The sequence below is a fragment of the Chlamydia abortus genome, from assembly GCF_002895085.1.
Taxonomy (GTDB): Bacteria; Chlamydiota; Chlamydiia; order Chlamydiales; family Chlamydiaceae; genus Chlamydia; species Chlamydia abortus.
Map to the genome: position 1 here is coordinate 1,093,917 of NZ_CP024084.1, position 50,308 is coordinate 1,144,224.

Genomic DNA, 50,308 nt, shown 5'->3' on the forward strand with positions numbered 1-50,308 from the left:
TATATCCTTACGGAAAACGGGGAAATTGATATCACAAAAGTGGTTTCAGCAAGCGAACATCTAGCGAACTGTCTCTATCCTTTAGGTCCTCATAGACACAATGAAGCTAAACCTAGAGAACACTTATTAAAAATGCTTCAAGCCATTAAACAAGAACCTGAAATTAGAGAAAGGATAAAAAAACTTTTTGTTCCCTCTTATAGGGTCATTCAAGATCTTATCCGTAATACCCTAGCTCTCCCTGCAGAGATCGAGCTCACTCCCATTCATGTGCGTCAGGCGGCACTCACAGCCATGTTTTGCTATTTACGTCAAGACGTGGGTTCGTGTTTTGCAACAGCGTTTGCGATTATCATTCATCAAGAACACCCCGCCTTGTTCATAAAAGATATCGATGATTTGCTTACCTCAGGGAAACTTACAAGAATCATCGGCACGCGAGAAGTCTCCGTACCTATGAATTTGTCAGGCTGCATTGGCGAGCTGTTCAAACCCTTAAGAGTATTGGATTTATATCCAGACCCTATAGCGAAACTTTCCGCATCTCCAGGTTTACAAAAAGCATTTTCCGCCGCTGGTGTCATTGACGTCTTAGATGATCCCGAAGTACGTTTGCAGCAAATCCTTGCTCATGAATACCTCATGCATAAACTTCAGCATGTCGATGACACTGTAACAGCTAACGAAATCATTCAGAGTACACTACTACACCACTACCAAATTACCGAGCACTCTGTACGCGCTACTCTATTTCAGGAAGGATTCTACAGCAAAGAACAAGCTTTTTTCTCTATTGAGCATTCTCATAAGCTCTCTCAAATACAGAGAGTCTATAGTTATCTTTCTGCTTATGAATTAGCTAAATCTGCTTTTATCAGTGATACGCAAAATCTATTACTCAAATCTTGGGAATATACGTTAGCTACCCTCTCCGATGCTCATGATTCCTCAACTCTAAATCACATTCGCATTGCCTTAGGATGGGACGCTGATGATCCTCATAGCTTAGCGCGTATTATCCAAACTTTTGCTCAAGAAGAAATCGAAAAGACTCGTGATCTTATACAACAATGCGAACAGACATATCATGAAGCTCACGCTCAACTAGACTATGTAGAAAGTCGCATGAGAAATCCACTGAATGAGCAAGATAATAAGATCTTGATTATGGATCACGTCCGCTTTCGCCAGGAGTTCAACACAGCTCTCTATGATTGGAATACCGCTCAAGAAAAGGCAAAGAAACTTTGTGCTCTTCCGAATTTCTTACTCTCCTTCTACACCAAGACTATCCCTCAATATTTCCGTAGTTCCTACGATGCCTTTATCCAAGAATTCTCTCACCTTTATACTGATTCCCCTGCAGGATTTCGTATACTATTTACCCACGGGAGAAGCCACCCTAACACCTGGTCTTCCATCTATTCAATTAACGAATTTGTCAGCTTTTTATCAGAATTCTTTTCCTCTACAGAAGTCGACCTTCTGAGTAAACATGGTGTTTTAGGACTAGAAAAAGAAGTTTCAGCTCTCATCCATTACATTGTCTCGTATATTCATAAAAACTCTTTCCAAGAAGCAGCGATAACACGCATTCTTAAACGCTATAATTCGACAGTTCCTCCTTCAGTTCTTGACAACTTAGATAAGATTTCCCACACCCCTTGGGTCTATGTTTCTGGAGGAACAGTAGTCACCCTATTAAAAGATTACTTCGAAAATGCCGAAGAACTGACATCTATTGAAAAACATCCTGAAAATGCTCATGAATTAGCAGCTTTCTTCTCAGACGCTTTGAAAGATCTCCCCTATGCAATAAAAAGCTATTTAGAAGATGGCGCGCATTCTTTAATCGCTTCATCTCCCACGCACGTTTTTTCTATAATTGCGGGTTCGCCTCTATTTCGCGAGGCATGGAATAATGATTGGTACAGCTACACTTGGTTACGTGATGTATGGGTAAAGAATCACCAAGACTTCCTAACAGACACGATACTCAATCAACAAGGAATCTATACATTTATAGAAAGATTCTGCACAAAATATAGCCTACAGAATCTCGCTTACGATTTTCATGATTTTTGTTCCGATCATTCTTTATCACTTCCTGAGCTCTATGAAAAAGCTTCAAGATTCCTAAAAGAAAACTTCCCCAAATCCGAAAACATCTCTGCCTTATACCAACGACATTTAGCTCACCAAATTGTGCAAGATGTTCCCTATACCTCGGATCAACAGCTCCCCGAGGTTTTAGACAAGCTGAGTTCCTATCTAGGCATCTCGTCAAGAATCACTTATGAGAAATTCGACAAACTCATCCACAAATACATTCCTAACTTTTCTCTATTATCTTCGGGAGAAATTCGTCATCTCTTTAAGGGATTAGTAATGGAAAGTTACCAACGCCTGTATTTCGAAGAAGATATCTTTCTGAGATTAGCAACAGCCATGCGTCATCATCATCTTGCTTATCCCGCTCCCCTGCTCTTTGGAGATAGTAATTGGGCCTACAGCTATTTCGGATTTATCCTTCATCCAGGAACCCAAGAAATCGACCTTTGGCAGTTTAACTATGCTGGTCTACAAGGGTACCCTCTGGAAAACATAGACAAACTACTATCTGTAACACAACCTTGGATACTCTATGCAAATCCTATAGACTATGGGATGCCTCCCCCTCCAGGATACCGCAGCCATATGCCGAAAGGATTTTTCTAATCCTCGTCACAAGAGTTTTTCTTCCTTTTAAAAATCGAACGGAATAAAGATTTTAGAGAGTACTTAGAAATTTCTTTTCCCATAGCAGAAATACTCTCTGTTAACGGAAGTTTTTTCGGACACACGCGAACACAGTTGTGGGCTTGCCCACAACCTTCTATACCTTTTTTACCCATAAGAGTCCGTAAGCGCTTCTTAGATTGCTTATCCCCAGGATAAGTGTTAAACAAACGTGCTTGAGCAATAGCCGCTGGACCTATAAAATCATTGTGCTCATTAATTTGAGGACAGGCTTCCGTACAACATCCGCATGTCATACACATAGATAAAGCATACATCAGCTCTTGCTCTTTCTGAGATACCTTTACCCCATTGTGCTCCCCATCAATATCCGCAGCTACCCAACCCTGTATCTTCTGTAAATTATCAAACATGATGGATCGATCGACTATGAGGTCACGAATTAATGGGAACTTCGTGAGAGGAGCTAAAACGATCTCTCGAGATCCCGTTTCTTTTATGTACTCTTCAATCAGTGCTGTGCATGCCTGACGAGGGATCCCATTCACCAATAACGAGCAGGAACCACAAACCTCTTCCAAGCATCCTTGTTCCCATACTACAGGATTGACAGTTTCCCCTAGAGTATTTACAGGACGTTTTTCAATTTCCATGAGAGCACTGATGACATTCTCTCCTGGATGCAAGGTCAGTTCAAAACTTTCCCAATATTGCTTCCCTGGGGTCCCCCGATAGATTTTCAATATAAAAGTTTCAGGAATATCCATAAGGCTCTCTTTATTTATATGGGCAAACGAATCGTCTCAGGGACACGAGTAAACTTGATTTCCCCCACAGAAGATTTGGTATAATCTCTTAGCGTAGGTTGTACATGACGCGTATCGACAGGCTTGTACGTAATCACTGGTTCCTCAGGAGAATATGAAGCCAATGTCGTTTTTAACCAGTGTTCGTCATCACGTTTAGGAAACTCTTCTTTATAGTGAGAGCCCCGAAACTCGTCTCGCAACAATGCACCTTTCGTAATGGCTAATGCTAACTCTAGCATAGGCCCCATCTGACGAACAAAATGAAAGGTCTTATTCGCAAACTGCGAAGAATCATGCACAGAAACTCTTTGCAGTCTTTCCCTGAACTCTTTTAGCTGTTCTAATGTATTCTTTAGATCTTTGTTATTACGTTTCACAGTGACATTTCTAACCATGACATTGGCAATATCTTCATGCAAGACAAAGATATTCTCTCCCCCACTTCTAGAAAGTAAAAGAGCATTGGTTTCTTTCTCTTGCTGGAGAGCATCTGAAAAATCTGTAGACGTTGTTAGACAGGAGCCAAAAGCCGTAATAAAACGTGCAGCTTCTTCTCCAGCGACTAACCCAGCATAAAGACAGGATAATAAAGAATTCGCTCCCAAACGATTCGCACCGTGATATTGAAAATCCGATTCTCCACAATTAAAGCATCCGGGGATATTCGTCATCTGCCGATAACGGCTATCACGATCAGGATCATCTGCAGCAGGCCAATCCACCCAAGCACCACCCATAGAATAGTGCACAGCAGGGAAAATTCTCATCGGCACTTTATCAGGGTCTTCTCCAGTGAACTTCCTATAAATATCAAGCACAACTTCCAACTTATGTCGTGTAGAAGCTGGTAAATGCGTAACATCTAAGAAAACTTCCATACGACCGTCTATGCCTAACCCTGCTTCACAGACCTGTAGAATAGCACGAGCACCCACGTCACGGCTGACTAGGTTTCCATAAGCAGGATACATATCTTCTAAGAAGTACCAGGGTTTGCCTGTTTCTCCACAAGGACGGCGCGTTCCATCAGGGAAAATGATCGTCTTTGAAGAATCTCCAGGAACCCAGACACGTCCACCCTCACCTCGGACAGATTCTGATATTAATCGCAATTTATCAATACCGGGAATCGCCGTAGGGTGAATTTGTATGAATTCCGGATTTGCATAAGTCATACCTTGAAGGAACAAACGTCCGTTTGCTGCTCCTGTACAAAATGTCGAATTCGTAGACATCTTAAAAATGACCCCAGGACCACCCGTAGCAAAAATTACAGCATCCCCTTTGAGGACTTCTAAGCGGTTATTGAATAAATTCATTAACACAATACCACAGGCTCTGCCTGCACTATTGGTAATTAATCTTATAAATTCATGATTCTCGAATTTATTTACACGCCCCTGACTCTCACGACGTCGCACCTGCTCATCTAAAATGTACATAAGCTGCTGGCCGGTAGACGCCCCACAAAATACTGTACGATGATACAGCGTCCCTCCAAATCTACGGACATCCAAGTCACCCTGAGGAATACGATTAAAAGGACATCCAAAATTATCCAACATACGGATAATTCTAGGTGCGGCTAAACACATCTCCAAAACCGGCGGTTGATCTGCTAAGAAATCTCCTCCCTTTATCGTATCGTAAGCATGTATATAGGGAGAATCTTGCTCCTCATGCTTAAGATTAAGAGCAGCATTTATGCCTCCCTGAGCACATACAGAGTGCGATCTTTTCACTTTTGTCAATGACACGAGATCAACAACTATACCGAAATCCGCCAATTTCATAGCTGCTGACAATCCTGCTAAACCGCCACCGACTACGATAACTTTACAACCTTCTGCTTTCATAAGCTTATGCCATACTATACAAATTCCAAATCACACTAACGCCCATAGCAGCGACTATGACCATGGCAAAATAACATACATTACGTAAAAGAGTTTGGGAACGTAAAGATATGACTACACCCCACCTTGAACAAAATGTCCAGAGACCATTAAACCCGTGAAAAGCTGCAGAAATCACAAGAATGGTATAAAAAATGGCCATCCATAGGGACCCTAAAGAATCCCGAACAACATAAAGAAAAGCGGTTCCAACATTAGGAGTCAGGAGATACGCTTTTCTGTCTAATAATTGAGAAACTGCGCTGCCGTCAAGATCCTCTTTATCCAAACGAATCGTTTCAAGTTGAGGAGCTGAAAAATTTATAGTAAAAAATCCTTGTGTACCCCGCACTATCGCCGCATACCGAGAAGCGTCAATATCGACAACATAGTATGTTTGCCCATGCAGCTCTACATGAATAGGATAACGAAGAAAACGAAACTGAACTACGTGAAAAATAAGACCGAAAAGTAAAATCCAAGCAGTTCTTCTCTGCCAAGTATAGGCAAGATTTCTCGCATAGATTAACGCGGGTTTTCTGCCGTCAGAAGCCCGTGAATTAGTTTGCGCTTGAAAAAGATAGAAAATACCTAGGATAGCGTGACAAGTAAACGGTAGGGCTAAAAAAACAATTTCTATGATCTTCAGACCAGGAATCTGATGAAATTTGCTCACTAACTGAACAAAACCACTGCCTTCCTTAAAATAAGAAGAAGCAAGCATATTGGTAAACATATGCTCACAGAGAAACAACGTAAATGCAACTCCTGCTAAAGAATGAACACAACGTAAAACAAAGCTAGTGTAGTACTTCCATGACCTCTGAGTAGCCTCAGAACATGATTCCTTTTCATTCATCATCAGCCTGTATTTCACAATTTCTTTTTTTAGCAACCATAGAGGCTTATGTAGAATTATGTGAAGTTATTTTTACTAATACGTCAGAGATGGACTAACCTTTTTTTCTTCCCTCTAAGAATCGTAGAACATTTTTTCGCGCTATAGCCGCAAGCTCCTGAGGATCTATACCATGGAGATCCGCAATAGCTTTGATCGTATGCGTTATATAAGCAGGCTCATTTCTCTTTCCCCGATACGGAGTAGGAGCAAGAAAAGGAGCATCCGTTTCTATTAACAAATGCTCAAGAGGAATTTGAGCAACTACAGAACGGAGATCTCCCGCATTTTTAAATGAAACAATTCCGCTAATGGAGATATACCATCCACGAGAAAGTAATTCCTCAGCCTCGTGTAGTGTCCCTGTAAAACAGTGGAGCATACCCGGACAAGAGCGTTCATCATGATGATAATATAGATCTATCATATGGAAAAAATCGTCAAAAGCACCACGACAGTGTACCACAAGAGGTAATGCGCAATCTAAAGCCAGGGATAAGTATTTCTTCAGGACTTCCTTTTGACGTTCTTTAGCAGAGCTATCTTCAGCAAAACAATAATCTAAACCTACCTCACCAATAGCCGCTAATTTCCCTGCCTGAGCAAAACCTTGGAAATAGTGAAAATGTGCGTCTATATCTGTATGAGCATCTTGAGGAGGAGTTCCAGCGACATGACAAAAACGTAAATCAGGAAAACGTTCTGCATAACGAAATGAAGTATCCAGCTCGTCTATAGTTGTGGTTACATTAACAAGGAGAGATATCCCAGAATCTTGTGCGCGATGAATCACGTCATCCGCATCCTCAACAAAAGCCTCATCTGAAAGATGCAAGTGAGCATCTGCTAAATCCATAATCTCCTCTCCTTAAAATCTTGGCCTTAGGAAATCCGTGATCATACATCTCCTCAGGAAATATCTTCAAAAGAATCGGTTTCCCTAGGATATTTTCTTAGAATGTAGAGATAAAAAAAGGGTGTATTGGCACTAATACACCCCAAACAGATTGTGCTATCCCGGTAGGTTAATTTTTTGAAAACACCTGATCTTCGAGAACGGACTGTGTTATCTTCTCGGGAAGCACTATAGGATCAGACTGATCCGCAGGATAGTAGACATAAGAAGGAACACTTGCACGACCTAAACGCGCCAGCTCCTCTGTAATCTCAGGATCCTTGCGTGTCCAATCCGCCTCTAAAGTAACCACTCCATGTTCTTTAAACATCTCTTGTACAGCACGTGCATACAACACGGGCTTATTCATCTGACAAGTTAAACACCACTTAGCTGTAAAGTTCACAAACACTGCGCGTCCCTCCTTACGCAATTGCGCAAGTTTCGCAGATGAAAATGGTTGCCAAACGTTATTCTCCTGAACAACTGCAGTTTCTGTTGCTTCGACAAAATGTTTTGAAGCGACAAAACTTAACGATAGCGCGCCTGCAACAAATCCTAAAAATACTGTTGAAGCAATCACCCTGTGTTTCTTAGGAGAAACTGGCGTCCCCCATTTCCCTAAAATCCAAGCACCTATACCTGTAAGCCATAATCCTGCAAGGAGAATGATTAACGCTGTAGTACTTGTTTCTGAACCAAAGATCCACGCTAACCAAGTTACCGTACCTAATAGCATAAACCCAGTCAGCTGCTTAAATGTGCTCATCCAACTTCCCGGTTTAGGAAGAACGGAAAGCATCTTAGGAAAGATAGAAAATACAAGATACGGCAATGCCATGCCTAGGCCTATCGATGTAAATATCAGCAATTGCTTAATGAACGATAAAGACATCACTAACCCTAGTATAGAACCTAAAAAAGGTCCTGTGCATGGCGTAGTGACTAATGTAGCCAACACCCCGTTAAATACAGCTCCTACAGCTTTATTTTTCGAGCCTCCAGACTCTGTAGATTGCAGTTTTCCTCCAAGGGAAGCAAACATCGTGCCCATTTCAAATAAGCCCAGAGAACTCAAGGCAAACAAGAAGAAGACGATAACCAAAGTCGCGACAAACATAGGCTCTTGAAGCTGGAAGCCCCAACCAATGTTATGCCCTAACATTTTTAACAAGGAAACCACCCCGGCTAACCCCCAGAAACAGCCCACGACCCCTAAAGTGAAGCATAAGCCGTTGATAATTACAGATGAGCGGTGCTCCCCAGCAGATTTAATTAATCCGTAAACTTTAAGAGTGACTAAAGGCAAAACACAGGGCATGATATTAAGAAGAAGTCCCCCGAGGAACGCCATAATCATAATCATGACATAATTCCCTAAGGCGGAAGTTCCCGATTCCGAGTCACTAATTTGACCACGAACTGCGAACGATGCCACCTCGCCACCCGCTTTATCCGTAAGCAATAAAATCCCTTGCAACTCCTGATTTTTCTGAACTCCTGAAAGGGTTTTTATCTTCAGTTTCCAAGCCGTTCCGGAAGCTTCACTCACCGCCTCTTCAGAATAAGCAAAAATCTTATCCGCCTTCTCTGAAATAAACCAAGCCTTCTCCGCACGGTTCTTTTGTCCAGAAATGTTTAAAATGATCTCGCCGTCTTGACTACGTCCCAAAGTAATTGTCTGATCTTCTAATAGACGCGGTTGTGTTTGTAAAGTTTGAGCAAACTCTGCAGTTCTTTCAGGATACAAGATCGCCGCACCATCACGATACGGTAGAGATAATTCTAGATTCACATTTCCTGGGACACAACTCCCTCCACAAGCCAACCATTCGACATGCGCTTTTAACACGACAGATTCTTGATCATCTAGACTCTCAGGAGCACGGATATCGGCAACTATAAAAGCTTGATCATCATAACCAAAGAATGTGACGCCCTCCTCCTCAAAAACCTTGGGAGTTGGCCAATGTTCTTCTTCCACTGTGAATCCCTTGGGCAAAATCCAATGAATCCTCAATGGGCTGCCGACTTCTCCAGGGTTCTTCCAATAAATATGACTTCCTTTAGGAGCTGCTATCTTAATCCCCAATCTGAATGTTCCAGCTTTAGGAATGTGGGATCCCTCAGAAATTAGAGTAGCACCTGGTGAAGCCGTCTCTACAACGGGCTCTGCAGCACGCAGTTTCTGACCCTGCCCAGTAAAGGCAGGCAAAGAAAATAGAAATGCTATCAATAGAGTTTGAAAATGCTTTTTGATTTTATTCAAAATAACCCCAACTATTTCTAAATCAGGTAGATAATTATACACTATTTATAATTTTGTTTTTACTAACGCTTCTGTAAATCTCTTTAACAAAACCTACTTGGCTCTATACCAGAATTTTGATAGGATCGTCTTTTGTATGATCCCCTCATTATGTAAAGAATTTTATACTCTATGTTGCAATTCACCCAGAATCCCATTATCCAGGCTTACACAGAAGCTGACCTTTTCGGTAGGGGGATATTCTTCAGCCTTCTGATTCTTTCCCTTTGCACTTGGACAGTACTACATCAAAAGCTTGCTATCCAAAAAAAATTTCTAAAATCAGGAAAATCTCTTAAAGATTTCTTGATAAAGAATCGTCATGCTCCCTTGTCCTTAGAAATTCATCCGGAGTTAAATCCTTTTGCTGACTTATATTTCACTATTAAACGGGGAACTTTAGAACTTCTTGATAAAAATCGTCAGCAGGCACCGGATCATGGCCCGGTATTATCAGTCGAGGATATACAATCCTTAGAGACCCTACTGGGTGCTGTTATGCCGAAATATCGTGCACTTATGCACGAAAATAACTTTATCCCTGCTACAACAATTAGTCTAGCGCCCTTTTTAGGCCTTTTAGGGACAGTTTGGGGTATTTTAACAGCTTTTTCGCATATCAGTTCAGGAGAAGTGGGAGGAACAGCCATGATGGAAGGGCTAGCAACAGCTTTAGGCACGACAATTGTAGGATTGTTTGTTGCTATTCCCTCTTTAATAGGGTTTAATTATCTTAAAGCTCATTCTTCTCGGTTAATTCTAGAAATAGAGCAGACAGCATATTTGCTGCTAAATTCTATAGAAGTCAAGTATCGTCAGACAAATTTATGAAACGTATTATCGTTGAAGATACTGAAGAAGATCCCCATGTGAATCTGACGCCATTGATTGACATTGTTTTTGTTATTTTAATGGCGTTTATGATAGCCATGCCTTTAATACGTATCGACTCCATAGCTTTAGCCCCAGGAACGAAAAATCATCAGGTTCTTGAAAAAGAAGATGCGTTACCAACAACAATCAAGGTATTAGCAGATCACACGATCACTCTCAATGATCGACCGCTGTCTTTAGAAGAACTAAAAACACAACTCACCCTTGTACATCAGCAAGACCCAAATCAAGTGCCTTTGCTGTTACAAGATGGCGATACACCTTTTAGATTATACCAAGAAGTAAAAACTACGATAGAATCAGCAGGATTTCACGAACTCCATATAGCTTTAAAAAGCTAATTATGAAAAAAGCCCTTCCTTATAGCCTTTTTGCCCTCATTGTCCACGGAGCAGGTATAGCTCTCCTTTCATATTCTCCCGTAAACAAACCTTCGACTCGACCCGTACCATTTAAAGAAAAAATTGTTGCTTTAAGCGGACCTTGTCCTAGCATAGCCACTCTAACAACTCCACTGCCTCAACCAACCCTAAAAGGACATACAAATAAACGCGACATTGAGCAAGCTCCTCAAAAACCGAACCCACAACCACCTGTAGAAAAGAAAAAAACCGAGGACAAGGCAAAAACTCGTGTTCCCGAGCAACCTAGAGAAAAGCCAAAACCGCAACCCAAGGGAGAAAATCCACCTACAGCACGCAAAAGTATAGGAAAAGACGCTAAACTAAAAGCCATTGCTGACCTGACAAAAACACTGTCAAAGCATCTCGATGACAGTAATGCTCGGCTCGCGGACATCACTTTGCCTACAAATAAACATCTCTCCGTGCAAACAAGTTTAGCCACAACACAAGATGAAGAATTATGCCAATTGCTCCGTGAGTACATGCTACTTCCTTTTTCTGGAGAGGTGAGATTAAAGCTTGTATTAACGCCTCAAGGATGGATTCAGGAGTGTCTTGTATTATCCGAAATTAGTGAATCAGAAAAAGAACTCATTCTTATGCGCATTCACGCAATTCCCTTTAAAAAATTCTTAGATAAATACAAAATCTCGAAAAATATCGTTTTCCATATTAAACTGCTGAGTAATGAGGCTTAACATCGTAGGGGTTATTGGAATGTTACGACGTATGTTAGTCAGTGCTTTCCTGATGTTTGGGATAATCTCCCTCTATGCTAAAGAGTTAGAAGTCTCTGTGCGTTCGGAAATATCTCGTTTACCTATACACGTAGAGTTAAAGATCGGCTCTAACGATGCGTCGCAACAAAAATATTTACGCTCATTGTGTACTACCTTCATTAATGATTTAGCTCTTGGTGATCGTCTTCAGCCTTCTCTTGTTCAAACCGGAAGCTCCTCAGCGCCTTTTAATATAGCTATGGTTTCCCATTATCCGGAAATCACATTTACCTTAGCCAGAGGCACGCAAAATCATCAACCAGTGCACTCTCTGATGCTTACAGAAGACAACGCCCTTAACCGTCAGAAAATACATGAAGCTGCTGATAAGATTCATTATGCTCTGACAAGTGTTCCTGGAATCAGCTCGGGGAAAATTATTTTTTCTCTAAGTAAAAATTCTCAAGATTGTGAATTAAAACAAGGTGAGCTGTGGTCCGTAGATTATGACGGAGGGAATTTGCGCCCTCTTACACAAGAAAACTCCTTGTCTATTACTCCAAGTTGGATGCATATAGGGAGCAAGAAGCCCTACCTATATGTTTCCTATAAATTTGGTATTCCGAAGATTTTCCTAGGTTCTTTAGAGAACACGACTGGGAAAAAGATTCTTCATTTACAGGGGAATCAGTTTATGCCAGCTTTTTCTCCGAGGAAAAAGCTCTTAGCTTTTATTTCGGATGCGTATGGGAATCCTGATTTATTTCTTCAGAGTTTTTCCCTGTCACAAGGAGCTATGGGGAAACCCCGTAGAATACTTAATGAAACTTTTGGAACACAAGGCAACCCTTCTTTTAGTCCTGACGGCTCTAAGTTAGTTTTTGTTTCCAATAAAGATGGTAGACCACGTTTATACATCCTTCAAATCGATCCTGAAATGCTATCGCCTCGATTATTAACCAAAAAATATAGAAATAGCAGTTGCCCTTCATGGTCTCCTGATGGTAAAAAAATAGCCTTTTGCTCTGTAATTAAGGGTGTTCGGCAGATTTGTGTATATGATCTGGCGACTGGGAAAGATTATCAACTAACAACAACCCCTGTAGACAAGGAAGGGCCTTCCTGGGCCGTGGATAGTCAGCATCTTGTGTATAGTGCAGGGAACACAGGAGAGTCAGAACTCTATTTATTAAGTCTGATTACCCAAAAAACTAAGAAAATTGTTATAGGATTAGGGGAAAAACGTTTTCCTTCTTGGGGAGGTTTCCCTGATAACCAATAAAGAGAATCTTATGAAAAAGAAATACCTAAGCGTTTTGAGTTGTTTACTACTTGCTCTTTTCGCCCTACCTTCATGCTCTTATCCTTGTGGTGATTGGGATACTGTATGCGAGGATTGTCAGCATCCTAGAAGAAGAAAACAAAATTTCGCTTTTGTTCCTCTCTACACTGATGAAGAAATGAATCAACACTTTGCCGATATCTATGATTCCAAAGAAGAACAATTGTATAAAACAAGCAGTCAGTCAGTTACTTTCCGTAATATTACTTTCGCCACGGACAGCTACACGATCAAAGGTGAAGAAAACTTAGCTATTTTATCTAGTCTTGTTCGTCAAATGCAGAAGTCTCCGAAAGCAACACTGTATATAGAGGGTCATACTGATGAGCGTGGAGCTGCAGCTTATAACCTAGCCTTGGGAGCCCGCCGCGCCAATGCCGTTAAGCAGCACTTGATTAAACAGGGAATTTCAGCAGACCGGTTATTCACCGTATCTTATGGAAAAGAACAGCCGATAAACTCTGGCCATAATGAGCTTGCTTGGCAACAAAACCGTCGTACAGAATTTAAAATCCATGCACGTTAGTTATAAACATTTTTTCTATTATGGATTCTGGTGCTGCTTAGGCGTTGCTTTGCCTGCACAAGCTGCGGGGAAGCCTCCTGCCATGCAAACCGTACTTGCAGAGATAGAAGATGCCTCTGCAAAATTGTTATGCCATGAAGCAGAAATTCAAATGCTTACCGATCGTCTAGATGAACATGATAGCAAAATACAAAGACTTGCCTCTGCAAAACCAGAATCTCTTACAAAACAAGTTCAACAATTAGAAATTGAGCACAAAACCCTAGCCAAGACTGTTGCGGTACTGACAGCATCTGTAAAAGATATCCAATCTACCTTACACAACAAACTCCAAGAAATACAAAAAGATCACAAGACTCTTTCTCAAGATATCCGTCTCTTACGACGTTCTCTTCTTGCTTTGGTTGATGGAACTTCTCCCGAAGCGTATACGGATCTTAGTGAAGAGGTTCCTTCTCACATCCATATTGTCAAACCTGGAGAAACCTTAGGTAAAATTGCTGCGAAATATAAGGTTCCCGTAGCAGAATTAAAAAAACTTAATAAATTGAATTCTGATATTATTTACGCCAATCAAAAGCTTTGTTTACCAGAGAATAAGAAATAATCATCTGTTTTTGCATAACTAATATCTACTTCTCACTATAGATAATAAACAAATTCTTTTGTAGGATCGGAAATAAAGTCCGATTTATCTATAATTCAATGAAATTGACAATTGCTTTATTTGGTGAAGCAGAAAAAGGAAGCTACGACACCGCTTATTTATGTCGTAGTACAACAGAGCTTTATGACCACTTAGGCAATGGGGCTGCCACAACCAAATCAGGAATAGCCTTAGCCATACAAGCTCTCATGTATAACTATAACGTGCTTTACTTCCGAGTAAGAGAAGAAGGGTATTGCATAGACAGCTATTTTTTTGGACTGCACTTCTTAAATACCCAAACTACTCTAAAAAACATCATCGCTATGGGTCTTCCTGGTGTTGGTGACCAACACATCATAGAAGCCTCTAAATCTCTTTGTCGAAAATATAAAAGCTTTCTTTTATTTTTTGAACAAGATCTCTACGATTTGTTAACCTTTAATAAGATTTTCTAGTCGATCGTACCGAAATATTCTTTTAGACCTTCTTCATTAGGAGCCATAGCTCTCTGCCCTTGCTGCCAATTTGCAGGACAGACTAACCCATGATTTTCAAAGAAAATCAAAGCATCTAACACTCGAAGCTCTTCATCTATAGAACGACCTAAAGGAAGATCATTGACGACCATATGTCTGATTATACCATCCTTATCAATCAAAAATGACCCACGGAAAGATAATCCTGACTGGGAGTCTAAAACGTTATAAAGCTTAGAAAGCTCATGAGTTGTATCGGAAATTAAAGGATAGGTGATACCTTTAACTCCACCAGCTTTTTTGTCAGTTTTTAACCAACGCTGATGTGTATCGAGATCATCAACGGAACAGCCAATAACTTGAGCGCCGCGATTTTCAAACTCTTCTAAAGAATCTTGAAAAGCATGTAACTCTGTAGGACAAACATAAGTAAAGTCTTTAGGATAAAAGAAAAGAATAACGTATTTACCACGATAATCTTGTAAAGAGATATTCTTTACTTCGCCGTCAACAACTGCTTGCACAGAAAAATCTGGGGCAGTTTTCCCAATAAATAGCGATCCCAATTTACCACCCTATTTTTTAGATTATGCTTCGCACCAGAGAGGACTTGAACCTCTGACCACCTGGTTCGTAGCCAGGTACTCTATCCACTGAGCTACTGGTGCACAGCTCTTTCGATGAAAAGTGTAGTCAAGTTCAGCCAAATGATCAAGTCTTTCTCCTTTATCTTTGAAAAAAGATCGCTCTACACAAAAAAGATATTCTTCTTAGGTGTTCTATAAAATTTATTTACTGCTGGAGATCGTCCGGGTGAGAAGTTTCCGGAAATGGAGGATCTTGCAATTCCTTGGAAGAGTCCACGATAAAAAATGAACTAGTCAAAAGTAAGCAAGAAATAGAAATAGAATGCTTCAAAATATATTTAATCACTGAGAGTGGATCTAACACTCCTGCTGAAATTAAATTTTCAAAGGTATCGTTAACACAATTGTATCCAAAATAAGGATCCGCATGTTCTAAGACTGTCGCAACTACAGCATCGGGAACTTTCCCCGCATTTCTTGCTAAGATCCTCAGAGGTGCTTCTGCTGATTGCAACATACACTTACAGCCAAACATCACCCCAGCCGGTAATTGCTCTGGGATTTTTACAACGGATGCGGCACGCGCTAACGCTGTGCCACCTCCAGGAAGGCATCCTTCTTTAAAAGCTGCTTTTGTTGCTTTTAACGCACTTTCTAAACAGATTTTTTTTTCTCTATATTCGTTTTCTGTCGCTGCTCCTAAATGTATTTGCGCCATCCCACCAACAAACCTGGCTAAACGCTTTTCTAAATCTTCAGTAGCCATTTCGGAACTACTATGAACAATTGCCCGACGTAAATACTCTATACGCTGTTCTCTTCTTTCTGGACTTCCTTTGCCTTCGGATAAACGCGTTGTATTTTGTGTAATGACGATCTTCCCAACGAAACCAAGAATATCTGGATGCCCTTCTTCCAAAGAAATTCCCAATAGATCTCCTACGACAGTTGCCCCTGTTAAAATGGCCATATCTTCGAGGATTGCCTTACGTTGATTACCGCAACCAGGAGCTTTTATAGCACATAGAGGGAGCCCCCCTTTAAGCTTATTCACAATTAAAATAGAAAGAAGCTGGGGATCAAAATCTTCAGCAAAGATAATTAAAGGATTCTTACTCGTCTGAAAAGTCTGATCTAAAAAATGGATAAATGCTTGATTTAGACAAGATAGCGTCTGATTGCATAACAAGATGGAAGCATTTTCATAGACCACTTCCATCGTCTCTGGATGGGTGATAAAATAAGGGGATACATATCCAGCATTTAAACTCACATCAGTAGTGGCTTTTAGCGTTGTCTCTTTATTTGTCCCTTCTTTTATAGAGATCACACCTTCTATACCTACAGTAGCTATAGCCTCAGATATTAATCTTCCTATCAAGGCGTCATTATTTGCAGATGTTGTAGCTATTTGTAACACATCTTCTTGTGGATCTGCCTGAATTGCGAGCTTAGAAAGCTCTTTATCCAGCATGTCCCCGGCAAGAGATATTCCTTGTTTGATCTCTAAAGGGTCTAACCCAACAGCGACGCCTTTCAATCCGGACGAAAATAACACATCTATCAATACAACTGCGGTAGTCGATCCATCTCCTACCTGCATTTCTGTTTGCAGCGCGGCTTCTTTAGCAAGCTTCAAACCCGTATGTTCAAAAGCATCCGTCAAAGTCACTTCTTTAGCTATAGAAGCGCCGTGTTTCGTGACATAAGGAGACATGCGATCTTTTTTGATAACAACACAAGACCCTTGTGGACCTAAAGTTGTAATTACGGCTTTAGCTAAAGCACGCACTCCCCGATTTAGCGCGCTCAGCCCTTCTAATCGATTCTTGAATATTTTAGACACGTTCTTTCTACGTCTCCCTAGATTCCAGGAATAAGGCGCCCCTATAAGGTCGCTTATAGAAACAACAAAAATTCCTGTCAAACAGTGGAATCAAGAGAAAAAATTACTCTTCTTCACCATAATCAGCTATTAAGAATGGCTTACGTATACTTTGGAACTTGGTTCTCCCCTCATTACATAACCTTTTTAACGGCCAAATAATATAGCGTTCTTTCTGGCAGATATGTAGAAAAGTTTCTTCGCCTAAACAACGATATATAGAGTTTTTTCGCAAAGGAATTTTCTCTAAAGCGTTAAAGGCATTCTCCACCTGTTTAGGATAAAGAGTTTTCAAGGTGCCTAAAATTGTACTTTGCGTTTCCATAGGAAGAAACTCTCCAGGTTTATCTAAGACAAGCAAAACACCCGAGCAAAGTTCCATTTTATATTTGCCAAAAAAAGGTTCGTAACAAAAAGGATAAAATATGACTCCCGGCAAGCGCGCTTCATTGAGTTTCTTAGCCACAAGATGCCCATCCATCCAAGGAGCACCTATCAATCGAAAAGGCAGAGTATAGCCTATACCAATACTGGATATAGACAAGGCTCCGATAATCCCTGTGGCTGCATAAAAAAATGCCGTTTGCGGATCAGGAATTTGTGGGCTAGTAGGAATCCAATTTAATCCTGTTTGCGAAAATGTCATAGAGCGCTTCCATCCCTGCATAGGGACTACCGACACTTCAGCATAGGGGGCATATTTTGCTTTATAAAAAAGTGCCAATTCCCCAGGGGTCATGCCGTAGCAATAGGGAATTTCAGGAGCATACTCCGATTGAGATAGCGGCATAGGGCCATCTACGATCTTACCACCCATAGGATTCGGGCGATCTAAAATGATGAGATTTTTTTTATACTTTTGTGCCGCACGCACCAGATGCAACAAGGAAGTAACGAAAGTATAAGAACGCACGCCAATATCCTGCACATCATATATTAATACATCACTCCCCTGCACAGCATGCTCTGGAACCTCTTTAACACCATATAATGAAACTATGTGTAATCCCGGGACTCTAGGAGCTGTCCCTAGAGTTTCTGCCGGTGCAGTTCCATAATATCCATGTTCTAAAGTACAGAGAACATTCAAAGAACATAGATCACGATGTTCTAGAAAAGCAGATAGGGCGTCTTTCCCTTCCTGGTTAACAGCAGCATGGTGAGATATTAATGTGATGTTCTTACCACGAATCCAAGAAAGATACGGCTCATCGTTAAAAATACGGTCTAGTCCCACCGACACTTGAGAGAACCCTAAGTAAGGAAATAAACATAATAAAATTAAAAATGAGCGTATAAGTCTCATAAAACCTATCTGATTATAAAAATAACATTTTGATAGTTTGCATGTTGGTTAAGTACTGCTAGCAAAAAAGATAACTTTATGCAACCTTGCTAATAGTTGTATAGGTGCGCCGATTTCGATTATTTTGTAATATAATCGCGAAAGGCACTACACTCGACAAAATTACTCATGTAATACCACACGAAACAGAAACTGTTAGTTATTTGCTCTTTCCCTTTTGCTAAGGAGAAACCCATGAAGATAGTAATTGCTAGCTCCCACGGTTATAAAATACGAGAAACCAAGACTTTTTTAAAACAATTAGGAAGCTTTGACATTTTCTCATTAACAGATTTCCCTAACTACTACGCTCCTAAAGAAGTAGGTTCTCTTCCCGAAGAAAACGCTTTAGCAAAAGGTCTCCACGCAGCACGAGAACTGAACTCTTGGGTAATTGCTGATGACACGATGCTCATGGTCCCTGCATTAAATGGACTTCCTGGAAAGCTATCCGCTACTTTTGCCGGAGAAGATGCTTGTGATAAAGACCACAGAAAAAAACTCCTACAAGAAATGCAATCTTTAGAAAGCATTGTAGACCGTTCTGCTTACTTTGAATGTTGTATTGTACTTGCTTCACCTGAAGGGAAATTTTTTAAGACTCGTGGGATTTGTGAAGGCTATATTAGCCATCAAGAAAAAGGTTCTTCTGGTTTTGGTTACGACTCTTTATTTTTAAAATATGACTACAAACAGACTTTCGCTGAACTTTCCGAAGATATAAAAAATCAAGTCTCTCATAGAGCTAAGGCTTTACAAAAGCTCGCCCCTTATTTACAAGACCTGTTAGAGAAACAGCTAGTCTCTAGGAATTAACGTTTCCAATGAATGTTCTAAGCAGCCGCGAATTTCTCGCATCTCTGCAAGTATAGCTTCTGCTCTTAAAAAATCTGCTTCTAAACTTGCCGTTGCTGGCATGCCTTCTTTTCCTTGAAGTTTCTGTGTAGCTACAGGCATTTCTAAACTCACCGTAGATTTCGCTGTAAGTCGGTGGGTCTTGTTAAAAGAAACCGTTTGAATACCTTCATTCATGGGAGCTTCCAATTGATCATGGGCTTATTCAGCTTTTTAAGCAGGTAGTTAATTTTTGAAAAGTGCGAACAACCGAAAAAGCCACGATGTGCCGCTAAAGGGGAGGGATGCGCAGCGGCTAAAATCGCATGTTTATGTGTGGAACGAAAAAGCAAATCGCATGTTTTCCTTGCAGCATTTCCCCATAAAACAAAAATGACATGAGAGCGATTTTCTATGAGCTTGGTAATGATGGCGTCAGTAAACTGCTCCCATCCCTGACCCGCATGGGAAAAAGGAGAGCCAGCGCGCACAGTCAATACAGTATTTAACAATAAGATCCCTTGATCGGCCCAGGACTGTAAACATCCCGTAGTATTTTTTACTCCCACGTCTGCGTGTAATTCACTAAAGATGTTCACAAGAGACGGGGGCAAGCGCACACCTTGAGGAACACTAAAACTTAATCCGTGTGCTTGTCCTTCTCCAGGATAAGGATCTTGACCAAGAATAACAACACGCACAGAATCAAAAGGTGTGCTTTTTAATGCAGTAAAGATATTGTCTTTTGCAGGGTAGATGGTTTTCTGCGAATACTCTGACTGTAAAAATTCCCTAAGCTTATACATGTAGGGTTGAGACCATTCATTTTCAAGCTGCTCTTGCCAAGACAAAGGAAGCTGGTCTATAGTAAAAGCATTCTGCATAAACCACCCACTTTTATTATTTGAAAATAAAAGTATATTAACCTTCTTAGATTATTTTAGCTTCAGGGATCCTGATTTTTTTTCAGTCAGAAGCTATTGAATTAGGATACCACTATGCTTACTTCAGAATTAAACGAAGCACAAATCGCCGCAGTAACTTCACCACTCAGTCCGATTTTAGTTCTCGCTGGAGCCGGAGCAGGAAAAACTCGTGTAGTCACTTGCCGCATCCTTCATCTCATTAACGAAGGTATCGCCCCTAAAGAAATCCTGGCAGTAACTTTTACCAATAAAGCAGCGAAAGAACTTAAAGAACGTATTTTACATTTATGCCCTCAAGCGCATGGTTCCGACATTCCTATGGTATGCACATTCCACAGCTTAGGGGTGTTTATTTTACGCAGGTCTATACAAGCATTAAATAGAGAAAATAACTTTATTATCTATGATCAAAGTGACACGGACAAACTGCTCAAACAATGCTTACAAAAATTTAATTTAAAGAAAACTCTAAGCAGTTCCATACAATATCATATATCACAAGCAAAAAACCGTTTGCTTTCCCCTGAGGACTTGGATCCCGAAGAATATATCGATCCCGTGGTGTCTATTTATAAAGAATACCAACAACGTTTACACGAAGCCAACGCTTTAGATTTTGATGATTTGTTATTTCTTACCGTCAGACTATTTCAAGAATTTCCTGAGGTTAGAAAAGAATACAGCGAATTATGGAAAGCTCTTTTAATTGACGAGTATCAGGATACCAACCACGCACAATACAAAATGGCTCAGACGATCGCGGGGAAACATCAAAATATATTTGCTGTGGGAGATCCCGACCAATCTATTTACTCTTGGCGTGGGGCCAATATTCATAATATTTTAAACTTTGAAAAAGATTATCCTCGAGCTCTTGTTCTTCGCTTAGAAGATAACTACCGCAGTTACGGAAATATTCTGAATGCTGCCAATGCTCTAATTCAAAACAACGCTTCACGATTGAAGAAAGACCTCCGCAGCGTAAAAGGCCCGGGAGAAAAAATCCGTGTATTCTTGGGCAAAACAGATAAAGAAGAAGCCGAATTTGTAGCTGATGAAATCAGCCGTCTACATAGAAGGTCCCAGATTCCCCTTAGCGATATCTGCATTTTTTATAGGACAAACTTCCAATCTAGAACTTTCGAAGATGCTTTATTACGTAGACGCATTCCCTATGAAATTCTTGGTGGTCTTTCATTTTATAAACGTAAGGAAATTCAAGATATCTTGGCTTTTTTAAGAATGTTCACTGCGAAATCCGACGTGGTTGCTTTTGATAGAACAGTCAATCTTCCTAAGAGAGGGCTAGGTCCTTCTACGATTTCCTCTTTAATTGAGTATGCTCTCACAAATAACTTGCCGATTTTAGAAGCATGTAACAACGTTTTACAAACTCAAGAGGTGAAACTCTCTAAGAAACAACAAGAAGGCTTGAGAGAGTATCTCAGTATTTTTCAACAACTCGAACATGCTTATGCAACCCTTCCTCTGAATGAGTTTGTTGTCGCTACAATACGCATCACGGGATATTTTCAAGTATTAAAGGAAGATCCTGATACTTTCGAAGATCGGAAAAGCAATCTTGACGAACTCGCGTCAAAAACTTTCGAGTGGGAACAGCAAAATACAGATGGAACCTTAGAAAACTTCCTAGACGATCTTGCTTTAAAAAGTTCTACAGATGACACCGAACTGATCGCAGATCGTGTAAATCTCATGACAATTCACAATGGTAAGGGTTTAGAATTCCGCATAGCTTTTGTTGTTGGCTTAGAAGAGAACCTTTTCCCCCATGCAAACTCTAAAAGTAGTTATGAAAATCTTGAAGAAGAACGACGTCTATGTTACGTAGGAATCACTAGAGCCCAAGATCTCCTTTACTTAACAGCAGCGCAAACTCGTTTTCTTTGGGGCACAGTGCGTGTCATGAAACCGAGTCGTTTTCTTAAGGAAATCCCTAGAGATTACTTGATTCAAGTACATTAGGTATGCTTCAACACCATCAAAAGCTTTCTCTTCACTACCTTCCCTCGCTGCGTATGCAGCAGGGATTGCAAATATTACAATCTCCGATTACCGAGCTCTCCTCCTATATACTCCAACAAATCATTCATAATCCATTTTTTGATATCTCTTCTCTAGAGGAGGAAGAATGGTCAACCTGTTCTTCATTCTCTTCCTTGGATGCTTCCTATTCTCGTCCTGAATCTTTATTTTCCCATCTTCTCACACAGGTTCAACAAACTTTTGATCGTTCTGAAGATCTGCTTATTGCTCAGCACATTATAGGGAATCTCTCAGATCAAGGGTTGTTTCTTTCTTCTCCCGAAGAACTCTCGCTACAACTTGAAGTTTCTTTAGAGACCATTGATAAAGTATGGAAAACGATTCAACATTTCCATCCTCTGGGCATTGCTTCTCCATCTCTACAAGATTATTGGCTTCTACATTTAGAAGGCTCTCCACATGATCTTGCTTACAAGATTATCAAAGAGCACTACTCTCTTTTGATTAACTGTGACTTCCTTCGTATCGCAAAGAAATGTCACTGCTCCCCTTCAAACTTAAGATATGCTCTTAAAAATGCATTAACCACAATCCCGTGGTGCCCTGCCCAGGGATACGCTTCCTCTTCCAATATACAACCCGCGCTTCCTGACGTCTATGTCGCTAAACAAGATCGGGTTTGGGAGATTCAAATCAGTTCCCAAGGACTACCTCCCATAAAACTTAATCGCGAGGTATTTCATATTTATGAACAGCTGCCTAGAGAGGAAAAAAAGTCCCTCACACAGCAAATTCTTTCTGCTAAATGGCTGATTAAAAACTTAAGAAAACGAGAACAAACATTATTTTCTATTGTTGAGAAAATCCTTCCGCATCAGGAAAACTTTCTCCTGGGCAAAACGTCCTGCCCGAAACCATTGTCGGTAAAAATTTTATCGGAAGAATTGCCCTATCATGAATCTACGATATTTCGTGCTATAGAAAATAAGACACTGGCAGGCCCTATAGGCATCATACCTCTGAAACACCTCTTCCCTCGAGCTGTCAGTCCTAGTGATGCCCAATCCAAAGAAACTATATTACAATGGATTCATCAATGGGTAGCTTCTGAAACTATCCCGTTGTCTGATGCGGATATTAGCGAACGTATCTCACAGCAGGGCATCCAATGTGCCCGTCGCACGGTAGCGAAATACCGAACACAATTAAAAATTCTCCCCGCTCATAAAAGAAAAGTCCATTCGCAAATGTAAAGCGGTTTTACATTTTAGTCATTAGGTAAAGTACGCTACATAGATTTGCTGCCAGCGCACACTTTCTAATTTCTGTTCTCTGGCATATTTTTCAAGAACGGGAATCGGTTGTGTTGCAAACATCCGAATCTCAGCATCTGTAAGTCTTAGCATTACCCATAAAGGAGGAATCCCGAGCATTTTACGGATTTTCTTCATAGCACGACGAAAATAGCTCTGTACGATCAATAATCTAGTCCCGAAATACACAGGCGTAGCAAGAATACAGGCAAGACCTGCTAAAGGAGACCATAAAGCTAACCCTAAGCCAGAAAGAACAAAGAAAAATAGGCAGTAGCTCTCTCCCGGGGAACGAAATAACGGTCCTAAAAAGCGTCGCCAAATTTTGGGTGAGGTTTGATAAGCTAAAACCTCTTCAAACATAGGTTCATAAAACTTCATACGTGCAGCGTGTACGGCTTCATGAGAAAGAATTTCTTCTTTGGAATACATATATAACCAACGCGCAGCTTTACGTAGATGTTTGCGTAGCTGTATGGTGACATGGTTGTTGGTTATCCATGTGCACCCCGCCTCCCAAACATCCATCCCTTCATTAGAATATATGACTTCTAAATGTGTAGGATGAATATCAAAAATCTCTTGTAATCTCGGAGGGAATGCTGTGGGATAATCAGGAGCGTGATCAAGAATGTCTTGAGCACGATGTAAAAAAGGTGGTTTTAATTCTTCGGGCCCAGCGAGTATTCCTTGTTTGTTCAAATCGAGGAGGTCATTTTCCAAAGTTCTTGGAGGAATTAAAAACTCAAACTTTTCCACGTTTTAGTTCCATATTTCTAAGATGCTCATGCTAGCAGAATTTCTTCTTATCTATTGTTAAAATCAAAAACTTTAACAAATCAACAATAAACATTTTTTGAGTATATCTTCTCGTTAGATGTAAGATTTGCTTCTTATCATTTCAACTTTCAAAAACACGAAGGATTCTTATTAAACTTTTCGTTTAGAGCTATATTTCTTAAGTACTACATTATTCCCTTGAAAAGAATCTACTTCATACTGAATAACGATTAGGACATGCCAGGCCCTCTGGTTTAATCTCTATTGAAGAATTTGAGTTGTGCGGTTTTTATATGTTTATATGAAGGTCAAGCTTTACAAATTATAGAAATTATAAAGACATGAAAGTCTCTATAGTCAGTGATTTTTTCTTCTAAGAGAAAAAATAAAATTACCTATTTATAACCCTTCTTTATTTTGAAGATTTCCTCTTCATATAAGCAGGTTATTGTCAAAGTTTCTAGTTTGTCCGTTATTTAAAGTGAGCTGAAATACGTATCCGTAGTGAAAGCTTGCATTAAATAATCGTTGCTTGCATGAGGATTTTTTTTAGATAGGGAATAAAAACAATAAAAAAGGAGAGGCGGTTTTACTCCAAGTAAAATGCGGAGTTCGCCATTAATATAAATGAAAAAATCCTTAATCGTAGTGGAATCTCCCGCTAAAATTAAAACCTTACAAAAACTCTTAGGGAAAGGTTTTATTTTTGCTTCATCACTAGGACATGTTGTTGACCTTCCCGCAAAGGAATTTGGTATCGATATCGAACAGGATTTCGAACCTGACTATCAAATTCTTCCTGATAAACAAGAAGTTATCAGTCAAATTCGTAAATTAGCCTCCAGTTGTGATATTGTTTATCTCTCTCCTGACCCCGATCGCGAAGGAGAAGCGATTGCCTGGCATATTGCCAATCAGCTGCCTAAACATACGCGTATCCAAAGGATATCCTTCAATGCGATTACCAAAGGTGCTGTGAATGAGGCATTAAAGCATCCTCGAGAAATCGATATGGCTTTAGTCAATGCGCAACAAGCCCGTCGCCTGTTAGATCGTATTGTTGGTTACAAAATTTCTCCTATTTTAAGTCGTAAGCTACAACAAAGATCGGGCATATCGGCAGGACGCGTGCAATCCGTAGCTCTCAAGCTGGTGGTTGATCGTGAAAAAGCTATCGAAGCCTTTGTACCTACTGAATATTGGAATATTCGTGTTTTCCTCCAAGATCCTAAAACATCTACGACATTCTGGGCCCACCTATATTCTGCCGAAGGGAAAAAGTGGGAAAAAGAACTCCCTAAGGGGAAAACCGAAGATGAAATTTTATTAATTCAATCCGAAGCTCAAGCACAACATTATGTTGCGCTGTTAGAAGATGCTGCCTACAGAGTGACTCGCGTAGAAGTGAAAGAAAAACGACGTAATGCAGCGCCGCCATTTATTACATCCACCTTGCAACAAGAAGCAAGTCGTCATTTCAGATTTTCTTCTTCTAAAACTATGTCAGTGGCTCAAACCTTATATGAAGGTGTTGAGTTAGATAACGAAGATGCCACAGGATTAATTACTTATATGCGTACAGATTCTGTACGTATTGATCCCGAGGCATTAAGTAACGTTAGAGATTATATACACAACACATTTGGACAAGAATACCTTCCGAAGTCTCCTAATGTCTACACCACGAAAAAGATGACTCAAGATGCTCACGAAGCTATTCGCCCTACAGATATCCATTTATCTCCCGATAAGCTTGAAGGGAAACTCTCCGATGATCAACTCAAGCTGTATTCTCTGATTTGGAAACGTTTTGTTGCTTCCCAGATGAATCCTGCGATTTACGATACGTTAGCGATGACGATTTCAACGAATGTGAAAATAGATTTGCGTGCTTCTGGATCGTTATTGAAATTTAAAGGTTTTCTCGCAGTATACGAAGAAAAACTCGATGATGATACAACCGAAGAAGAAAATCTCTCGCTTCCTCAACTACACGCTCAGGACGTTTTAGATAAGGAAAAGGTTTCAGCAGAGCAAGCTTTTACAAAACCTTTGCCAAGGTTTACAGAAGCGTCTTTAGTAAAAGAGTTAGAAAAATCAGGCATTGGTCGTCCCTCAACGTACGCAACGATTATGAATAAAATTCAAAGTCGTGAGTATACTATTAAGGAAAATCAGCGCTTACGCCCTACAGAACTCGGAAAAATTATCTCGCAATTTCTTGAGACAAACTTTCCTCGGATTATGGACATAGGTTTTACAGCTCTTATGGAAGATGAGCTAGAACTTATTGCTGATAATAAAAAGTCTTGGAAATTACTTCTTAAGGAATTTTGGGACCAATTTCTTCCTGTAGTTACTGCTGCAGAAAAAGAAGCTGTGATCCCTCGCGTGCTCACCGATATCACATGTTCTGCATGTCATAAAGGAAAACTTGTGAAAATCTGGGCAAAAAATCGTTATTTTTACGGGTGTTCCGAATACCCTGAGTGCGACTTTAAAACTTCTGAAGAAGAACTTGCTTTCAATAAAGACGATTATGCTGTTGATACACCTTGGAATAGCCCTTGCCCTGTTTGCGGTGGAGATATGAAAGTCCGCCACGGACGTTTTGGCACATTTTTAGGATGCTTAAACTATCCTCAATGTCGTGGAACGATTTCCATTCATAAGAAAGGCGAGGAAGTAGAAAAAGAAGAAACCCTTCCCTGTCCTGCTGTGGGCTGCTCAGGGAAAATTTTAAAGAAACGTTCGCGTTATAATAAAACATTCTATTCTTGCTCAGAATATCCTGACTGCAGTGTGATAGGCAATACCATAGATGCTGTTATTACAAAGTACACAGGAACTCCAAAAACGCCGTACGAAAAGAAAACAACAGGGAAGAAAAAAGCTACTACAAAATCCAGCAGCAAAACGACGAAAACAACGACTAAAAAAAAGAAAAGCGAAGGAAAGACGCCAAAAACCCCTAAAGCCGGGGCATTACTTACACCCTCGCCTCAATTAGCGCTGATGATTGGCCCAGAACCTTTAGGACGTGGAGAAGCCACGAAGAAAGTCTGGCAATACATCAAGGACCATAATCTACAATCCCCTGAGAATAAAAAGATGTTGCTGCCTGACGATAAGTTTGCAGCGATTATTGGCCCAGAACCTGTGGATATGTTCCAATTGCCCAAACTATTAAATCAGCATTTATTCAAATCGGATGTCTCCCCAGGCTCATCATCAGCTTCTTCATAATCCTCAATCAGCTGATAGACTTCTTGCACTGAGGTAGCTTTAGATAAAGCCGAGCGAAGAAACCGCACTTTAGAAGCCGATATTAAATAGTGGCCGCAAAGTTTCCGCGTTTCAGAAAGAAACTTTGCTTCACTTTGATAGTATTCTTCCACCCACTGCAGATGCTGAATAAACGCCTGTTTTCTCTGAGAAAAAAGCACTTTTTGATAAGTCCCGCTCGTAAGATAACTTTCTATTTGTCTTACTATCCAAGGAGCTCCCATCGTCCCGCGGGCCACAAGTACACCATCGCATTGCGTGGAGTCCAACATGAGCTTAGCTGCTTCTGGAGAAAAAACATCCCCATTCCCAAATACAGGAAAATCCTTGCCGGCCGCAGCTTTCGCTCTCGCGATGTATTCAAGATTGCTAGGATCCACATAACCTTGGGCTCGCGTTCTTCCGTGCACAAAAACAGCACTTGCGCCAGCATCTCTTATAATCCGTACTGTTTCTTCAACATTAATATTGCTACCGTCCCATCCAGAACGGATTTTTACAGTCACAGGAACAGAGACCGCTTCTACAATCTTCTCCAAAACTTTCCCAATCAGTTCTGGGGATTTTAACAATCCTGACCCGCTGCCATCTTTTGTGATCCTGTCTGTAGGACAACCACAATTTAAGTCGATGAGATCAAAGCCTAGGCCTTCCAAAACCTTAGCAGCCTCTCCAACCATTTCGGGCTTACTACCACAAAGCTGCCCCCCTATGGGACGCATAGATTCAGAATACTCTAAAAGCTTGAGAGTTCGCGCAGGAGAGTAGTGCACACCCTCTACCTTAACCATCTCACAAAACATGAGCGCGGGGGGACCGTAAAACGATGACATTTTTCGGTAAGGATAATCAGAAAAGCCTGCAAGAGGCGCGTAAACCACAGGAGATTTTAATAAAATATTTCCTATATGTATTGAAGGAGCCATGGAGACTGAAAAATATTAAGAACAACAAACCTTAGGGTTCGCAACACAATAAAAGGAACAGCCTCTAAACAAAGCAGAGCAATTAAAGGGCTAATATCGATAAAGCCAATCCGTGGGATAAATCTTCTGAATAAAGCTAGATAAGGCTCTACAAATTTATATACGTATTGATACCATTTTGCATTGTGGCATTCAGGAACCCAAGAGGCAAGAATATACACCAAAATTAAAAAACTATAAACATTAATAGCTGCTTTCAAAAAATAAGATAACATTCCTTTCCCCTTTATAAACAATTAATATGTGTTTTCCTTGAAAAACAGCCATTTATTCTTTAAAATGGTTACCTTTATTTTTTAAGAACACCGTACTATGGATTTTAAACTGCCCATATACCACATAGGGGTGACCCTAGATACAAATAACACTATTAAAATAGCAATTTTGCAGAAAACATGTAAAGGATGGATAGTTTCCCATTGCGAACATATTTCTCAAGACCAAGAATGGTTGCTGCCAAAAAAATATTTAACATCGTCTATCACGTTTTCGTTAAGAGGAACCGATAGTTTAATTAGAAGTTCGCTCTCCTCATTAAAAAATAAAAATAATATTTTAAAACTAGCTTTAACAGATTTAGAAACTAACGCGCCTTTCCCTTGGAATTCTTTAATAGTTGCTCCTAGATTAGGAACAAGAAATGAATCCGGAGAAACTCCCGTCACTCTGTGGATAACTCAAAAAGCTACAGCAGAACGCGAGGTCGCCCTTCTGCATACAGCGCGTATTTTTCCTGATAGAATATCTTGCCAACCTGCAGACATATTCTCTCTTGTGCAGCAGACTCCCTTAAAAGCGCTTCCCGCGTATTTTTTAGTGTATGTGGGTTCTTGTGAAACCTCATGCCTTTTTGTCCAAAATGGCGCCGTTTTAGTCTCTAGGTCGTTTAGCAATGCTCAGAACAACTGCGAGAATATTTTAACCACGCTAGATTACGTAAAAGAAACTTATCCCTCTATAGAACTCTCTGCTATCCACACCGTACATGTTCCTGAAGCACTAAAACAATCTTTAGAACACAAACTCTCTCTCCCTTTGATTTCCTACCAAACGCCAACTTTTGGTTTAGAGGAAGAAGCATGGGCAAATTACGGTGACGCCATTACCACGGCATATCACGGTGCCTCGAGAAACACTCTTGTCTTACCCTACAATCCCGTGTTTAACTGTTCAGAATCTCACAAGCATTGGTTTAAACGCTCAGCTCTGGTTATAGGGAAACTGGCGCTACTATCCTCGGTAATCGTAGGTATAGGTTCTACTTTAAAACTCGCCTCTCTCTCTCACCGCGTGCGGGAACACTTTGCTTTAGTCTGTCCGGAAATCCCCAACATTCCTAAATCTCTTCACGGTATAGAAGAAGCTCTGCGTACTGCTGTATCTTCGCATTCTTGCTCTGAGTACCCCTACCTCCCAACAATTCCAACAAGCAAAGAAACTATGCTATTTCTGTCTGCGATGTCGCAGAATACCCCCTCGGTGAAACTCTCGTACTTCTGTTATTCCTTGGTATCGTTTCCTTCGCAGCAAAATCCTACCCTACCCTACAAAGCAAATATCTCTGTCAAGGGAGAAGGAAATCCTGAAGACGTGTCTGAATTCCTCCGCAAAATATCTATGCACCCTAAACTCTCTAACATCATGCAGACACCATCCAGCGGACACACTTTTGAGTTACAATTCACTATAGTTTCCCAGGAAGTCCTATGAAAAAATGGTCTTTAATTTGTGCGCTTATTGCTTTGAGTTTAGTTAGCTGCCTTCCTATTATAGGGATTGTTTATAAACATGCCCGGACAACAAAGCGCTGGGAAGCTCTCAACTCGCACATTCTTACCTTAAAGTTGATGAAAGATCAATTCGACATTATCAAGAACAAGAATGAGCACCTCAAACGACAGCACAAAAATATCCATCCCCAAGAACTCCTCCAAGCAAATAAGCAAATCCGCCTATTAGGTAGGGAACAAGATCGGTTAGCCTCCCTCAAAGAAAATTCCTTGATTTCTCAGAGTAAAGAAGTGTGGTGCAGGAAACAACTATTTCTCTCATCAAACAACCAGGTGATATGGTTTATCGGGCAAATTTCCGATGATCTGATATCCCTACGTCTGGAAAATCCCGTAGAAGCTGATAGTGATAATGTTGAAGAACTTTTCTATTTATTCGATGTCAATAACCCCAAAGCGCCTTTGGCCTTCTTTACACATTGGGAAATGACAAAACACACTACACCATTAAACAATCAGGTGTGGTCTATAAACGCTGAGGCTATAAGTCGATGGTTATAAGAAAATTTTTATGTTTATTTCTTCTATATTGTGCTTGTATGACTCCAGGGTATGCCTCTGGAACTTATGAGAAACTTACACTAACAGGAATTAACATCATCGATAGGAATGGCTTATCGGAGACCATTTGCTCTAAAGAGAAGCTAAAAAAATATGCTAAGGTAGATTTTCTCTCTCCTCAACCTTATCAAAAAGTCATGCGTATGTATAAAAACGCACGAGGAGAAAATGTCTCTTGTTTGACGACCTACCACCCCAACGGACAATTAAAACAGTATCTTGAGTGCGTGAACAACCGCGCTTGTGGACGTTACCGAGAATGGCATAGTAATGGAAAAATCAAAATCCAAGCAGAAGTCATAGGAGGAATTGCTGATCTCCATCCTTCAGCAGAATCCGGATGGTTATTCCACGGAACGACTCTAGCACACAATGACGAAGGCATACTGGAAGCTGCTATTAATTATGACAAGGGTTTACTCCAAGGAACTTCCTATTACTACCATTCTAATGGTCAAGTGTGGAAAGAGTGCTCTTATCATAAAGGCCGCGCTCACGGTGATTTCCTCACGTATACATCTGAAGGATTTCTACTAAAAAAACAGACATATCAAGATGGAGAAAAGCACAGTGTATCCATACGCTATGAAGAACGCTCTAATACTGTGCTCTCGGAAGAAGAATACGATAACGGTCTATTGTTAAAAGGCTATTACCTAGACCCTGAAACTCATCAAATATTTTCTGAAATCACCAACGGCAACGGAACACAAGCGATCTATGGCAAACACTCTATCGTAGAAACACGGGTGTTCGTCCGTGGGGAGCCTCATGGAAACGTGACTGTATTTGATAGTCTCGGCAATCAAGTTCTGCAAACCTACACATTATCTGAAGGCATAAAACATGGTGAAGAGCTATTTTTCTATCCCGATTCTGGAAAATCTAAACTCCTTTTAACATGGAATCACGGCATTTTACAAGGCCCTGTAAAGACTTGGTATCCGAATGGATCTCTAGAAAGCTGTAAAGAATTAATAAATAATAAAAAATCAGGCCTGTTAACGTTGTATTATCCTGAAGGGCAGATCATGGCTACTGAAGAATATGATAACGAGTTGCTTGTAAAAGGCGAATATTTCCGCCCTGGAGATCGGCACCCCTATTCTAAGATAGATAAAGGTTATGGCACAGCAGTATTTTTCACATCTTCAGGAACGATAACTAAAAAAATCCCTTATCAAGATGGCAAACCGTTAGTGAATTAGCTATGGACACTTCCGTAACTACTGATAAGAAAAAACAACGAGAATTTTTTTCTTCACTACGACAATCTATACAAGAACCTCGGTTATCACAAGCCTCTCAGGCCATAGCTTCTTTTGTTCGTCTTCTCCCCAAAAGCAGTTGTGTTCTTTCCTTTGTTCCTTTTCGATCAGAAGTGAACATCAATTTGGCCAATCAGATTCTGATTGAACACTTCTCACTAGCACTACCTAAAATAGACAATCATGAACTGACGCCCGTCCAGGTGCCTTCGCTAAACGACCTTACAAAAATCGTGCACCCCCTGCGTCTCGCTGAGTTCGATTTACCCCATATCTCACCACAAGAGATCACCCATGTTCTTGTTCCTGCCTTAGCTTTTGATGAGGATAACTACCGCCTGGGTTATGGCGGTGGTTGTTATGATCGTTGGTTAGCAAAATACCCCCACCTTATCTCCATAGGCGTAGGATTTAAAGAACAAAAAACCGCTAGTCTTCCTAGAGAATCTCATGACATGCCCTTATCTCAAGTATTTTTAGCTTAATATTTTTCTCAGAAAGGTCTTCATAAATATTTCCGAGTCATTTTTTACTTCTTTATTCCCTATACCTTTGTCTTCTCATTGAAAAATCTGTGAATTGTCAATAACACACCCTCTGTGTATGATGACAATCCACTGTCAAGGTGAACCACGAAAAATCTTTTACCTAATAATTGCAACAAACCTACAGATACAGAAAATGTTACATTTACAACTGCTTTCTATCTTGACTGGTGTGAAAAATTGGGTTATCCATAAAAATCAAAAGAAAAGCCAAGCATACATCTATCATCAAAAATCACCACTCTGACATCTCTTAGCTGAGTTACGAGAAGAAGCTTACCCATTCTTCTCTCAAAGTCCAAAATGCAGGACTATTGCATAGAAAGTGTGGAAAAAAGGAGCACCTATATAAATGAATGTACCTGATCGTAAAAAAGCACTAGAAGCAGCAATTGCCTATATTGAAAAACAATTTGGCTCTGGATCTATCATGAGTCTAGGGAAACACTCCGCATCTCATGAGATCTCTACTATAAAAACAGGGGCCTTATCTTTAGATTTAGCATTAGGCATCGGAGGTGTTCCAAAAGGCAGAATCGTTGAGATCTTTGGCCCTGAATCTTCAGGGAAAACGACGCTCGCCACTCACATCGTGGCCAATGCGCAAAAAATGGGGGGTGTGGCTGCTTATATCGATGCAGAACACGCTTTAGATCCCAGTTACGCTTCCCTGATAGGAGCGAATATCCATGATCTTATGATCTCCCAACCCGATTGTGGTGAGGATGCCTTAAGCATAGCGGAATTACTCGCAAGATCAGGAGCTGTTGATGTTATCGTCATAGACTCTGTAGCCGCTTTGGTTCCTAAAAGTGAACTCGAAGGCGATATTGGTGATGTACATGTAGGCTTACAAGCCCGTATGATGTCTCAAGCATTACGTAAGCTGACAGCAACATTAGCACGTAGTCAAACCTGTGCGATATTCATTAACCAAATCCGAGAGAAAATAGGTGTAAGTTTTGGTAATCCCGAAACAACAACAGGCGGACGCGCTTTAAAATTCTACTCATCAATACGTATAGATATTCGTCGTATAGGAGCAATCAAAGGTAATGAAAGCTTCGATCTTGGGAACCGGATAAAAGTCAAAGTGGCTAAAAATAAACTCGCCCCTCCATTCAAAACAGCAGAATTTGATATTCTCTTTAACGAAGGTATTTCTTCCGCAGGATGCATTTTAGATCTGGCTGTAGAACATAATATCGTAGAGAAAAAGGGATCTTGGTTTAACTATCAAGATCGTAAATTAGGACAAGGAAGAGAAGCTGTTCGTGAAGAACTCAAGAAAAATAAGAAATTACTCGAAGAATTAGAAAAACGTATTCTTGAAGTGACTGCTTCACCAAAAACTATTGTTGAAGAGAAGAAAGAAGAGCTTGCTATGCAACCTGTAGCTTAAATTGTTTAATCTCCTTCTCCTGATTGAATCAAGAGAAGGAGAAACAAGCTCATTAATGACCGCAATTACAACGACATGAAGAATGTTGGGAATCCGAAGTCATAGAAGTGGTTGAGCAAGAATCTTTCTCATCTAAGAAAGAATCTAAAAAGTCATACAAAGCATCACAAACTTCTCGAGAAGCTTGTAAAATCTTATTGCAATCGTTATTCAGTAGCGTTTCTATTAACTCTTTTTCCTGACGAGCATGTCTTACATCAACATCTTGATGTACTGAGAAGTACTCGTAATCTTCAGGATTGGTAAAACCAAAATATTGCTTTAATCCAGAAATTTTTGTCTCTGCAACTGCAGGGATTTGGCTTTCATAAGTATATAAAGCGGAAATACCCGCAGATAATGAATCTCCAGAACACCAGCGTAGAAATATAGCGACTTTCTTTTGAGCTGCTGCACTAGGGACGTGATTTTCTAACTCTTCTTTAGTCACACCTAAAGCATAAGCAAAATTTTTCCATAGATCTATATGATTGGGGTTCCCTATTTCCTCGTCCATAAGGTTATCAAGAAGTACCTTACGCGCTTCTACATTATCACAACGGCTGTGGATTGCCGAAAGATAACGAGGGAAAGCTTTAATGTGGAGATAGTAATCCTTAGCATAGGCTTTTAGCTGCTCTTTGGTTAACTCTCCCTTTGACCACTTCATATAGAAAGTATGGTTTAACATATGTTTCTGATTGATATTTTTATCTAATAAATCCAAACAAGGTTTCATTAACGTCTCCCAAAAGTTAAAATTATAGAGATTCCCAAGCCACAGAACGAAGCAAAGGACCGTATAAATCCTCTCCTTCATCAATATCTAATATGGATAAATCAGACTGTAGCGTAGGCAAAGAATGAAAAGTAATTTTAGGCGCATCTTCTATAAGCGCTATAGGCGTATGTTCATTTCCCTCTCCCATGCATAGGACAGCAGACACTGCTAAAGCATCTAAAAGATTCATTTGCGTCATGCGTAGGGGGCGGCCAAAACAATCAGGCTTCCCTACGTAGCTGTATAGAGGAGAAAATCCATACCAACATAATCCTAATCCTAAAACACCTCGACGCATGGGTGTCGTATGACTATCTACTATGATCACTCCTAAATTTTCTAAGTGGTATCTATCCTTCAACCATTTACCTAAAGCATTTGTTGAAGCTAATAAATCTCGCGGATATAAAACATAGCAATCCTGAGCATTGGACTCATCAATCCCCGCTGAAGGAATCAAAATTCCTTGCTTCTTAGTGAGATACAAATCATGACGCTCGGAATAAATATAAGCCTCTGATTCTTTTTTAATTAATGCTTCTTTGGTTGTTGTTTTTACATCGACAACAGCACCTTCACAAAGACTCAAAACCTTGGAAGATAAAGCAATAATCGAATTCTCCGCCAACTGCGGAAGAGACTCTTCTAAAATTTCGTAAATATCATCATGAACATGGACTCTACGAGTGCCAATCGGCGAAATTTTCATAAAAACAAAATGTTAAATTCTCTTTCTCATCTAAAACAGTCTTCTTCCACCCTTGCACTAAAGATAAAGGGAAGAAAACATCACCCTCATAACACTGGTGAATATGAGTGATGAAACACCCATGCACCATATGATGTTCTAAAAATAAAGAAAACAGTTCTCCTCCGCCAAGAAGAAAAACAGAAGAAAGTTGTTCTAAACGACGAAATTCCTCTAACGAAGATACCCATAGCACATTCTCGACACTTTCATGATACTTCCTAGAGAAGACGATAATCTTCCGATTCTTCTTATACTTATCAGGAAGACCCTCAAAGGTCTTTCTCCCCATGATTAGGGCATCATTTCCTATGGTTTTGGAAAAAAATTCGATATCTTCAAGATAGTTCCAGGGAAGCTTGCCTTGTTTTCCTATGACTCCCTGAGGGTCACAAGCAACTATACCGAGTATTTTACACATAAACCCCAGGCCATGCTGCTGCGGATAAGACCCTCTGGTTTGCTTCAACATTATGCACACGTAAGTAATGCACTCTTTGCTGCTGTAACAAAACCGATAAGCTCACGGTTTCCCAGTCACGATCCTTAGCATCATATCTTCCCAACAAAGAGAAACACGATTTCCTTGAGTGACCTACTAACGTAGAGCAACCCAGCTCTCGGAATTTTTCCATTCTATGTAATACGTTCAATGCTTGTATAGAAGTCGTCCCGAAACCTATGCCTGGATCAAAAATAATTTGATCTTCGCTCAAGCCTAAAGCAACAAAAGCTTCGATTTGCTTCTTTCCCCAACTTAACAACTGGTCGGAAGCACATGTTGTAAAAGCTAACGTTTTATCCGCACGTGGGGGAAGAGAACAGGAATGATTGATCACTAATAATAAATTCGCATCTTTTGCAATCTCCGCCATTTCCTTAGAGCCCCCAGAAACATCATTGATCCATCGAATTGGATAAATCTCTAAGGCTCTCCTGATAATCTCAGGGTAAAATGTGTCCAAGGAAACATCTGGATATTGCATACGTCCTGACCATTTTTCAGCTAAAAGCTTGAGTACAGGCTCTAAACGAGCCCACTCTTGATCTACGTCAATCAACTGCTTAACTTTAGGGTTGGTTGCTTGCGCACCAAAATCTATCACGGAAGCCCCTTGAGCAAATAATTGCTCTGCATGAGCAACAGCTTTAGAAGGATCAATGTATAATCCCCCATCAGAAATGGAATTGTCCGTAACATTAACTATTCCCATTAAAAAGGTCGTAGGAGAAAAGCTATTAAGAATAATCTCTTGAGGACAAGGTCGACAATGGGCGATTTCCCCAAACGTTTTTAAATGAAATTCAGAATCCGGTTGATGGAGTTTTCTTGTAGGGCATAACGACGCGACAAGAGAAAGTAAAAACGGTCTTTCTAAAATCCTATTGTGAGGTATCGTGATGTCATCTTGTTGGTAATTTTCATCACCATATAACAGAATATCTATATCCAGAATCCTAGGAGACCAAGGCAAGGCATGAGAATCTCTACCTAGCTGACATTCTATCTGTTTTATCCCTAACAATAACTGTTTGGGAGATAGTGCCGTCCGGCCAATAAGTACGGAATTAAAAAAAGGCAAGTCCCATTCTTTTGGTGAGTTAGGCAACAATAAAGCCTTTGTCTCTAAAATGATGGAACTTTGTAAATCTTCTATCCCCAACTCTTTTAAAAGAGAGAACGCTCTACGAAAATTTTCGAAACGGTTGCCTAAATTGGAACCTAGAGACAAACAAATAAACTGTTTGGTTATCATAGTGAAATTTCCTTACTTATCTTAAAACAAATGGGCTGCAGCAAGTTAGGAACAGGAGGGCGTTCTTTACGCACTTCTAAATCTATTTTAGAAACCCTGTCTTTTAACTTTGCTTCTAAAGCATCCATTAAAATCTTAGATAAGTGCTCGACTAAAGCACAAGGCTTACTCGAGGCCACTTCTTCTATTAAAGAAGTGATTTCAACATAACAACACGCATCCTCAAGATCATCTGAAACACAAACAGAGGGCTCTTGAAAGAAAGAAAGGATGATAGAAACTAAAATGGGCTGCTTGAAATGCCGTTCCTCTGGAGAACATCCAAGACGCGCCCATACACGAAAATCTGGAATAATTAGCTGATACGATTCTGCGGTAACACCTAAAAGTTATACAATGATTCGAGTTATTTTCCCTTGATGTTCTTTGCTTTACCCGAGACTTTTTCTTCTTCTAAAAGATCGAGGAAAGCTCGCAATTGTTTTGAACGAATCGGGTGACGCATTTTTCTTAAAGCCTTAGCTTCAATCTGACGAATACGCTCTCGAGTCACATTAAACGCTGAACCCACCTCTTCTAGTGTTTTAGGCTTGCCATCCAAAAGACCAAAACGATGAATCAAAACAAAACGTTCACGATCCGTAAGGGTTTTTAACACCTCTTTCATTTTATCTTTAAGCATAGAATAGCCTGTAGCCTCTGCTGGAGACTCCACACCTGTATCTTCTAAAAAGTCGCCAAAGGAGCTTTCGCCTCCCTCACCAACCTCTGCTTGTAAAGAAATTGGATGCTGAGCAATTTTATAAATTTCCCGCACCCGATCAGGGGTTAATCCTAACTCCTCGGCCAATTCCTCTGGTGTAGGTTCTTTCCCGGTTTCCATCATTAATTTCTTAGCACCACGAAGAACTTTGTTTATAGTTTCAATCATGTGCACAGGAATACGGATGGTCCGTGCCTGATCTGCAATAGCACGTGTAACAGCTTGACGAATCCACCATGTGGCATAAGTAGAAAATTTATATCCTCTGCGATATTCAAATTTTTCTACAGCCTTCATCAAGCCCATATTCCCCTCTTGAATCAAATCTAAGAAGGAAAGGCCGCGGTTTGTATATTTTTTAGCTATGGAAATCACTAAACGCAGGTTAGACTCGACCATTTCTTTTTTCGCTTCCTGGCTCTTATCCATCCAACGTTGCAGCATACGCACGTCTTTTTTGAACTCTTCCAGGGTTCTTCCTGCTGCGACTTCTCGCTTATATAATCTACGCTTAGCAGCGTCGAGTTTTGCTGCTGCAAACTTATTTCTTTCTGCTCGAACTTTCAAATCATTGATTTGCTGTTCCAATTGTAAGAAAGAATCGTATGCTTTAAAGACAACCTCACCGAAATCTTCGGTCACATTGTGACGACAATGGAAACAACGCAGATAAGCTTGAGTACGAATACGACACTTCTCTAAATCTTCGTTTAATTTCGCAGTCTCTTCTTTCGATAAATTATTTTGTTTTAAAGCTAACAGCAAAGACTCTAGATACGCATCTTCTTCCTTAAGCAAACTGATCAACTTAGGCAGCAGCTTTAAAAAATGCGCTTTGTCTTCGACTTCTTTTTCTGAAATAATCTTATCAAAGCGTTCTTTTCCATTGATGAGATATTGTGCTATAGAAATCGCTTCTTTTGAAGAATAACGAAAACGTAAAATAATCCGTTCAATCTGCACTTGAGCTTTTTCTATTCTTTTAGAAATTTCTACCTCTTCCTCTCTAGTTAACAGAGGAACAGTACCCATTTCTTTTAAATACATACGTACAGGGTCATCAGGAGTCCCCTCTGTACGCTTGGCTAAGCCTTCTAGCTCTTTGGCTTCTTTTTTTCTTTCCTTTTGTCGTTCTACATCGGCTTGGTTCAGGACTTGAATATCCATTCCCGTAAGGAAAATCAGCACCTGATCGATTTGTTCAGGCGTATCGAAAGACATGGGAAGGATCTCATTGATCTCCTCGTAAGTAATAAAGCCCTGATCCTTAGCCAGAGAAACAAGTTCTTCTAACTTTTTCTGAGCTTCTTCTTCATGAGCCGCTTCCATAGCCTGGCCATTTTGTGTATTCATGAGCATGTAATTATTGGGTTGCAACAAAATAATAGGGCCCTAGCCTTTGGGTAACAGTTTAGCCAAAGAAAGATAGGAAATCTAGGGATTTTTAATCAGCATGGTCGATGATAGGTCTATCCACGAAGAGCATCTATACGCACCGGATAAAGAACACCCAAAACATGATTGTGTAACGGGCCTTTATTTAAAATAGTTAAACAATAGTAAAAAGGAATTTGACCATGGTTTTTTGTCTTGATGATTATTTTTCCTGATCGCTCTTGCCGATCATAAAGACGAAGATCGGCCTTCCATTGAGGTAAACCGGAAATCACTACGTCCTTATCCATTTTCAAAAAATCTTCTACCCCGTATCCCATCCAAGTTTTAAATAAAGAGTTGGCGAACACGGCTCTTTGTGATTGCGGAGCATACACAAAAAGCATGCCAAGATTTTCTTCTCTAAGATTATCAAATAACTGACGACATTCCAAGGAGTAGTTATACACAGAAGATTCGGATCGTATATAACGCGAAGCTGTTAGGGAAGATGCCGCTTCTATATTTTCCATTTTAAAAGCGATTTTTTTTAACTCCGAAAGAAGTTGTTTGGGCAATTCTTGCGAAGTCGCTATAGCGTGTCTGGGAAGATTTTCTACTATATTCGATTCCAGCTGAAGCAAGTTGCGAATTTCACACATTAAATCCTGCACCTTGGATTCCAGCTTTCCAATATAGACTTGTCGCACATCCAACATGTTGTGCTGCTCTGTAAAAGTCGCCTGGTACTCTTCATTCAGTACTTGCTGATAAGCTAAAGCTTCAGCAAGTTCACGATTTAATTCCCGACTCTCTTCTTCCTTTTCACGGCATTCTTGAGATAAGGCATCTAATTGTAACTGCAGACATTGATTCTCTTCCCTTAAATGCGCGACTAACCCCTCTAATTTCTGCATATCGGATTTGGTTTTCATAAACACTCCACGAACGTGAAGTAGTTGATTCAGGAGTTTCTGATTCTGCGACCTTAATTGTTGACTCTCGTATTGACGTTCTTCAACTGATTCACATATTTTTCTTAACCCCTCGTCTTTCTCAATAATTTTACGAATTTTCGTCTGTAAAAGTTGACCCGCTGCTGTTTTTAACTGCTTTTCTCTGAGTCCAATAGAGAAAAACCACCCAACCAAGGAAATAATAGAAAAAACGAAGTAGCTATATTTTTTTTGAGAATTAGACAAAAAAGGTAGACAAACGAGGGGAAGAAGAAATGCAACTATAGGGAAGAGGTAGTTATGATACCGAGCAATCGGGTGAAAAATTTTTTTCACAAACAACATAAAAATTCTAATCCTTGTCTCATGAACTCATCAAGCGGGCTGTACTTTTCGAGTCTTTTTAGAAAAAATCGTGAGATTAATTCTATTTTTTATGTTTGCATAAAAGTTTATTTATCTCTCCCATAAAATACAGTCCATTTCCTCTGTTTTTATTTCTTTTTATTGTTCTTTCTTTTACAATCTCACCCTGATTGTAACATAGTACCACACTTATCAAATCTTAACTCAAGTGTTAAGACAGGTTGACTATTTCAAATAAAAAATACTTGTTTTTGGAGTAACCATGGCACCCAAGAAAACAACCAAAAAGGGCGGTCCAAAAAAACGACCTTCTGCAGAAAAACGTATTATCACTTCGCAAAAACGTTGTTTGATCAATCAAAGTTTTAAGTCAAAAGCAAAGACGATGATGAAAAAATTTGAAGCAGCTTTAAAAGCTGGTGATCAGACCTCCATTGCTTCTGGATTGCAGTTAGTCTACAGCGTAGTTGACAAAGCTGTAAAACGAGGAATTCTTAAACACAATAAAGCAGCTCGTATCAAATCACGCGCTACCCTACGAGCTAATGCAAAAATATAATCTTAATTTATAGGTAATTATGACTTCTTCCTGCTTTAGTAGATGTTGTCCCATTCTATCTGATACTCCTTTAAGTCCCACATTAACCGCGTGCTGTGATCAGATTCGACTAAATGCTGCGACATTTCATAATAGTGTAAACCTACTGGGAGATATATTTGGAGTTTTAGAGTCCTCTACAATCATTGCTAAAGCATCGTTACATCCCGGAAAACAAGATACTCTAACACGACTGACTACCTTAGAACATGCGTGTGGGATAGCTTCCGGCCTCAATAACTGTGTAGACGCAGTCGCCCTGTTCTCTCAACTTGTCACAGGGGCTATGTTCTATGAAGTAGACTCCAAAGGAAGTTTCAAAATAGCTGCAAAAAGCATACGCAAGCCCGACGGATCAACGGAAATCGTTGCGAGTCGTGTGCTAAGATCACCTCTTGCTATTGCAAGTAAAGTGACGCGCTTGGCTTCCAAAGCCATAGGAGGCGTGTGTTTCTTCTCCGAATTGAAACTGGCAAGTTTAGGAAAACATGCGAAATGTTTAGGCGGTATTACTACCAGCTTATCTGCAATTAGTTCTGCTTGCGGCGCTGCTGATGACATTGTGAGCATCGTGAGCACTTTACGTTTCACAGACTTTGAACCTTCTGCTGAGAATCTTATTCAACGTCGTGCAACGTTAAGAGAGAAATTCTTCTCCTTACTATGCAATTTGGTCGATTTAGTCACGGAAGTTCTGTGTTTGTTTGCTCGTTTTGCTCCTGCTGTATTAGGGCCTCACGCTGCTCTTATTATTGGTGCTTTCTTACTGATGTCTTCTATACTCAATCTTGTTCAAGATTACACAAGTTTATAAGATCTTTCTCTAAGGAAGACGATCTACCCCATAAGTATACTTATGGGGTTTTTTTATGATCTTATACAATGTCTCTCGGTCAGCCCACACATCTATGTTGTTCTTAGCACGTGTGATGGCTGTGTAAAGAATAGAAATATCAAAAGTTTCACACCCTTTAGGGAGAATAACAATAACATCTTCATACTCACTTCCCTGACTTTTATGTACGGACATAGCATAGTTATAGGTGTAATAGGAAAACTCTTTAGCATCTATAACGCGGGAATGAGAAAAAAATAACTTTTGCGTCTTTGGGCAAAGGTACCCCGTATCGCCATTAAATAGTCCCCAAGCTTCATAACGTTTTGTTATCATAATAGGAATGGGCAACTCTGGATGTGTTTTTTGTATTTCATGAAAGATCAGTTCATTTAAGCGTAGGTATCCCCAAGGACCATGGCGCATAGGTGTTAAAACGCACAATTGCGTTTGAGATGAAGGGGTATGTATAAATGCCTCTTTAATCCTAGACAGTGCAGTGAGCATAGGAGGCAGAGGCGTAAAGGGAATGGCTTGTCTTTCTAAAATAGCTTTAGCAAAATCTTGAACTCGATGTGTTTTAGCTCTATGAGACACATGAAGATGTAGAGCTCTTTCAGGGAAACGGACGATCAAATCCTGCAGAGGGTTTCCGGCGCCAACACCTATAGGGGGTAGTTGATTCTCATCTCCCAATATAATTAAATTATCAGCAAGGATTTCCCCTCGTTTATTTTCTCCTGACAAAGTATTGACTAAGCTATGCAGAAGACTCAATGTCACCATAGACCCTTCATCAACGAGCAATAAATCAAAAGAAGTACATTGGTGATAAGCATGTTCTTGCAAGAACCGATGTATTGTTTGAATTGTGACACTGGCTTCAGAAATATGATGTTTCGAGAGTATGTGACGGATATGCGAGGTGGCTTTTCCTGTAGGAGAGACTATAGCAATACGAATTTTAGGATACTGCTTAATTAATGCGATGATGATCTGTACAGCGAGAAATGTCTTACCTGTTCCAGGTCCACCGCAGATCAAAGAAAAACACCTGTTCACAGCTTTGTGAAAAACCTTATTTTGCTCCTGAGATAAACTCGGTAGAGTTGGTGTCGTCAGGCTGTAGCGATTAGTAGCTTGTGACAACAAAGAAAGTTTTTTAAAAAGCTTCTCACGAACTGTATATAAAGATTTTAAGTAGATTTTATTATTTTCTATTACAAACAACGACGACAAAACATCGTGAGGAAGAGCCCGAAAATATTCGTAAAACAACGTTTCAGAAATCCCGGATATTGAGGGGAACAGACGTTCATTTTCTATACTAAGAAAGGGATAACCACAACGCCAAAGAGCAGAAGAAATCGCAAGAAAGGCGAAGGCTTTTTTTGATTCTGCAGAGATATGGTGCTTCGCAAAAGCTAGGTCTAAAGGTAGAACAATCTGCTGTTGAACTACATCATGAAGAAGGTGAGAAACATCCGGGCTTAACGAAAGCATAAACTCTATGCATTTTACCCCTTTTTATAACTAGTTTCGAGATCTTTGGGTAGATGTTTTTGGCATAATGCTAGTGCTTTCTGAACTTTAGCATCATACAAACGCTCATTCGAGGGTAAAGCATGTAGGCAATCCCAAGCTTCTAAATAATTCTTATTTTCAAAAAGGCACAAGCCTAACAAACGGTAGGTTAATGGTGAGGGGGCAATTTTGGTAAGCCATAAGCTATAAAAGTAACATTTATGATACTCACCTTGCATGTATAAGAATTCTGCATCGGCTAAAAAATTGGCTATCTCTTCTTCACCTATGGTTATAGGAGTTAACCCCTCATCTGTTATGAAATCCTCTAACTTCAATAAACGTGTAATCGCATGTCCCGACAACATTTGCTTATACGCTTGCTTTATAAATAAAAACACAAGGTTTTCACTTTCTATATCATAGTCAGTAAACTGTAAAATGAGATGGAGCAAATTCAAAGCCTTATCATCACAATTTCCCTGATGCCATAACTGCTTAGCTTCTTTTATTAAATAATGTACAAGCTGTTGTCTGTCTATGTCATAAGACTGTATCTCCTCCCAGAGATTGAGATACTTTCTTAGATTCGTGTAACTGAGATCATCATTCGCAATAATATCTTTAAGAACCTCGGGAGAGATGATCAACTTCTCACTCACCCATAAATCTGCATCTAAAATTTTTAATATCGAAAGCGTCTGTTGCGCTTGTGTTGTTTGTACCTTTTGTACGTGTGCCGATAGAAGGGTTCCCAAGGTATCTACAAGTCGTTTTTTCAGCGATTCGATCTCAAAAGAAACAATCGAGCTGCATATCTGAGTCACACGTTCAGAATCCGAAAAAAACTTGTCTACTAAAGGACGTATGACCAAATCGTATTTAGGATCAAAATAAAAACGTTCCCAATGCTTAATGATCTGCATTAAAGGAGATAGACGTTCTTGAGGAACAACAAAAAGATGCTCTACAAGCATCGAAAACAATTCCTCTTGAGGAATAAATTTTTCATATGATCTTTGATCGACAGCGTGAACTTTCTTCTTATAAAAAAGAATCATCTCATAGTAATCTGGATAAATCTTACAGAAGTTCGACTGTTGTAATTCTAAAAAGTAACTCCTACTGAGCATTAACACAGTATAATCGTAAACTTCAGAATTCCAATCACACTCTCTTTTTAGTAACTTTTCAATGATACGATTAAGAATGGTTCTTCCTGCAGAAAAATCGCCTAGTTCTATCAAGCAATGAGCTTCTATATTCCCTAAAAAGAAGTCTGAAACCAATTGCTGGATGTTTAAATCTAATAATGAAAATTCCGTATTCTTTTCTTGATTTCTCCATACTGATAACGCTTGCAAAGCTTGATCAAAATGCTTTTGCTTATAATTTAAAAGAAACTCAAACAAAGGAAGATAATGAGACTTAGGAAACTGCTGAGACAAAGTACCAACTAACACGTCCATTTGTTCTATATTCTCAGAGAAAAAAGCATTAAGAATACGCCCTCCTATCACCTCTTCTTTAAATAAGAATTGCGTTTTTTCTACTTCGTTATAAATCTTAGAAAAGACTGTCTCTGACTGGATCATGTTTTTCTGCTTCTGCAGAATAAATCCTTGGAAACAAAGAAGACACTGGCGTTGTTGGCTCGGGAGCAAACGTTGTAAAAAAGACTCTACTTGTTCTTTTTGACCATTTACCCATAACGCTGCAGCTTGTGTACTTTCTGATGATGTCACTGAAGGGTTGTGCGAGGAACATAAAAAATACAGACCTCCTCCCATGGCAAAGCATGAAAGAAAAAATACGCAAAACAGTATATAGCGAACCATCAGATCCTCTGCCGGCTTTTGTAAACCGTCGTTTTTAATTAATTTTTAACATGTTAAAGTTAAATTATATATACAGGGTTGCCTTTATGCAAAATTATTTTTAATCAGAAAAAAATTAAAAAATTGTAAAGGGTCTTTGAAAAATAAAAGATTTTGTATTACTTACTCAAATAATATAGCCTACCTTGTTTGCTCATGCTTACGGATAAAATTATATTATTTGTTACTGAAGACAGCAGTATATCTGTGCAACTCAAAGAGTTTGCTCAGAATGTAGAGTATAACATCGTTATCTCCTCCACTCTTACTGATACGCCTGAAGCTGATTTAATTTTCTGTGAATACCTACTTCTCCCCGAATCTATCTTTTCTAGTAAAATCTCTTCAGAAACAGATTTAGTTGTATTATTTGATGCATTTGAAGAAGAGGCTATTGTAAAAATTCTGAATAACGGTGCGAGCGGTTATCTACTACGCCCCATAACAGTCAAAGTTATCGACGCTGTTATTCGTGCTTTTTTACGCAATCATCATCATTTCGAACATGCCATTCCTGAATCCATATCTTTTGGTGATCGAACGTTCCATCTTTTACATCTTTCTATAGACTCACCTCAGGGAACTATCCATCTAACTCCTTCAGAAGCTGGAATATTAAAAAAACTCCTCATGAATCGTGGTCAGTTGTGTTTAAGAAAACACTTGCTTGAGGAAATAAAAGGAAACACCAAAGAAATTATAGCGCGAAATGTCGATGTACATATCGCTTCTTTAAGAAAAAAGCTCGGGCCTTATGGTTCTAAAATTTCTACAATTCGCGGTGTGGGTTATTTATTTTCAGAAAATGATCACCTACCTCCAGAATCCAAAGAAGAATCTTCGTCTCCCTATGCTTCGAATAGCTTTTGATTACTCCTTGTCACTAAATCGTCATAACTAGACAATATCCTAAAAAGCTATGACCTGCCATGATACTCGCATCTGTTTTATTCTCTCCTGAAGATTTTTCTTTTCCTGAACTCATTACAGAAGCGTATTATACTTGGGATATTTTAGCATTAATAGATAAAAAATTATCCTCTCATGTGTTCTCAGGAATTCAGGGAACTGTAGAATCTGGAGCTTTTTTAAAAAATATAGAAAGCATAGAAATCGCTGAAGGAGCTTATGTAGAATCTGGAGCCTATATTGTAGGTCCTTGCATCATAGGTCCCCAAACAGAAGTCCGTCACGGAGCTTATCTACGAGGAAGTGTGATTACAGGTACAGGTTGTGTTATTGGACACTGTACAGAAGTAAAAAAAGCCTATTTGGGTCATTATGCCAAAGCTGGCCACTTCGCTTATATTGGAGATTCCGTATTAAGTTCTGAAGTCAATCTCGGTGCAGGTGTGCGTTGTGCCAATTTTCGCCTTGATGGGAAAAATATTTCTGTTCATTGTGCTGAAGGTCGGGTAGATACCCAACTAAGAAAAGTCGGTGCCTTTCTTGGGAAAAACGTTTCTGTAGGTTGCAATACTGTGATTAATCCTGGGCAGTGCATTCCAGCCCATACAAAAATTTATCCCGGAAAAGTTATCTAGGTTTAGGGCAAATTCTATGGTCGTTATGGATATTTTCGAAGCTTACCGCGTAATGATAGAAACTGGGATAGAAAATTCTTTAGATGAGTTTGGTCCTAAAGGATTCTCTATACGAGCCCCTGTAGAATATGCGTTAACCAGCGGTGGTAAACGCATTCGCCCTATGTTAGTCTGTATGATGGCTAAAGGTCTCGGTATGGGCAGAGATGTCTTAGACTCTGCATTAGCTATAGAATTCATACACACGTCCACATTAATCGCTGATGATCTTCCTTGTATGGATGACGATGATGAGCGTCGTGGGCGCCCTACAGTACATAAAGCTTTCGATGAAGCTTCTGCTTTATTAGCATCTTATGCTTTGATTCCTGCTGCCTATTCCCGCATTCGTTTAAATGCAAAAAAACTCAAATCTTTAGGTGTGGATTCTAAGGAAGTAGATTGTGCTTATGATATAATTTCTGATATCACCGATAAAAATTTTGGCGTCCACGGTGTTTTAGGAGGACAATATGAAGATATGTTCTTCACTAATCATGGTCCTGAACATGTTCAATCCATTATTAATAAAAAAACTGGAGCCCTTTTTGAAATTGCTTGTGTCTCCGGCTGGTTGTTTGGAGGAGGAACTCCCCAATGTGTTCCACAAGTACTGGAATTTTCTCAAACTTTCGGTCTGCTTTTTCAAATAAAAGATGATATTTTGGATATACATCAAGATGATCAAGATGTCGGGCTAAACTACGCACTATTATTTGGTCTAGATGCGGCAAAAGACCTCTTAAATAGCTCCAAAGACAAGTGCCTTACCTTAATACACCATCTTAAACACTATAGGCTAAAAGACACTTCAGAATTAGAAAGGCTCGTAGAATATATGGGGACTCGAGACTACTAAAAAGTTGAATATGAAAAAATCTGGGTGAGAGGATTTGAACCTCCGCCCCCTTGCACCCCATGCAAGTGCGCTACCAGGCTGCGCTACACCCAGGAAATACTAGTTTACAAACAGGTGATTCCTTCAAATTGGAACTCACACTTTTTAAATTCAGCAACCCCTATCTGAGCACACCTTTCAATAATCGTTTCTAAAGTATCCCCAGCCGAGACATCCGCAGATTCTATGTCTACGGCGATAGAAGCTGTAAAAGATGCTCCTCCCTTTTCTCCTCTGACTTTGAAGTTCACAAAGATTCCTTGCTTAGTTTTGGAAATATTTTTAAATCTCACTAAGTTATTATCGATAAGGTTTTTCATTTTATGACCTTCGTCTTCGAAAGCAATAAAAATACCAACCTCTAAGGTTCCTGTAAACGCAAAGATTATATTTAAGAAATCACTAGAAAGATCTTTTACGAGACTCTTGCTTTATCCTACCTAAATCACATTCAGAATCATCTACAAATTTAAAAAATGATTCATATACAGGATCAAACCTGACGACCTCTTTCACCATGTCTATGGCGATTTTTCTATAATTTTCATGTCCTTGTACTTGTGAACGTAGTTCGCACAGCCACTGTAATGCTCTTCCGTTGATATGGAAAAACCAACGTATGTTATAAGCTAGAGGAACGACATACTGAGCTTCTTCTGGAAACTCTAAGGAAATTTGGTTGTAAGCTTCTTCAGCTTTTTCCATAGCTTCTCTAAAATCTTTTTCCATAGGAGTATCTAACAACTGCTCAGGAATATGGTAGCCAAGATTTGTCGTGAGTAATTGACGTTCTTGAGTAAGAATGCGATGCCTTTGAAGATCTCTATAAGCTCCAAAATCAGCAGTAATATCAAATCCGAATTCTAGACACTCCAAGCCTCTTGGAGATTTATGTCTACGATTTTCTCTAGATGAAGATCCTGCTTCTAAAACACGGATGAGGTCTTCTCTAGGCATGGATTTACAGATATGGATAAGTTCTTCGTAGGTATGTTCTGAATAAGGAAAAAGGAATCCTGCAGCTACTTTATAGATTCCCTCAGGATCTCCATAAACTAAGCGCACTCCGGTTTGTTTAGACGGTTGTGCTTCTCCACGGAATTTCTCAGCCAAGCTTGTTAACTGCTCTCTGAGAGTTTGTCGGTAGCTTAGCATAGCTTGATGATGGTGATGATGGGATTCTGCACGACTCACAAAAGAAGGAATGATTTTCATGAGTTCGGTTAAAGAAGACTCCCCAATTTGTCTAATTTCCGTAAGATTGTGTCCTTGAATTTTATGTAATAAGGTCTGCCAGAATCTTCCATTACCAAAGAATCCTAAATTCGTTAAGGTTGCAGCAGGAAGAAGTCCCCGCAAACAATCTAAAACTTTAGCTCTTAAAGAAATGGTATATGCAGACTGTGAGACTTCGGATTCCTTCGGATAGATCTTTTCAAAATAAGAACGTACTTTTGGAATCAAATCGGCATACGTATCGAACAAGAAATCACACGTCCCCAAAAACACGTCTTTAAAGGCCGAGGTCATTAAAATAGGGTCTCGGTAATATAAATACTCCCCTTTCACCTTTTGATCGAAATACACGTATCTAGAAGACTTTTCTAAAGGAGACCCTCCGATGCGAGCATCTTCTAGTATTTTGGCAGCCAGCATAGAAACACTTTCCATGGCAAGATGAGCCCCACCTAATTCACCTATAGAGTCATCCCCAAATCCATCAAGAACTCGTCTATAAAAATCAGCTGCTTTATGTATGCCTACTTCAAAATCCACGCTGGAACTATCTAAGAAGTCGCCCCCTTCACCTTCTAAGAACTCCTTTAAAAGCAAAGAACGCAAACCCAATGTGGACCTAGAATATTTAGAAAATAAGGCTCCTTTCACCACTTCAGGAAGATTCTTCAAAGCAAAAATGTTTGTTTCTAGGTTGGTAACGAAATGAGACAAACTCTTCCTTTGTTCTGAAGAAAACTCATCATCTCTACTCAACATGAAAAACCTCAAAATTAAAAAGACTGCCACATGGATTAGAAAAAAACCAAAACGTTTTTACTTAAAAATCCTGTTGAAAAATGGTTGATCTTGTGTTCACAAACATGAAAAATCTCGATTTATTTACAAACTGAACAATGTTTTAA

46 protein-coding genes and 2 tRNA genes (1 of these 48 running past the window's edge) are annotated in these 50,308 nt (G+C 39.8%); 22 read left to right on the top strand and 26 right to left on the bottom strand.

The features are described from left to right. Positions 1 to 2,718: the 3' portion of a hypothetical protein gene (locus tag CHAB577_RS04910; protein WP_011097435.1), read on the top strand. 174 nt of this gene lie to the left of the window's left edge; the window shows 2,718 of its 2,892 coding nt (coding positions 175–2,892); the start codon falls outside the window, past its left edge; it ends in the stop codon at positions 2,716 to 2,718. On the opposite strand, the gene sdhB is transcribed toward CHAB577_RS04910, so the two are convergent. The 5 genes from sdhB to CHAB577_RS04935 form a co-directional block, all read right to left on the bottom strand. Beyond that, entirely contained in the window at positions 2,715 to 3,506 is a 792-nt protein-coding gene (sdhB, locus tag CHAB577_RS04915; RefSeq protein ID WP_011097436.1) for a succinate dehydrogenase iron-sulfur subunit, read from the bottom strand. The genes CHAB577_RS04910 and sdhB overlap by 4 nt on opposite strands. A 14-nt stretch (positions 3,507 to 3,520) precedes the next feature. Then, entirely contained in the window at positions 3,521 to 5,404 is a 1,884-nt protein-coding gene (sdhA, locus tag CHAB577_RS04920) for a succinate dehydrogenase flavoprotein subunit (RefSeq protein ID WP_011097437.1), read from the bottom strand. A 4-nt stretch (positions 5,405 to 5,408) separates the two neighbouring features. Next, a complete protein-coding gene (locus tag CHAB577_RS04925; RefSeq protein ID WP_041461368.1) occupies positions 5,409 to 6,302 on the bottom strand; it encodes a succinate dehydrogenase cytochrome b558 subunit in 894 nt (297 codons plus the stop codon). A gap of 94 nt (positions 6,303 to 6,396) precedes the next feature. Beyond that, the gene (locus CHAB577_RS04930; protein ID WP_006344539.1) at positions 6,397 to 7,197 is read right to left on the bottom strand and encodes a TatD family hydrolase; all 801 of its coding nucleotides are present in this window, start codon (positions 7,195 to 7,197) and stop codon (positions 6,397 to 6,399) included. Between the two features lie 169 nt (positions 7,198 to 7,366). Continuing rightward, the gene (locus CHAB577_RS04935) at positions 7,367 to 9,505 is read right to left on the bottom strand and encodes a protein-disulfide reductase DsbD family protein (protein ID WP_011097439.1); all 2,139 of its coding nucleotides are present in this window, start codon (positions 9,503 to 9,505) and stop codon (positions 7,367 to 7,369) included. Positions 9,506 to 9,676: 171 nt separating this feature from the next. Between CHAB577_RS04935 and CHAB577_RS04940 the strand changes: the two genes are divergently transcribed. The 7 genes from CHAB577_RS04940 to CHAB577_RS04970 all read left to right on the top strand — a co-directional run bounded on the left by CHAB577_RS04940 (position 9,677) and on the right by CHAB577_RS04970 (position 14,533). Continuing rightward, positions 9,677 to 10,375 (top strand): MotA/TolQ/ExbB proton channel family protein, encoded by a 699-nt coding sequence (locus CHAB577_RS04940; RefSeq protein WP_011097440.1) that lies wholly within the window; start codon positions 9,677 to 9,679, stop codon positions 10,373 to 10,375. Beyond that, a complete protein-coding gene (locus tag CHAB577_RS04945) occupies positions 10,372 to 10,779 on the top strand; it encodes an ExbD/TolR family protein (RefSeq protein ID WP_006344542.1) in 408 nt (135 codons plus the stop codon). The genes CHAB577_RS04940 and CHAB577_RS04945 overlap by 4 nt, the downstream gene beginning before the upstream one ends. 2 nt (positions 10,780 to 10,781) lie before the next feature. Continuing rightward, on the top strand, positions 10,782 to 11,540 hold the full coding sequence (locus CHAB577_RS04950) for an inclusion-associated protein (protein WP_011097441.1): 759 nt from the start codon (positions 10,782 to 10,784) through the stop codon (positions 11,538 to 11,540). A 19-nt stretch (positions 11,541 to 11,559) separates the two neighbouring features. Then, positions 11,560 to 12,843 (top strand): Tol-Pal system protein TolB, encoded by a 1,284-nt coding sequence (gene tolB, locus CHAB577_RS04955; RefSeq protein WP_011097442.1) that lies wholly within the window; start codon positions 11,560 to 11,562, stop codon positions 12,841 to 12,843. 10 nt (positions 12,844 to 12,853) lie between these two features. Beyond that, complete coding sequence (locus CHAB577_RS04960; RefSeq protein WP_006344545.1) at positions 12,854 to 13,429, top strand: OmpA family protein; 576 nt, start codon at positions 12,854 to 12,856, stop codon at positions 13,427 to 13,429. Beyond that, positions 13,419 to 14,036, top strand: coding sequence for a LysM peptidoglycan-binding domain-containing protein (locus tag CHAB577_RS04965; protein WP_006344546.1), 618 nt, complete (start codon positions 13,419 to 13,421; stop codon positions 14,034 to 14,036). Before CHAB577_RS04960 ends, CHAB577_RS04965 begins: the two co-directional genes overlap by 11 nt. Positions 14,037 to 14,134: 98 nt before the next feature. Next, entirely contained in the window at positions 14,135 to 14,533 is a 399-nt protein-coding gene (locus tag CHAB577_RS04970; protein ID WP_006344547.1) for a hypothetical protein, read from the top strand. Here CHAB577_RS04970 and CHAB577_RS04975 read toward each other — a convergent pair. The 4 genes from CHAB577_RS04975 to CHAB577_RS04990 all read right to left on the bottom strand — a co-directional run bounded on the left by CHAB577_RS04975 (position 14,530) and on the right by CHAB577_RS04990 (position 18,332). Further along, positions 14,530 to 15,120: a peroxiredoxin gene (locus tag CHAB577_RS04975; RefSeq protein WP_006344548.1), complete on the bottom strand. Its 591-nt coding sequence runs from the start codon at positions 15,118 to 15,120 to the stop codon at positions 14,530 to 14,532. The two genes, CHAB577_RS04970 and CHAB577_RS04975, sit on opposite strands and share 4 nt — an antisense overlap. Before the next feature lie 29 nt (positions 15,121 to 15,149). After that, positions 15,150 to 15,222: transfer RNA gene (locus CHAB577_RS04980), tRNA-Arg, on the bottom strand. A 124-nt stretch (positions 15,223 to 15,346) separates the two neighbouring features. Then, positions 15,347 to 16,987, bottom strand: coding sequence for a molecular chaperone GroEL (gene groEL / locus CHAB577_RS04985; protein WP_011097443.1), 1,641 nt, complete (start codon positions 16,985 to 16,987; stop codon positions 15,347 to 15,349). A gap of 103 nt (positions 16,988 to 17,090) precedes the next feature. Then, positions 17,091 to 18,332 (bottom strand): DUF1343 domain-containing protein, encoded by a 1,242-nt coding sequence (locus CHAB577_RS04990; protein WP_011097444.1) that lies wholly within the window; start codon positions 18,330 to 18,332, stop codon positions 17,091 to 17,093. A gap of 234 nt (positions 18,333 to 18,566) precedes the next feature. On the opposite strand from CHAB577_RS04990, the gene rdgB reads away from it, so the two are divergent. Beyond that, complete coding sequence (gene rdgB, locus CHAB577_RS04995; protein WP_011097445.1) at positions 18,567 to 19,187, top strand: RdgB/HAM1 family non-canonical purine NTP pyrophosphatase; 621 nt, start codon at positions 18,567 to 18,569, stop codon at positions 19,185 to 19,187. Here rdgB and CHAB577_RS05000 read toward each other — a convergent pair. Then, entirely contained in the window at positions 19,170 to 19,403 is a 234-nt protein-coding gene (locus CHAB577_RS05000) for a hypothetical protein (protein WP_006344552.1), read from the bottom strand. The two genes, rdgB and CHAB577_RS05000, sit on opposite strands and share 18 nt — an antisense overlap. Further along, complete coding sequence (gene ung / locus CHAB577_RS05005) at positions 19,400 to 20,089, bottom strand: uracil-DNA glycosylase (protein ID WP_006344553.1); 690 nt, start codon at positions 20,087 to 20,089, stop codon at positions 19,400 to 19,402. Before ung ends, CHAB577_RS05000 begins: the two co-directional genes overlap by 4 nt. Before the next feature lie 114 nt (positions 20,090 to 20,203). Here ung and CHAB577_RS05010 point away from each other — a divergent pair, with 114 nt between their 5' ends. Both CHAB577_RS05010 and rpoN read left to right on the top strand, forming a co-directional pair. Further along, positions 20,204 to 22,117, top strand: coding sequence for an ATP-dependent helicase (locus tag CHAB577_RS05010; RefSeq protein ID WP_011097446.1), 1,914 nt, complete (start codon positions 20,204 to 20,206; stop codon positions 22,115 to 22,117). A gap of 2 nt (positions 22,118 to 22,119) precedes the next feature. After that, entirely contained in the window at positions 22,120 to 23,391 is a 1,272-nt protein-coding gene (gene rpoN, locus CHAB577_RS05015; RefSeq protein WP_011097447.1) for an RNA polymerase factor sigma-54, read from the top strand. 21 nt (positions 23,392 to 23,412) lie between these two features. On the opposite strand, the gene CHAB577_RS05020 is transcribed toward rpoN, so the two are convergent. Further along, positions 23,413 to 24,210: a hypothetical protein gene (locus CHAB577_RS05020; RefSeq protein WP_006344556.1), complete on the bottom strand. Its 798-nt coding sequence runs from the start codon at positions 24,208 to 24,210 to the stop codon at positions 23,413 to 23,415. Between the two features lie 648 nt (positions 24,211 to 24,858). On the opposite strand from CHAB577_RS05020, the gene topA reads away from it, so the two are divergent. Further along, positions 24,859 to 27,477, top strand: coding sequence for a type I DNA topoisomerase (gene topA, locus CHAB577_RS05025; RefSeq protein ID WP_011097448.1), 2,619 nt, complete (start codon positions 24,859 to 24,861; stop codon positions 27,475 to 27,477). Here the strand turns inward: topA and dusB are convergent. Further along, positions 27,423 to 28,442, bottom strand: a complete 1,020-nt coding sequence (gene dusB / locus CHAB577_RS05030) for a tRNA dihydrouridine synthase DusB (protein WP_011097449.1) — start codon at positions 28,440 to 28,442, stop codon at positions 27,423 to 27,425. The genes topA and dusB overlap by 55 nt on opposite strands. Next, positions 28,421 to 28,717 carry a YggT family protein gene (locus CHAB577_RS05035; RefSeq protein WP_006344559.1) on the bottom strand — a complete coding sequence of 99 codons (297 nt, stop codon included), beginning with the start codon at positions 28,715 to 28,717 and terminating at the stop codon, positions 28,421 to 28,423. The genes dusB and CHAB577_RS05035 overlap by 22 nt, the downstream gene beginning before the upstream one ends. A 97-nt stretch (positions 28,718 to 28,814) precedes the next feature. On the opposite strand from CHAB577_RS05035, the gene CHAB577_RS05040 reads away from it, so the two are divergent. The 5 genes from CHAB577_RS05040 to recA all read left to right on the top strand — a co-directional run bounded on the left by CHAB577_RS05040 (position 28,815) and on the right by recA (position 34,068). Beyond that, positions 28,815 to 30,212, top strand: a complete 1,398-nt coding sequence (locus CHAB577_RS05040; protein ID WP_011097450.1) for a hypothetical protein — start codon at positions 28,815 to 28,817, stop codon at positions 30,210 to 30,212. Beyond that, on the top strand, positions 30,209 to 30,793 hold the full coding sequence (locus CHAB577_RS05045) for a hypothetical protein (RefSeq protein WP_006344561.1): 585 nt from the start codon (positions 30,209 to 30,211) through the stop codon (positions 30,791 to 30,793). Before CHAB577_RS05040 ends, CHAB577_RS05045 begins: the two co-directional genes overlap by 4 nt. Further along, a complete protein-coding gene (locus CHAB577_RS05050; RefSeq protein ID WP_011097451.1) occupies positions 30,784 to 32,061 on the top strand; it encodes a toxin-antitoxin system YwqK family antitoxin in 1,278 nt (425 codons plus the stop codon). Before CHAB577_RS05045 ends, CHAB577_RS05050 begins: the two co-directional genes overlap by 10 nt. 2 nt (positions 32,062 to 32,063) lie before the next feature. Beyond that, complete coding sequence (locus CHAB577_RS05055) at positions 32,064 to 32,606, top strand: 5-formyltetrahydrofolate cyclo-ligase (protein ID WP_011097452.1); 543 nt, start codon at positions 32,064 to 32,066, stop codon at positions 32,604 to 32,606. Positions 32,607 to 33,018: 412 nt separating this feature from the next. Further along, complete coding sequence (recA, locus tag CHAB577_RS05060; RefSeq protein ID WP_011097453.1) at positions 33,019 to 34,068, top strand: recombinase RecA; 1,050 nt, start codon at positions 33,019 to 33,021, stop codon at positions 34,066 to 34,068. A 52-nt stretch (positions 34,069 to 34,120) separates the two neighbouring features. Here the strand turns inward: recA and CHAB577_RS05065 are convergent, their stop codons facing one another. The 7 genes from CHAB577_RS05065 to CHAB577_RS05095 form a co-directional block, all read right to left on the bottom strand. Further along, positions 34,121 to 34,846 carry a CADD family putative folate metabolism protein gene (locus CHAB577_RS05065; protein WP_011097454.1) on the bottom strand — a complete coding sequence of 242 codons (726 nt, stop codon included), beginning with the start codon at positions 34,844 to 34,846 and terminating at the stop codon, positions 34,121 to 34,123. A gap of 22 nt (positions 34,847 to 34,868) precedes the next feature. After that, positions 34,869 to 35,597, bottom strand: coding sequence for a putative folate metabolism gamma-glutamate ligase (locus CHAB577_RS05070; RefSeq protein WP_011097455.1), 729 nt, complete (start codon positions 35,595 to 35,597; stop codon positions 34,869 to 34,871). Continuing rightward, positions 35,569 to 36,057, bottom strand: coding sequence for a dihydrofolate reductase (locus CHAB577_RS05075; protein WP_011097456.1), 489 nt, complete (start codon positions 36,055 to 36,057; stop codon positions 35,569 to 35,571). Before CHAB577_RS05075 ends, CHAB577_RS05070 begins: the two co-directional genes overlap by 29 nt. Continuing rightward, entirely contained in the window at positions 36,050 to 37,393 is a 1,344-nt protein-coding gene (gene folP / locus CHAB577_RS05080; RefSeq protein WP_011097457.1) for a dihydropteroate synthase, read from the bottom strand. Before folP ends, CHAB577_RS05075 begins: the two co-directional genes overlap by 8 nt. Then, entirely contained in the window at positions 37,390 to 37,749 is a 360-nt protein-coding gene (folB, locus tag CHAB577_RS05085; RefSeq protein ID WP_072667746.1) for a dihydroneopterin aldolase, read from the bottom strand. Before folB ends, folP begins: the two co-directional genes overlap by 4 nt. A 50-nt stretch (positions 37,750 to 37,799) precedes the next feature. After that, positions 37,800 to 39,515, bottom strand: a complete 1,716-nt coding sequence (locus tag CHAB577_RS05090; RefSeq protein ID WP_006344569.1) for an RNA polymerase sigma factor — start codon at positions 39,513 to 39,515, stop codon at positions 37,800 to 37,802. A 110-nt stretch (positions 39,516 to 39,625) separates the two neighbouring features. Continuing rightward, the gene (locus CHAB577_RS05095; RefSeq protein ID WP_011097458.1) at positions 39,626 to 40,831 is read right to left on the bottom strand and encodes a hypothetical protein; all 1,206 of its coding nucleotides are present in this window, start codon (positions 40,829 to 40,831) and stop codon (positions 39,626 to 39,628) included. A 283-nt stretch (positions 40,832 to 41,114) separates the two neighbouring features. On the opposite strand from CHAB577_RS05095, the gene rpsT reads away from it, so the two are divergent. Both rpsT and CHAB577_RS05105 read left to right on the top strand, forming a co-directional pair. Then, positions 41,115 to 41,411: a 30S ribosomal protein S20 gene (gene rpsT, locus CHAB577_RS05100; protein ID WP_011097459.1), complete on the top strand. Its 297-nt coding sequence runs from the start codon at positions 41,115 to 41,117 to the stop codon at positions 41,409 to 41,411. Between the two features lie 181 nt (positions 41,412 to 41,592). After that, positions 41,593 to 42,264, top strand: a complete 672-nt coding sequence (locus CHAB577_RS05105) for a hypothetical protein (RefSeq protein WP_173024182.1) — start codon at positions 41,593 to 41,595, stop codon at positions 42,262 to 42,264. A gap of 9 nt (positions 42,265 to 42,273) precedes the next feature. On the opposite strand, the gene recD is transcribed toward CHAB577_RS05105, so the two are convergent. Both recD and CHAB577_RS05115 read right to left on the bottom strand, forming a co-directional pair. Beyond that, the gene (gene recD, locus CHAB577_RS05110; RefSeq protein WP_011097461.1) at positions 42,274 to 43,788 is read right to left on the bottom strand and encodes an exodeoxyribonuclease V subunit alpha; all 1,515 of its coding nucleotides are present in this window, start codon (positions 43,786 to 43,788) and stop codon (positions 42,274 to 42,276) included. A gap of 14 nt (positions 43,789 to 43,802) precedes the next feature. Beyond that, a complete protein-coding gene (locus tag CHAB577_RS05115; protein WP_011097462.1) occupies positions 43,803 to 45,647 on the bottom strand; it encodes a DUF1347 family protein in 1,845 nt (614 codons plus the stop codon). Between the two features lie 195 nt (positions 45,648 to 45,842). On the opposite strand from CHAB577_RS05115, the gene CHAB577_RS05120 reads away from it, so the two are divergent. From CHAB577_RS05120 to CHAB577_RS05130, 3 genes are read left to right on the top strand one after another with little or no spacing between them, the layout of a single operon-like run. Further along, complete coding sequence (locus CHAB577_RS05120; RefSeq protein WP_011097463.1) at positions 45,843 to 46,556, top strand: response regulator transcription factor; 714 nt, start codon at positions 45,843 to 45,845, stop codon at positions 46,554 to 46,556. Between the two features lie 59 nt (positions 46,557 to 46,615). Continuing rightward, positions 46,616 to 47,230: an LbetaH domain-containing protein gene (locus tag CHAB577_RS05125; RefSeq protein ID WP_006344576.1), complete on the top strand. Its 615-nt coding sequence runs from the start codon at positions 46,616 to 46,618 to the stop codon at positions 47,228 to 47,230. Positions 47,231 to 47,246: 16 nt separating this feature from the next. Beyond that, positions 47,247 to 48,128, top strand: a complete 882-nt coding sequence (locus CHAB577_RS05130) for a polyprenyl synthetase family protein (RefSeq protein ID WP_011097464.1) — start codon at positions 47,247 to 47,249, stop codon at positions 48,126 to 48,128. Between the two features lie 19 nt (positions 48,129 to 48,147). Here the strand turns inward: CHAB577_RS05130 and CHAB577_RS05135 are convergent. The 3 genes from CHAB577_RS05135 to CHAB577_RS05145 all read right to left on the bottom strand — a co-directional run bounded on the left by CHAB577_RS05135 (position 48,148) and on the right by CHAB577_RS05145 (position 50,162). After that, a tRNA-Pro gene (locus CHAB577_RS05135) sits at positions 48,148 to 48,221 on the bottom strand. 11 nt (positions 48,222 to 48,232) lie between these two features. Then, entirely contained in the window at positions 48,233 to 48,487 is a 255-nt protein-coding gene (locus CHAB577_RS05140; protein WP_006343670.1) for a hypothetical protein, read from the bottom strand. A gap of 82 nt (positions 48,488 to 48,569) precedes the next feature. Next, positions 48,570 to 50,162, bottom strand: a complete 1,593-nt coding sequence (locus tag CHAB577_RS05145; RefSeq protein ID WP_011097465.1) for an FAD-dependent thymidylate synthase — start codon at positions 50,160 to 50,162, stop codon at positions 48,570 to 48,572. Positions 50,163 to 50,308 lie beyond the last annotated feature (146 nt).

Coding starts and splice junctions, on each gene's coding strand:
- sdhB (WP_011097436.1), bottom strand. CDS start 3,506: ATGGATATTCCTGAAACTTTTATATTGAAAATCTATCGGGGGACCCCA.
- sdhA (WP_011097437.1), bottom strand. CDS start 5,404: ATGAAAGCAGAAGGTTGTAAAGTTATCGTAGTCGGTGGCGGTTTAGCA.
- CHAB577_RS04925 (WP_041461368.1), bottom strand. CDS start 6,302: ATGAATGAAAAGGAATCATGTTCTGAGGCTACTCAGAGGTCATGGAAG.
- CHAB577_RS04930 (WP_006344539.1), bottom strand. CDS start 7,197: ATGGATTTAGCAGATGCTCACTTGCATCTTTCAGATGAGGCTTTTGTT.
- CHAB577_RS04940 (WP_011097440.1), top strand. CDS start 9,677: ATGTTGCAATTCACCCAGAATCCCATTATCCAGGCTTACACAGAAGCT.
- CHAB577_RS04945 (WP_006344542.1), top strand. CDS start 10,372: ATGAAACGTATTATCGTTGAAGATACTGAAGAAGATCCCCATGTGAAT.
- CHAB577_RS04950 (WP_011097441.1), top strand. CDS start 10,782: ATGAAAAAAGCCCTTCCTTATAGCCTTTTTGCCCTCATTGTCCACGGA.
- tolB (WP_011097442.1), top strand. CDS start 11,560: ATGTTACGACGTATGTTAGTCAGTGCTTTCCTGATGTTTGGGATAATC.
- CHAB577_RS04960 (WP_006344545.1), top strand. CDS start 12,854: ATGAAAAAGAAATACCTAAGCGTTTTGAGTTGTTTACTACTTGCTCTT.
- CHAB577_RS04965 (WP_006344546.1), top strand. CDS start 13,419: ATGCACGTTAGTTATAAACATTTTTTCTATTATGGATTCTGGTGCTGC.
- CHAB577_RS04970 (WP_006344547.1), top strand. CDS start 14,135: ATGAAATTGACAATTGCTTTATTTGGTGAAGCAGAAAAAGGAAGCTAC.
- CHAB577_RS04990 (WP_011097444.1), bottom strand. CDS start 18,332: ATGAGACTTATACGCTCATTTTTAATTTTATTATGTTTATTTCCTTAC.
- rdgB (WP_011097445.1), top strand. CDS start 18,567: ATGAAGATAGTAATTGCTAGCTCCCACGGTTATAAAATACGAGAAACC.
- CHAB577_RS05000 (WP_006344552.1), bottom strand. CDS start 19,403: ATGAATGAAGGTATTCAAACGGTTTCTTTTAACAAGACCCACCGACTT.
- ung (WP_006344553.1), bottom strand. CDS start 20,089: ATGCAGAATGCTTTTACTATAGACCAGCTTCCTTTGTCTTGGCAAGAG.
- CHAB577_RS05010 (WP_011097446.1), top strand. CDS start 20,204: ATGCTTACTTCAGAATTAAACGAAGCACAAATCGCCGCAGTAACTTCA.
- rpoN (WP_011097447.1), top strand. CDS start 22,120: ATGCTTCAACACCATCAAAAGCTTTCTCTTCACTACCTTCCCTCGCTG.
- topA (WP_011097448.1), top strand. CDS start 24,859: ATGAAAAAATCCTTAATCGTAGTGGAATCTCCCGCTAAAATTAAAACC.
- dusB (WP_011097449.1), bottom strand. CDS start 28,442: ATGGCTCCTTCAATACATATAGGAAATATTTTATTAAAATCTCCTGTG.
- CHAB577_RS05035 (WP_006344559.1), bottom strand. CDS start 28,717: ATGTTATCTTATTTTTTGAAAGCAGCTATTAATGTTTATAGTTTTTTA.
- CHAB577_RS05040 (WP_011097450.1), top strand. CDS start 28,815: ATGGATTTTAAACTGCCCATATACCACATAGGGGTGACCCTAGATACA.
- CHAB577_RS05045 (WP_006344561.1), top strand. CDS start 30,209: ATGAAAAAATGGTCTTTAATTTGTGCGCTTATTGCTTTGAGTTTAGTT.
- CHAB577_RS05050 (WP_011097451.1), top strand. CDS start 30,784: ATGGTTATAAGAAAATTTTTATGTTTATTTCTTCTATATTGTGCTTGT.
- CHAB577_RS05055 (WP_011097452.1), top strand. CDS start 32,064: ATGGACACTTCCGTAACTACTGATAAGAAAAAACAACGAGAATTTTTT.
- recA (WP_011097453.1), top strand. CDS start 33,019: ATGAATGTACCTGATCGTAAAAAAGCACTAGAAGCAGCAATTGCCTAT.
- CHAB577_RS05065 (WP_011097454.1), bottom strand. CDS start 34,846: ATGAAACCTTGTTTGGATTTATTAGATAAAAATATCAATCAGAAACAT.
- CHAB577_RS05070 (WP_011097455.1), bottom strand. CDS start 35,597: ATGAAAATTTCGCCGATTGGCACTCGTAGAGTCCATGTTCATGATGAT.
- CHAB577_RS05075 (WP_011097456.1), bottom strand. CDS start 36,057: ATGTGTAAAATACTCGGTATAGTTGCTTGTGACCCTCAGGGAGTCATA.
- folP (WP_011097457.1), bottom strand. CDS start 37,393: ATGATAACCAAACAGTTTATTTGTTTGTCTCTAGGTTCCAATTTAGGC.
- CHAB577_RS05090 (WP_006344569.1), bottom strand. CDS start 39,515: ATGCTCATGAATACACAAAATGGCCAGGCTATGGAAGCGGCTCATGAA.
- CHAB577_RS05095 (WP_011097458.1), bottom strand. CDS start 40,831: ATGTTGTTTGTGAAAAAAATTTTTCACCCGATTGCTCGGTATCATAAC.
- rpsT (WP_011097459.1), top strand. CDS start 41,115: ATGGCACCCAAGAAAACAACCAAAAAGGGCGGTCCAAAAAAACGACCT.
- recD (WP_011097461.1), bottom strand. CDS start 43,788: ATGCTTTCGTTAAGCCCGGATGTTTCTCACCTTCTTCATGATGTAGTT.
- CHAB577_RS05115 (WP_011097462.1), bottom strand. CDS start 45,647: ATGGTTCGCTATATACTGTTTTGCGTATTTTTTCTTTCATGCTTTGCC.
- CHAB577_RS05120 (WP_011097463.1), top strand. CDS start 45,843: ATGCTTACGGATAAAATTATATTATTTGTTACTGAAGACAGCAGTATA.
- CHAB577_RS05125 (WP_006344576.1), top strand. CDS start 46,616: ATGATACTCGCATCTGTTTTATTCTCTCCTGAAGATTTTTCTTTTCCT.
- CHAB577_RS05130 (WP_011097464.1), top strand. CDS start 47,247: ATGGTCGTTATGGATATTTTCGAAGCTTACCGCGTAATGATAGAAACT.
- CHAB577_RS05140 (WP_006343670.1), bottom strand. CDS start 48,487: ATGAAAAACCTTATCGATAATAACTTAGTGAGATTTAAAAATATTTCC.
- CHAB577_RS05145 (WP_011097465.1), bottom strand. CDS start 50,162: ATGTTGAGTAGAGATGATGAGTTTTCTTCAGAACAAAGGAAGAGTTTG.